General features: G+C 37.7%; 66 protein-coding genes (1 of these 66 running past the window's edge). 61 read left to right on the plus strand and 5 right to left on the minus strand.

Annotation, left to right across the window (positions count from 1 at the left end; translation table 11 throughout):
• Positions 1–330: 330 nt before the first annotated feature.
• Positions 331–624 (minus strand): hypothetical protein, encoded by a 294-nt coding sequence (locus tag BK126_RS29215; protein WP_143757803.1) that lies wholly within the window; start codon positions 622–624, stop codon positions 331–333.
• 127 nt (positions 625–751) lie between these two features.
• Between BK126_RS29215 and BK126_RS26105 the strand changes: the two genes are divergently transcribed.
• The 20 genes from BK126_RS26105 to BK126_RS26215 all read left to right on the plus strand — a co-directional run bounded on the left by BK126_RS26105 (position 752) and on the right by BK126_RS26215 (position 13,089).
• Positions 752–1,117 (plus strand): hypothetical protein, encoded by a 366-nt coding sequence (locus BK126_RS26105; RefSeq protein ID WP_076315420.1) that lies wholly within the window; start codon positions 752–754, stop codon positions 1,115–1,117.
• A 117-nt stretch (positions 1,118–1,234) separates the two neighbouring features.
• Positions 1,235–1,756 carry a DUF5983 family protein gene (locus tag BK126_RS28930; protein ID WP_083656245.1) on the plus strand — a complete coding sequence of 174 codons (522 nt, stop codon included), beginning with the start codon at positions 1,235–1,237 and terminating at the stop codon, positions 1,754–1,756.
• A 27-nt stretch (positions 1,757–1,783) separates the two neighbouring features.
• Entirely contained in the window at positions 1,784–2,071 is a 288-nt protein-coding gene (locus tag BK126_RS26115) for a hypothetical protein (protein WP_076315421.1), read from the plus strand.
• Between the two features lie 721 nt (positions 2,072–2,792).
• Positions 2,793–3,122, plus strand: coding sequence for a hypothetical protein (locus BK126_RS26125; protein WP_076315423.1), 330 nt, complete (start codon positions 2,793–2,795; stop codon positions 3,120–3,122).
• Between the two features lie 114 nt (positions 3,123–3,236).
• Positions 3,237–3,596 carry a hypothetical protein gene (locus tag BK126_RS26130; RefSeq protein ID WP_076315424.1) on the plus strand — a complete coding sequence of 120 codons (360 nt, stop codon included), beginning with the start codon at positions 3,237–3,239 and terminating at the stop codon, positions 3,594–3,596.
• Between the two features lie 32 nt (positions 3,597–3,628).
• Complete coding sequence (locus BK126_RS26135) at positions 3,629–3,850, plus strand: hypothetical protein (protein ID WP_076315425.1); 222 nt, start codon at positions 3,629–3,631, stop codon at positions 3,848–3,850.
• A gap of 575 nt (positions 3,851–4,425) precedes the next feature.
• Complete coding sequence (locus BK126_RS26145; RefSeq protein ID WP_076315427.1) at positions 4,426–4,611, plus strand: hypothetical protein; 186 nt, start codon at positions 4,426–4,428, stop codon at positions 4,609–4,611.
• A 46-nt stretch (positions 4,612–4,657) separates the two neighbouring features.
• On the plus strand, positions 4,658–5,215 hold the full coding sequence (locus tag BK126_RS26150; RefSeq protein WP_076315428.1) for a hypothetical protein: 558 nt from the start codon (positions 4,658–4,660) through the stop codon (positions 5,213–5,215).
• Positions 5,215–5,436 (plus strand): hypothetical protein, encoded by a 222-nt coding sequence (locus tag BK126_RS26155; protein WP_076315429.1) that lies wholly within the window; start codon positions 5,215–5,217, stop codon positions 5,434–5,436. The genes BK126_RS26150 and BK126_RS26155 overlap by 1 nt, the downstream gene beginning before the upstream one ends.
• Positions 5,437–5,459: 23 nt before the next feature.
• A complete protein-coding gene (locus BK126_RS26160; protein ID WP_076315430.1) occupies positions 5,460–5,753 on the plus strand; it encodes a hypothetical protein in 294 nt (97 codons plus the stop codon).
• Between the two features lie 103 nt (positions 5,754–5,856).
• Entirely contained in the window at positions 5,857–6,126 is a 270-nt protein-coding gene (locus tag BK126_RS26165; RefSeq protein ID WP_076315431.1) for a hypothetical protein, read from the plus strand.
• Between the two features lie 1,334 nt (positions 6,127–7,460).
• On the plus strand, positions 7,461–7,691 hold the full coding sequence (locus BK126_RS26170; protein WP_076315432.1) for a hypothetical protein: 231 nt from the start codon (positions 7,461–7,463) through the stop codon (positions 7,689–7,691).
• Between the two features lie 511 nt (positions 7,692–8,202).
• Positions 8,203–9,582, plus strand: a complete 1,380-nt coding sequence (locus tag BK126_RS26180; protein WP_143757804.1) for an ApeA N-terminal domain 1-containing protein — start codon at positions 8,203–8,205, stop codon at positions 9,580–9,582.
• 417 nt (positions 9,583–9,999) lie between these two features.
• On the plus strand, positions 10,000–10,368 hold the full coding sequence (locus BK126_RS26185; protein WP_076315435.1) for a hypothetical protein: 369 nt from the start codon (positions 10,000–10,002) through the stop codon (positions 10,366–10,368).
• 34 nt (positions 10,369–10,402) lie between these two features.
• Positions 10,403–10,852: a disulfide oxidoreductase gene (locus BK126_RS26190; protein ID WP_256703054.1), complete on the plus strand. Its 450-nt coding sequence runs from the start codon at positions 10,403–10,405 to the stop codon at positions 10,850–10,852.
• Positions 10,853–10,906: 54 nt separating this feature from the next.
• Positions 10,907–11,338, plus strand: coding sequence for a hypothetical protein (locus BK126_RS26195; RefSeq protein WP_076315436.1), 432 nt, complete (start codon positions 10,907–10,909; stop codon positions 11,336–11,338).
• A gap of 61 nt (positions 11,339–11,399) precedes the next feature.
• Entirely contained in the window at positions 11,400–11,735 is a 336-nt protein-coding gene (locus BK126_RS26200; protein WP_076315437.1) for a hypothetical protein, read from the plus strand.
• Between the two features lie 20 nt (positions 11,736–11,755).
• The gene (locus BK126_RS26205; protein WP_076315438.1) at positions 11,756–11,986 is read left to right on the plus strand and encodes a hypothetical protein; all 231 of its coding nucleotides are present in this window, start codon (positions 11,756–11,758) and stop codon (positions 11,984–11,986) included.
• A gap of 196 nt (positions 11,987–12,182) precedes the next feature.
• Positions 12,183–12,641: a hypothetical protein gene (locus BK126_RS26210; protein ID WP_076315439.1), complete on the plus strand. Its 459-nt coding sequence runs from the start codon at positions 12,183–12,185 to the stop codon at positions 12,639–12,641.
• A gap of 34 nt (positions 12,642–12,675) precedes the next feature.
• Entirely contained in the window at positions 12,676–13,089 is a 414-nt protein-coding gene (locus tag BK126_RS26215) for a hypothetical protein (RefSeq protein WP_076315440.1), read from the plus strand.
• Between the two features lie 320 nt (positions 13,090–13,409).
• Here BK126_RS26215 and BK126_RS26220 read toward each other — a convergent pair whose 3' ends face one another.
• Entirely contained in the window at positions 13,410–14,078 is a 669-nt protein-coding gene (locus BK126_RS26220) for a SprT-like domain-containing protein (protein WP_076315441.1), read from the minus strand.
• A 240-nt stretch (positions 14,079–14,318) separates the two neighbouring features.
• On the opposite strand from BK126_RS26220, the gene BK126_RS26225 reads away from it, so the two are divergent.
• From BK126_RS26225 to BK126_RS26255, 6 genes are all read left to right on the plus strand, one after another.
• Positions 14,319–14,537 (plus strand): aspartyl-phosphate phosphatase Spo0E family protein, encoded by a 219-nt coding sequence (locus BK126_RS26225; RefSeq protein ID WP_076315442.1) that lies wholly within the window; start codon positions 14,319–14,321, stop codon positions 14,535–14,537.
• A gap of 58 nt (positions 14,538–14,595) precedes the next feature.
• Positions 14,596–15,255, plus strand: coding sequence for a hypothetical protein (locus BK126_RS26230; RefSeq protein ID WP_076315443.1), 660 nt, complete (start codon positions 14,596–14,598; stop codon positions 15,253–15,255).
• Between the two features lie 98 nt (positions 15,256–15,353).
• The gene (locus tag BK126_RS26235) at positions 15,354–16,073 is read left to right on the plus strand and encodes a hypothetical protein (protein WP_076315444.1); all 720 of its coding nucleotides are present in this window, start codon (positions 15,354–15,356) and stop codon (positions 16,071–16,073) included.
• 569 nt (positions 16,074–16,642) lie between these two features.
• Positions 16,643–16,837, plus strand: coding sequence for a hypothetical protein (locus tag BK126_RS26245; RefSeq protein ID WP_076315446.1), 195 nt, complete (start codon positions 16,643–16,645; stop codon positions 16,835–16,837).
• Positions 16,838–17,095: 258 nt separating this feature from the next.
• Complete coding sequence (locus BK126_RS26250; RefSeq protein ID WP_179085602.1) at positions 17,096–17,380, plus strand: hypothetical protein; 285 nt, start codon at positions 17,096–17,098, stop codon at positions 17,378–17,380.
• A 5-nt stretch (positions 17,381–17,385) separates the two neighbouring features.
• A complete protein-coding gene (locus BK126_RS26255) occupies positions 17,386–17,712 on the plus strand; it encodes a YolD-like family protein (RefSeq protein ID WP_256703055.1) in 327 nt (108 codons plus the stop codon).
• 38 nt (positions 17,713–17,750) lie between these two features.
• Here BK126_RS26255 and BK126_RS26260 read toward each other — a convergent pair whose 3' ends face one another.
• On the minus strand, positions 17,751–18,182 hold the full coding sequence (locus BK126_RS26260) for a hypothetical protein (RefSeq protein ID WP_076315448.1): 432 nt from the start codon (positions 18,180–18,182) through the stop codon (positions 17,751–17,753).
• A gap of 320 nt (positions 18,183–18,502) precedes the next feature.
• Between BK126_RS26260 and BK126_RS26265 the strand changes: the two genes are divergently transcribed.
• The 5 genes from BK126_RS26265 to BK126_RS29565 all read left to right on the plus strand — a co-directional run bounded on the left by BK126_RS26265 (position 18,503) and on the right by BK126_RS29565 (position 21,045).
• A complete protein-coding gene (locus BK126_RS26265) occupies positions 18,503–18,847 on the plus strand; it encodes a hypothetical protein (protein WP_076315449.1) in 345 nt (114 codons plus the stop codon).
• 64 nt (positions 18,848–18,911) lie between these two features.
• A complete protein-coding gene (locus BK126_RS26270) occupies positions 18,912–19,403 on the plus strand; it encodes a hypothetical protein (RefSeq protein WP_076315450.1) in 492 nt (163 codons plus the stop codon).
• Positions 19,404–19,522: 119 nt separating this feature from the next.
• Positions 19,523–20,383, plus strand: coding sequence for an ATP-dependent DNA ligase (locus tag BK126_RS26275; RefSeq protein ID WP_076315451.1), 861 nt, complete (start codon positions 19,523–19,525; stop codon positions 20,381–20,383).
• A gap of 105 nt (positions 20,384–20,488) precedes the next feature.
• Entirely contained in the window at positions 20,489–20,863 is a 375-nt protein-coding gene (locus BK126_RS26280) for a hypothetical protein (RefSeq protein ID WP_076315452.1), read from the plus strand.
• A 17-nt stretch (positions 20,864–20,880) separates the two neighbouring features.
• Positions 20,881–21,045, plus strand: a complete 165-nt coding sequence (locus BK126_RS29565; protein ID WP_179085603.1) for a hypothetical protein — start codon at positions 20,881–20,883, stop codon at positions 21,043–21,045.
• 83 nt (positions 21,046–21,128) lie between these two features.
• Here BK126_RS29565 and BK126_RS26285 read toward each other — a convergent pair whose 3' ends face one another.
• On the minus strand, positions 21,129–21,983 hold the full coding sequence (locus BK126_RS26285) for a hypothetical protein (protein ID WP_076315453.1): 855 nt from the start codon (positions 21,981–21,983) through the stop codon (positions 21,129–21,131).
• Between the two features lie 810 nt (positions 21,984–22,793).
• On the opposite strand from BK126_RS26285, the gene BK126_RS29570 reads away from it, so the two are divergent.
• The 26 genes from BK126_RS29570 (at position 22,794) to BK126_RS26415 (ending at position 55,454) form a co-directional block, all read left to right on the plus strand.
• A complete protein-coding gene (locus BK126_RS29570) occupies positions 22,794–22,943 on the plus strand; it encodes a hypothetical protein (RefSeq protein WP_179085604.1) in 150 nt (49 codons plus the stop codon).
• A gap of 76 nt (positions 22,944–23,019) precedes the next feature.
• Positions 23,020–23,865, plus strand: coding sequence for an ArdC family protein (locus BK126_RS26290; RefSeq protein WP_076315454.1), 846 nt, complete (start codon positions 23,020–23,022; stop codon positions 23,863–23,865).
• Positions 23,866–24,619: 754 nt separating this feature from the next.
• Positions 24,620–24,991: a ribbon-helix-helix protein, CopG family gene (locus tag BK126_RS26295; protein ID WP_076315455.1), complete on the plus strand. Its 372-nt coding sequence runs from the start codon at positions 24,620–24,622 to the stop codon at positions 24,989–24,991.
• Between the two features lie 4 nt (positions 24,992–24,995).
• Entirely contained in the window at positions 24,996–26,945 is a 1,950-nt protein-coding gene (gene mobP3 / locus BK126_RS26300) for a MobP3 family relaxase (RefSeq protein ID WP_076315456.1), read from the plus strand.
• 23 nt (positions 26,946–26,968) lie between these two features.
• A complete protein-coding gene (locus BK126_RS26305; protein WP_076315457.1) occupies positions 26,969–29,482 on the plus strand; it encodes a VirD4-like conjugal transfer protein, CD1115 family in 2,514 nt (837 codons plus the stop codon).
• Between the two features lie 37 nt (positions 29,483–29,519).
• On the plus strand, positions 29,520–30,593 hold the full coding sequence (locus BK126_RS26310; protein ID WP_076315458.1) for a DUF3991 and TOPRIM domain-containing protein: 1,074 nt from the start codon (positions 29,520–29,522) through the stop codon (positions 30,591–30,593).
• A 229-nt stretch (positions 30,594–30,822) separates the two neighbouring features.
• Positions 30,823–31,281 carry a hypothetical protein gene (locus BK126_RS26315; protein ID WP_076315459.1) on the plus strand — a complete coding sequence of 153 codons (459 nt, stop codon included), beginning with the start codon at positions 30,823–30,825 and terminating at the stop codon, positions 31,279–31,281.
• A 127-nt stretch (positions 31,282–31,408) separates the two neighbouring features.
• A complete protein-coding gene (locus BK126_RS26320) occupies positions 31,409–32,839 on the plus strand; it encodes a hypothetical protein (protein ID WP_076315460.1) in 1,431 nt (476 codons plus the stop codon).
• Positions 32,836–33,816: a GGDEF domain-containing protein gene (locus BK126_RS26325; protein ID WP_076315461.1), complete on the plus strand. Its 981-nt coding sequence runs from the start codon at positions 32,836–32,838 to the stop codon at positions 33,814–33,816. Before BK126_RS26320 ends, BK126_RS26325 begins: the two co-directional genes overlap by 4 nt.
• A gap of 171 nt (positions 33,817–33,987) precedes the next feature.
• Positions 33,988–35,073, plus strand: coding sequence for an SAF domain-containing protein (locus BK126_RS26330; protein ID WP_076315462.1), 1,086 nt, complete (start codon positions 33,988–33,990; stop codon positions 35,071–35,073).
• The gene (locus tag BK126_RS26335) at positions 35,073–35,648 is read left to right on the plus strand and encodes a hypothetical protein (RefSeq protein ID WP_076315463.1); all 576 of its coding nucleotides are present in this window, start codon (positions 35,073–35,075) and stop codon (positions 35,646–35,648) included. Before BK126_RS26330 ends, BK126_RS26335 begins: the two co-directional genes overlap by 1 nt.
• Before the next feature lie 2 nt (positions 35,649–35,650).
• Entirely contained in the window at positions 35,651–36,484 is an 834-nt protein-coding gene (locus BK126_RS26340; protein WP_076315464.1) for a hypothetical protein, read from the plus strand.
• Positions 36,477–38,324: an ATPase, T2SS/T4P/T4SS family gene (locus tag BK126_RS26345; RefSeq protein WP_076315465.1), complete on the plus strand. Its 1,848-nt coding sequence runs from the start codon at positions 36,477–36,479 to the stop codon at positions 38,322–38,324. Before BK126_RS26340 ends, BK126_RS26345 begins: the two co-directional genes overlap by 8 nt.
• Entirely contained in the window at positions 38,321–40,399 is a 2,079-nt protein-coding gene (locus tag BK126_RS26350) for a hypothetical protein (RefSeq protein WP_076315466.1), read from the plus strand. The genes BK126_RS26345 and BK126_RS26350 overlap by 4 nt, the downstream gene beginning before the upstream one ends.
• Before the next feature lie 12 nt (positions 40,400–40,411).
• Positions 40,412–40,906, plus strand: coding sequence for a hypothetical protein (locus BK126_RS26355; protein WP_076315467.1), 495 nt, complete (start codon positions 40,412–40,414; stop codon positions 40,904–40,906).
• 785 nt (positions 40,907–41,691) lie between these two features.
• Complete coding sequence (locus tag BK126_RS26365) at positions 41,692–42,204, plus strand: hypothetical protein (RefSeq protein WP_076315469.1); 513 nt, start codon at positions 41,692–41,694, stop codon at positions 42,202–42,204.
• Positions 42,205–42,288: 84 nt separating this feature from the next.
• On the plus strand, positions 42,289–42,654 hold the full coding sequence (locus tag BK126_RS26370; protein WP_076315470.1) for a hypothetical protein: 366 nt from the start codon (positions 42,289–42,291) through the stop codon (positions 42,652–42,654).
• A gap of 27 nt (positions 42,655–42,681) precedes the next feature.
• A complete protein-coding gene (locus tag BK126_RS26375; protein ID WP_076315471.1) occupies positions 42,682–43,227 on the plus strand; it encodes a hypothetical protein in 546 nt (181 codons plus the stop codon).
• Entirely contained in the window at positions 43,214–44,197 is a 984-nt protein-coding gene (locus BK126_RS26380; RefSeq protein ID WP_076315472.1) for a hypothetical protein, read from the plus strand. The genes BK126_RS26375 and BK126_RS26380 overlap by 14 nt, the downstream gene beginning before the upstream one ends.
• Positions 44,198–44,283: 86 nt before the next feature.
• Entirely contained in the window at positions 44,284–44,466 is a 183-nt protein-coding gene (locus tag BK126_RS30305) for a type II toxin-antitoxin system RelB/DinJ family antitoxin (RefSeq protein WP_076315473.1), read from the plus strand.
• A 57-nt stretch (positions 44,467–44,523) separates the two neighbouring features.
• Positions 44,524–45,729, plus strand: a complete 1,206-nt coding sequence (locus BK126_RS26390) for an S-layer homology domain-containing protein (protein WP_076315474.1) — start codon at positions 44,524–44,526, stop codon at positions 45,727–45,729.
• A gap of 16 nt (positions 45,730–45,745) precedes the next feature.
• Positions 45,746–49,063, plus strand: coding sequence for a DUF5704 domain-containing protein (locus BK126_RS26395; RefSeq protein ID WP_076315475.1), 3,318 nt, complete (start codon positions 45,746–45,748; stop codon positions 49,061–49,063).
• A 76-nt stretch (positions 49,064–49,139) separates the two neighbouring features.
• Positions 49,140–50,267, plus strand: a complete 1,128-nt coding sequence (locus BK126_RS26400) for a COG1470 family protein (RefSeq protein ID WP_076315476.1) — start codon at positions 49,140–49,142, stop codon at positions 50,265–50,267.
• A gap of 84 nt (positions 50,268–50,351) precedes the next feature.
• Positions 50,352–50,921 (plus strand): WxL domain-containing protein, encoded by a 570-nt coding sequence (locus tag BK126_RS26405; protein WP_076315477.1) that lies wholly within the window; start codon positions 50,352–50,354, stop codon positions 50,919–50,921.
• 12 nt (positions 50,922–50,933) lie between these two features.
• Positions 50,934–54,077 (plus strand): RCC1 domain-containing protein, encoded by a 3,144-nt coding sequence (locus BK126_RS26410; RefSeq protein ID WP_076315478.1) that lies wholly within the window; start codon positions 50,934–50,936, stop codon positions 54,075–54,077.
• A 405-nt stretch (positions 54,078–54,482) separates the two neighbouring features.
• Positions 54,483–55,454 carry a hypothetical protein gene (locus BK126_RS26415; RefSeq protein WP_076315479.1) on the plus strand — a complete coding sequence of 324 codons (972 nt, stop codon included), beginning with the start codon at positions 54,483–54,485 and terminating at the stop codon, positions 55,452–55,454.
• Positions 55,455–55,503: 49 nt separating this feature from the next.
• Here the strand turns inward: BK126_RS26415 and BK126_RS29575 are convergent, their stop codons facing one another.
• Positions 55,504–55,650 carry a hypothetical protein gene (locus BK126_RS29575; protein ID WP_179085605.1) on the minus strand — a complete coding sequence of 49 codons (147 nt, stop codon included), beginning with the start codon at positions 55,648–55,650 and terminating at the stop codon, positions 55,504–55,506.
• A 145-nt stretch (positions 55,651–55,795) separates the two neighbouring features.
• Here BK126_RS29575 and BK126_RS26420 point away from each other — a divergent pair, with 145 nt between their 5' ends.
• The 4 genes from BK126_RS26420 to BK126_RS26430 all read left to right on the plus strand — a co-directional run.
• Complete coding sequence (locus BK126_RS26420) at positions 55,796–56,410, plus strand: hypothetical protein (RefSeq protein ID WP_076315480.1); 615 nt, start codon at positions 55,796–55,798, stop codon at positions 56,408–56,410.
• Positions 56,411–56,514: 104 nt separating this feature from the next.
• Complete coding sequence (locus BK126_RS26425; protein ID WP_076315481.1) at positions 56,515–57,228, plus strand: sigma factor-like helix-turn-helix DNA-binding protein; 714 nt, start codon at positions 56,515–56,517, stop codon at positions 57,226–57,228.
• A gap of 65 nt (positions 57,229–57,293) precedes the next feature.
• Positions 57,294–57,440 carry a hypothetical protein gene (locus BK126_RS29580; protein WP_179085606.1) on the plus strand — a complete coding sequence of 49 codons (147 nt, stop codon included), beginning with the start codon at positions 57,294–57,296 and terminating at the stop codon, positions 57,438–57,440.
• Between the two features lie 40 nt (positions 57,441–57,480).
• A protein-coding gene (locus tag BK126_RS26430) for an SMI1/KNR4 family protein (RefSeq protein WP_076315482.1) crosses the window boundary here: on the plus strand, positions 57,481–57,671 show its start. It continues 340 nt past the right edge of the window; the window shows 191 of its 531 coding nt (coding positions 1–191); its start codon is at positions 57,481–57,483; its stop codon lies off the right edge, out of view.

The raw sequence follows: 57,671 nt of genomic DNA on the forward strand, positions 1-57,671 counted from the left end.
TACCTGTCATAGAATGTCTAGCGCGGCGAAAAGGTAAAGGATCGAGGGAAATAAGATCCTAGAATTACTGATTTACATATTTGCCCATATACTTTGCGGGTGGTGTCAGCTTCGCTGGTACTACCCCTACTTGAAAGCTAGTGGAATAATTTAAAATGATGATGGAGTTAATCTAGAAATGTAAGGGCTCATGCTAGCAGCTCTAAAGCGGCATAAAAACGCCGCTCAAGATCTGCTACGCACCGCTGTCGGGTTACTCCAGCCGATAACGAGAGCGCCTAAGCCGGGGAAAGCGTCCCGGCCAAGGCGCTCTACGTTCCTGTCTGTCGCTTAACACCGCGCCACGGAGCGAAAACCTAAATTCACACCCAAATAACTAAGGCATGGAGAAGAACCGGAGAAATCCGGTTCTTTTTTTATTTTGGTCTGCGTTTTTACGCCTTTTGCCTTCCGCATGGTAACAGGATCAGAGCGACTAACCTTCCAGGGGGCCGAGCCTCCGGCTGCGCCCCTCACCCCCCTGGAAGCTAAGTCGCTGAGCGACATGTTCAAGGGGCTTAAAACTTTTTTCTCATCTGAAAAAGCAGCAGATGAAAAAACTTTTAAGCTGAGACCCTTGATCATATCGCTATGATCCTGTTCCCAAGCTCCGCGTCAAAAGGCGAAAAAACGCCCTTTCGGGGCCTTGAGCCATGCGTCAGGCAAAAGGGGCTAGAGGTTAATCCAATTTCAATAAAAGGAGCTTTTAAAAATGACAATTAACACTAAAAATAAGGAAATTGAGCAACTAGCAGATAGTTTCAAACAGTTTTTAGAGGAGTTAGGACTTTGGAGAGCAATCCGGATTTATTTTAACGGAATGGCTTATGACAGTGAAGAAGGGGTAATTGAATCTATTAATGTGGCTGAATATATGGCTTTCTATGACGAGGATACGCTTACTGTTCTCCATGAAGGTAGTCCTCTTGGTCACTTCTTAAATAATGGGAAGGTCGATCTTGAGACAAGAACCAGATCGTGGGATATCTACGACACCCTGAAAAACTTTTTTGAAGAGCGTGGGTATACGATTCTATTCGGGACAGATTACAGCTTTACTATCAGTCGATTGGACTAATGTTGATGCAAATCAATTACCTGATTTAGACTGCACGTGAATTTGCCTTACTTACCAGTTTTCCGACCAGCTTAAAGCTGGTCGGGCAAATCCAATAGAGAACAGGAATGAAGATTAATGAGTACAAAAGTCATCTTATCGGTAAATATGATGCAAGACTTGAACGAAAAAATAACACCTTTTATTGGACCTACTGCATTTGAAAGAGCAGCTGCCGATTTCGAAGCTTGGACAGGTGTACCTTATGCAGAATATATAGAACGTTCTAAAGCGGGCGAAGATTCCTATGAGATTCTTGGTGAGGATTATGCTGGTTCCACTTTAATGTTTGAAACAGCTAAGGAAGAGCCTTTGACAAATCAACCTGAGAAGGAAACTATGCTTGCAATCAGTACGGCTCATACCACTCCAGAGGTATGCGGCTTATTGGATCAGAATGAGATCCAGGGTTTAATTTCATATAAAAAGGAAGAGTATGGATTCTTTATTTATGTTCCATCAGACGAGGAAGAAACGGCCAATCTTCCTGAATGCTTATCCACTATTCTTAACTACGCTCGTATTCATGATGCATCCTGGATAATGCTTGATCGGGATGTGGAGATAAATTCTGATTTACCTTTGTATGACTGGTATTGATTTATTAACGGAGAGGTGGGAGCTGCTTTGGATTGGGACTATGAAAGAGAAGCAAGAATTACACAAAGAGCCAAGGAGCGAAAGGAAAAAGACAGATGTAGCAAATTCACAGAGGTTAAACTGGAAGGGGATAATTCAATACAAACAGGCTTTACTAAGCGTGGAAAGAAGGTTGTATTTGAATCTTGTTTTGGATTGTCCAGTCAATCCAGGTATGGAGCAGGTACGTTGAGTGTATACGATGGAGACCAAAGAACAGTCATTTTTACTAAGGGTTATCCGTCAAAAGCGCTTGAATGGATGATGAAAAACTAAGTAATCAAACTATGAATACATACTTTAAGGAGAAATTGAATGAATTTTGTACCGGATCTAATTACTTGCCGTTGTTGTGAAGGTCAGTGCTATACGGAAGAAGGAAAATGCGATGAATGCTCTGGCAGTGGTCTAGTATCTGATACTGAATAAGATACAACGGGCTGATGCTAGCAGCTCTAAAGCGGCATAAGAACGCCGCTCAAGAGCTGCTACGCACCGCTGTCGGGTTACTCCAGCCGATAACGAGAGCGCCTAAGCCGGGGAAAGCGTCCCGGCCAAGGCGCTCTACGTTCCTGTCAGTCGCTTAACACCGCGCCACGGAGCCAAAACCTAATTCCAGAACCAAATGACAAAGGCATGGAGAGAACCGGAAAAGATCCGGTTCTTTTTTATTGTAGTCTGCGTTTTTACGCCTTTTGCCTTCCGCATGGTAACAAGGGCAAAGCGACTAAACTTCCAGGAGGCCGAGCCTCTGGCTGCGCCCCTCCACCTCCTGAAAGCCAAGTCGCTGAGCGACATGTTCAAGGGGCCGAAAACTTTTTTCAATTATCAGGAAAAGCATCTGATGAAAAAACTTTTCGGCTGAGACCCTTGATCAAATCGCTATGTCCTTGTTCCCAAGCTTCGCGTCAAAAGGCGAAAAAACGCCCTTTCGGGACCTGACCCATGCGTCAGGCAAAAGGGATTCGCCGTAACATGCTAAGGAGCTGAAAAAATTATGAAGTATAACCCAATGATTATCAACATGTACACAGGAAGTAAGTACGAGAACATGCGCCGTGAAATGACCTATTTTGAAATTAAAGGTGTTGAGCGTCAGTTGGATGAATGGTTAGATGATCCGTTGAGCGTCAGCGAATCATCCAAATATACCAGAGGATATCTGTTCTTAGCTGAGTTCAAACTCCCAGAGCATGATAACTTGACTGATGAAATTCAGAATAATTATATAATAGAGCGTGTTTTTATGTATGGTCAGGAAGATTTGATTGCAATCTTAGCAGATTCAAATGATCAAAAATCTCAAATATACATCCGTCTTGTGTAATTTCATCGATTTAGAATGTTCGGGACGATCCAAGCTATTGTCCTGAACATTCTCTTAAGCGGTGCAAACTGCGGATTAAGATGCCAATTTGAACTCTATAAGGAGATTATTATAATGAGAAACCAAGATGTTATGAAGAAGGTAATCGATCTAGACACTCAATATCTATACAGCCGTGAACAAAGTTTAAGGGTTATGGTACAGATCGCGATTATAAGAAAAGCTTTTGGCGTTAAAAATGATGAGACAAATAAGCCCGTTATAGATTATGAAAGGGAACTTGTCTTATCTGATGATGAAATAAGAAAAGAATTCGACATGTATTTAAGTTTTTTGAAATGGTCTATTGAAAGTAAGGATGTAGACAAACAAAGAGAATTTAAAAATCAGATCCTACACTTTATTGACGCTGTTAGATTTTTTAATGAAAATTTAGCAAAGGAATTTTTGATCGATTTACCGTCTGCAAGCTGAATTGCTCATTTATATCTTTTGGGGGTTATACAGTGGATTGGATAGAAGCTAAAACCAAACTGGACAGCAAAACTTATTCGGGATTTGAAAAAATGCAACTAAAGTATGAAGAAGAACATACAGAAAATGAATGTACAGATTGCGGAAAAAATAATAAGGGTATTTTCATTTTTTGGGGAGATCATCCGACATTACAGCACGTAGGGTTGTGGGTTGACGGTGTATGCTCTAAGTGCGGAAGAAGCGAAGAGTAAATAAGAAAAGAGATTTCATACATACCGGCTGATGCTAGCAGCTCTAAAGCGGCATAAGAACGCCGCCTAAGAGCTGCTACGCACCGCTGTCGGGGTTACTCCAGCCGATAACGAGAGCGCCTAAGCCGGGGAAAGCTGTCCCGGCCAAGGCGCTCTACGTTCCTGTCAGTCGCTTAACACCGCGCCACGGAGCCAAAACCTAATTTCAGAACCAAATGACAAAGGCATGGAGAGAACCGGAAAAGATCCGGTTCTTTTTTATTGTAGTCCGCGTTTTCACGCCTTTTGCCTTCCGCATGGTAACAAGGGCAAAGCGACTAAGCTTCCAGGAGGCCGAGCCTCCGGCTGCGCCCCTCCACCTCCTGGAAGCCAAGTCGCTGAGCGACATGTTCAAGGGGCCGAAAACTTTTTTCTATTATCAGAAAAAGCATCTGATGAAAAAACTTTTCGGCTGAGACCCTTGATCATATCGCTATGCCCCTGTTCCCAAGCTCCGCGTCAAAAGGCGAGAAAACGCCCTTTCGGGGCCCTGTCCCATGCGTCAGGCAAAAGGAGCTAGACAAGGAGTGAATACGATGAAAACACCAAAATCATTAAACATTCAAATCAACGAGTCTACATTATTTCCGGGAAGGTACAATGTCCGTGTTGTGACACGTTCCGGAAAAATCTATATTGCTGATTATGCAGATCAGCCCACGGATGAAATGGTAAGAGAGCAGTGGAATCAAGACCGAAGATGGTTCACACATATAAATTGATTTCAGGAATGAAATGCACACATTCAAATCTAAGGAGAGAAAATAAATGACCCTCAATTACGATATCGAAGCCATTCAAAATGAGCTTTCCTCAAGATTCAAAGGACTCTCGTATCAACTAGCAAAAGGAAACTACATGTATTTTGTAGGAGATGATTTAGAGGATATCCAAACTCAGATCAGGGTTAGTCGTAGTAACTTTTCTGTATATGCTCGCAATTTCTTCGATGAGCATTGGAGCGAAGGCAATGACCTTGAATACCGCCCTGATGGTTGGGCAGAAAAACAGAAACAAGATATACAATTACTTGCAGAACGGTTCAGGGACTTTCTACAAGAAAAAGGATTGTGGAAATTTATCACTATTTGTTTTAATGGGATGGCTTACGACAGTGAGCAAGGCGTAATTGAGTCCTTTAATATAGATGAATTGGTCAAGTACTACAATCCAGAAACGTTGACCGTACTTCATGAAAAGGCGATTAACTTCGAACACTCATGGGATCGATTCGAAATGATAAAAGAGTTCTTTAGTAAAAATGGTTACTGGATTCAGATTATCGATTCACACAGTTTTTATATCAACCGAGAGGATCGAGACTAATGAACAAAACCCAAATCACCAAATCTTATATACAGATCCAAAGTGAAATGAAAAAGCATCGATCTAAAAAACACTTTAGCAAGCAAGATATTCAGGATATCTTGCTTGCTAAAGAAACAGGAAATTGGGAAGTCGTTCATCAAAGCACGTTCTACCTAAAACACTCAAACGAATATTGCTCATTGCTTGAAGTCCTCAACAATGTCAAAGCAGTCAGCTAATCACAATTCTAGGAGGTAACAACATGTTAAAGAGAAGATATAGTTTGCAAGAGGTTCAAGAAACAGGACTGCCATGGATGAACGAAATCGAGCGCGTATGGTCTAGCGCACCGTATCCATTCGCGGTGTTACTGCCTGAAGAGCGTTGTATGCAATTAGGAGTCCCCATTTTAAGTAGTGGCCGTGAGTATCCATCGGCATTCAGATCGAGAGGAAATGAATTTATACCTCTCTATGATCGGACAGATGTTTACAAGCTATTGAAGAATCGTCTGTTTCCTTACGAGTTGATGGGAAGTAAAGAAGGGGATCATTAATCGGTTCCCTCTTCCTGAATCGTGCTGCGGCCGTGAGGCACCACCGGAAGATCACCGCTGGTGCCTCACGGCAAAGTTAGTCAAAACCCAAGGAGGTCATAACATGGTAGTAGCTGCTGTTACTGAAGTCATGATGTTATTAGCGAATATATATACAGGTGAAATTACATACGACTCTACTGACAAGGAGGCACACTATTTTCATTGGAAGTATTCCGATGAACTGCATGGAACCCCGGATTCAAAAGGACAGATCCGTGTAGAACATAAAGAAGATGGAAATGTATACATTAAAGCAGAGGGTCAAGATGATTTTGTAATGGACTGTTCTTGGCTGGCGTTCATGGAGTTTGGGCTTTGCTTTGATGAATGAGATAGATAACCCGTTAAGAGGGAATCCCCAGGTGGGATTCCGTTTTTCCCCAGCCACGTGATTGTTTCAGATTTATTAAATCTGATTAATAAGGGTTGTAATCAAATCTCATAGTGTTACAATAAACTAAATCAAGTCTCTCTTGCTTGTCCTGTACGAGTAAAGAGGACTACAGGGTAAGGATCACTGTGCGCCGGCAAGCATAACAGTGATCCTTTTTATTTTCTCTTCTTTTGGATATCCAGCCATGTTGAGTATGCAAGAAGACTGCAGAAGACCATATATGGGAGACTGACAAGGCTATAAACGAAAAACTTTATAGCTGGGGTGTAATTCGGATCTGCAATGAAATTAAGCATAATCGGAAGCATCTCCGTGATGTAAAAATGAACAAGAGAAAGTGCAAGTTCGATATAAATCATCCTTTCGTGTACAGGTATTCTGTACAGGAAAGCAAGAGACACTTCATTCAGCTTTTAAGTGCCAAATCCAAATGTAAAATCCTATATTTGGTTGATATATTACAAGATTACCCCAATATATTGTGCTTGTAAACAGCGCCCTAATGTTGAAACGCATTTGCGATTATAGCAAATAACACAACATACCGCAAAGGAAAAGGGATGGAAGATGTAGTAGAATCTTTTAAAAATTTTTTTTATGTGAACAGGATCATGCTACAATGCGGATATTGTCAATGAAAGTCAGAATGTTGAAATTAAATATATGCAAACATCTATAAATATGAAAATCAATGATGCTGGCTCATGCTAGCAGCTCTAAAGCGGCAAAAGAACGCCGCTCAAGAGCTGCTACGCACCGCTGTCGGGTTACTCCAGCCGATAACGAGAGCGCCTAAGCCGGGGAAAGCGTCCCGGCCAAGGCGCTCTACGTTCCTGTCAGTCGCTTAACACCGCGCCACGGAGCGAAAACCTGAACACATATACCTTAAACCAAATAATCAAAGCATGGAGAGAACCGGAGAAATCCGGTTCTTTTTATTTAGTCTGCGTTTTCACGCCTTTTGCCTTCCGCATGGTAACAAGGGCAAAGCGACTAAGCTTCCAGGAGGCCGAGCCTCCGGCTGCGCCCCTCCACCTCCTGGAAGCCAAGTCGCTGAGCGACATGTTCAAGGGGCCAAAAACTTTTTTCTATTATCAGAAAAAGCATCTGATGAAAAAACTTTTCGGCTGAGACCCTTGATCATATCGCTATGCCCCTGTTCCCAAGCTCCGCGTCAAAAGGCGAGAAAACGCCCTTTCGGGGCCCTGTCCCATGCGTCAGGCAAAAGGGGCTACAGCTTGTAAGCTACTAAACTCAGAAGGAGTAAAAACATGAATAACATAAATCCTTTGTACACGACAACAGAATTAGATGAAGTACAAGCCACTATTGAAAATGTAGGTCAGGTAATAGGATCGGAAGAACATTTAGCAGATCCGGATCTGCAGCAACTCATGAATGAGTTGCTCGTCCGTCGTAGCGAATTGATATCAAGCCTTGCCAGCTCTCTGGGAATTAGCTCTCAACAATTGGTACGGAAGCGACTTGGTATCGAGGCTTAGTGGATGTAAGTGAATTTTGATCAAATAATTTAAATATACGGAGGTACTTTGAATGATAGCTGAAATCTACTTTACTAACTTAAACAAGAACAAAGAGGTTCACATGGATACTAGTTTCTACAAGAAGTTCAAAGAGGAGTGTAAGCGAAGAAATATAAAGATCACATGTAGGAGTATCGGTCCATATCGTAGAGTAGTTAAAAAGTATAATAACAAAGAACACACCGTCTTACATATGTAAGACGGTGTAAGACATTAAAATGAAGAATGTTAATGGATATGTAAGACAGTTGTAAGACATACGTAAGACAGGATGGTATATCATTATATTAGTAGAATATAGCCGAGGACAGATGTATAGGATCGGGGCAAAATGGTAAGAACCGAATTTTCGGTTCCTTTGATTTTTAATTGCATGGATGCCTTCCTCTGGAAGGCTCTTGAATTAATCGATAAATTCTTTGACCTGGCTGTATCTGTCACATAAGCTAGATTGAAAGGAACTAAATATTTGGAGAGAACAGGTGATTTAATGAAAAAGGAAATACAAGGACAATGGTGGGTTCCAGGACAGACAGAACAGATAGAGGAAAAGGGAATGCTAGTCTACAATAATGACGGTACAGCAAATCTCACTTTACATAATGATCTGTATGATGGAGATCTACGTATGACACATAAAATTATCCTGGGAACATCATCAACTGGAGAAAAATTCACTTTGTTAAATTGTCAGTCGTTTCTGGATACTGTCAGGTTAACAGATAGAATGTCAGTATATAAGGTAGAACTTGTCTTTAAAGGTCAACATTTTTCGAATGTTAGCCAAATGAATTTTACAGAATATAGATTCACATTTCAAAGTTTGAATCAGTGGGTCAATGAAGCGAAGTTTATTCATGAGAATGATTACGATAACAGAATAAACACCATTTCATATGAGGATTTTGAAGAAATTAAATTGGCTAACGTGGATGGAGTACGACTTTCTATCTATTTTGCTGAGAGTATCAAAGAACGCTATCGTGATGAAATAAGCATTACATTAAATTCATACATCCGTTTGAAATCTGAAAAGGATGAAATCAATTATTCTCGATTTACAGAATACTATTTACCCTTACTACAAAACTTCTTTTCTTTGCTCATGGGAAGTGAGACATATCCGATGAATATTCAAGCTAGATTTTTAAGAGGTGTTACAGTATCGGTATCCTATGTATCTGAAAAGAAAACTGAAAAAATACATACAGAAGATATGACTATTCCTTTGAAAGAAATCAGAGTAGAAATTAATGAACTTCTACAAAATTGGTTTAAAAAAAGCGACAAGTTACAACCAATCTATAACCTATATTTTTCTACCATTTATAATGATCGATTAAATCTCGAAAATAGATTTCTAAACATGGTACAGGCTCTAGAGTCTTATCATAGAAGAACATATGGTAAAGGCGAAACCATAATGCCAAAAGACGAGTATGAACAGCTGAAATCTAAACTCAATGACTTCCTTCAAGCTGAACTATCATCTGATTTAGATTCATATAACGCAATGAGAAATAAACTATCGCACCTGAATGAGACTACATTAAGACATCGACTTTTATATCTAATCAAAACCCATCAAGACATTATAGCTTTCTTAATGGAGATCGATGAGAAGCTTATAGGTGATATTGTTGTGACCCGCAATTACTTTACTCATTGGGATGATAAATATAAACAAAAAGCCTTGAGTGAAAATGATTTAGTTGTGGCTACACAAAAGTTGGAATTTATTCTTGAGCTTTGTCTTTTCTATGAAATGGGATTATCTAACGAAAAAATAAAAAGAGCTTTTGATGGCTCCATAAAATGGTTTCAGTTTTATGTTCTACAAAATATATAAATTAGTAAGAGCCATGCCTTGGGTGTGGCTCTTTTATATGCATCTACAAAATTTGATGAGGGAAATGAGAGAAATTATATTGTATACACACTATGGATGTAGTATAATATATACAAGGAGAAAAGTTAGATAAACGTGCCGATAACTTTAAGAGTGTGATCAAACATTATCGCCGTATATTATGCAGGCATCTCTACCGCATTACTTTATCTTGTCTTGCCTGTTGAAGAGAATACATTGGAAAGGAGCCCCATACGTTGAACGTATCTCTGAATCAAATAGTGAAAGATATTCGCAATATGGTTGAAAAGATGGAAGTGGTTAGCACGGTGATCGGTAAGATTACACCTCATAAATGTGTTTAGTTTTATTCCGGAAATTAAGTTTTGATTCTATGATTAAGGAGGTGGCCTTTTTTTGTTTAGTAAAGAAGACGTTAGAAAACTATTGAACTCTGAACTGGATGCAAAAGTAGCAGAACTACTCGGATGGAAGGTTCAATTTTTTGGTGAGTTGCGTGGATTTTCTGGACAGTATCAGAATGAAAAGGGGGTTTGGATCTACTCTCATATATACCCGTATTCGAGTGAGCATGAGTACAGTATGAATGTACAAGCAAGAGCACTTAAAACCGATTCACAAGGTTATATCAGAACGCTTGCTGAATTGTTAAACGTAAGCGAGTGGGGTACTGAAGGGAAGCTTAAGTCTGAAGGAATATTAAAGTTCCTTGAAGTGACACCACGAGAGCGCTGCGAGGCTGCTTATCTAGTTTTACAGAAGTAATGCTACATAGTTATAGAAAGTAGGGATTTTATTAATGAAGTTCATGTCGAAAATAAAAAGCGAGTACCGCTTCCTGTGTGCCTGGATTGTTTCGATGGTAGCAACGTTTGGTAGTTTGTATTTTAGTGAGATTAAAGGGTATACACCGTGTAATCTCTGCTGGTACCAACGCATCTTTATGTATCCTCTTACGATTCTGATTGCCATTGCTTATTACAACAGAGACAATGCTGCAGCTAGACGATATCTATTGCCGATGTCCATTGTTGGGGGATCTATATCCCTGGTTCATATTTTGTATCAGCAAATCCATAAGTTTGTTGCAAGTAACTCAATCGTTGCCTGTGGCCCTACGCCTTGTACTGAAAACTATTTTGCTTGGTTTGGCTTTATTACAATTCCGGTTATGGCTCTTACGGCATTCATTTTGATAACGGTTCTACTTTGGAAGCTACCGAATAACGAAGAGGAAGAAGTTAATTAAGTGTACTGAAAGTATGAATTTTATTACTTAACATGTGGAGAGGGAGTATCGGACTTGAATAAAAAAGCGGTTCTTGATGTGCTAAACAGTTTGGAAGTGGTTGAAGAAAACCGCGGTGACAATGCTTATATTCTCGTTAAAAACACAACAGAGCTACAAAAGGAGTTAGCCAAGCATGGTGTGGATGCCCAAATCATCATGAGGTATGGGTGGGACCGTGAAACTTTCTGTATCTTGGCTTTCAGTTTTGGTGAAGGGATCGCTACAGACTATGAACCAGGAAAGGGCCTAGTTTTCAACGAAGAATCCAAGAAAGAATCAGCTCACTACTTGATCGGTGTTTCTGCAAAGATTATTCGAGATATCGCGATTGTAGATATCAAGGAATCTGATAACGATATAATCAGCATTCTTGTTAGGGATAGCGAGAGTGGCGAGGAATACTGGACATATCTTGATGACCGGATTGATTTAATTAGCAGTTAGGATTCGGTCAATTATTAGATTGAGGCTATCTGCCTCTTTCTCAGGGGAGAGTGAGGTTAAAGTGCATACCGTGATGAAGTGGGGTGCCATGTACGGGCAGCTTGAAGATGGAGACGAAATATCTCCAGCGGCGATCCAGCTCGGCAATCAGTTGATTTTACCCGGCGATCGGATTACAAGGATTGGTAAAAAGAAAAGATCAATGTTTTCAATGCAAGATGGATTCTATTTAGTTTATCAAGGGATTTGCGATCATCATCTTATGTTCACCTCAGAGCCTACAGGCTGCAGCGGTGACCCGTGGTACTATTCTTTTGCCTATGTTGATTCAACAACCTTGTTAATCGGCGGTAAAGGATGCATGGATATCAGGGTCGATGATCTTCAATTAGCTTAAAGGAGATTACAATAAAACATATGTCTAAAATAGTTTGGCAGTTGCCTGTTAAACAAAGTAATTTTACCGATCATGATTGGATTCATCCGAAAGCAAAGTACCATGCTTTCAAAAACAACGCTTCTATATGCGGTAAATATTTACAAGATACGGACTATTTCGAAACGTCTATTGATGAAACAGAATTGATGTCGGAAAAAATACAATACGCCTGTAACAAGTGCCTTAAGATGCTTCAAAAAAGGGATTGAGGTTGCATTTACGATGGAAGTTCACTGCAATTGGTGCGGAAATAAATTCTACAGATTCAACAACCGACTTTACTGCAATGACTTATGTAAATTAAAAGCGAAATTTGCGAGGGAAGGCAGATGCATTAAATGCAAAAAACTACTTGATTACTGTAAATGTAGTTAGGCTGCCTCTTTTCCAGGGAGGGAAGATAATATGCCATATATAAAGAAGGATGATCTAAAGGAATTGGCTAGGTATTTCTTTGCGCAAGGCATCGTGATAGCCCATGGATTTGATCATGAATCAAACTTGCATAACCAAGAGGATGAAGCATTTGAGAAGATTTATGCAGAACATTTAGCAAGTAAGGGAGAATTTACAGGTAAGAAAAAAAATCAAGATTGGGGAATTGTGTTCACAAAGGTGAATGTTAAAAAAGATACCTTTGAAACCTTATTACCAATTGGTTTAGGTACTGAAGAAAAGGCAAGAGAACTGTTCGATCGCATCAAGTCTGAATTCCCAAAAAATGAAGGGGAACCAGAGATAGTCATTGACCTCTTGGATGAACATTTTGATATTCAAGATGGTTTTCCGGTCACTTTCATTCAAGCCGCAACTATAGCCGAATTATTAGGGCATAGGTCGCTTCCATTGGATATCGAAAAATGAAATTACAGTTATGTAGAATAAAGGTGGTAGTGTTATGAGCTTTAGTTATTTTACCATGCATATGAGACCCGAACCTTCAGGCGCAGAATTCAAACGCAACGCTGCTGAAATTAGTTATGATCTTGTCATACAGCTTGAAGTTGAACATGAAGGTTTTGAAAATTACTTGTTTCAACAACAGAAATTTATGCTGATCATGAAGAAGAATTGGATCCGAAGTGCTTTGTCTGGTAAGCAGTTCGAGTTTCGGATAAAAGATACTGATGTTGATGAAGGAAACGTCTTATCCATGTTTGATTTCTCGTCCTTAATCGAAGGGTTTCGAATTTCACTTCCCAATAGGGCAGCTGCAGAAAAGTTGAGAGTTGAGATCCTTGAGGATTTGATGCTTCACATCTTAAAGCAGCAAAAGATGTTTACAAGTTCATTTGAGAAATTGAGTAGTTAAATACATAAAAACCTTTTTTGATCCCCCAGCTCGCCAGTCGGGAAAGGCAAGCGACTCACAGGGCCTAAGCAGCTCGCTACGCGACCAGCCAAGGCCCTGTAGATTCCATTGCCTTTCTGATCCTCCTTTGCTGACGAAGTAAATAGAAGGAGCTACAATGCGTTTAAAAGTGATGTGAGATAAAGAAGTACTTTGAGGAGGTGGATTTTTCCATACATAGAGCAACGAAACAATAAGATGTAATCTGATATGTAAGATATTATGTAAGACATATGTCTTACAAATAAAGGACCTACCTTTATTAAGGTAAAGTCCTTTTTTTATTCTTCTTCAATCTCAATGAATTTTTCCATACAGTCACCGCAAATAATATTTAGCTTCTTCTTAGATTTGATTTTGGGATCTTGGCAAGTAGGGCAGCACCATACGGGCTTTGGTTTCTTTGGTTTATCATCCTGTTCTTTGTCCTCATCTTCATCCTCATCTCCCCAGGAATATCGATTAAGTACAAAGGCTTCCGGATCAAGGTCAAGTGACTCTATCCAAGATTTTCTTAACGGAGTCAGACTTGTCTGGCTCCAACCGTAGCTTTTATTAAATTCTACGGTAAGTCCAACACGCTCTGCATAAGCTTTAAACTTTTTATTATGATAGCTTCCGCCTCTTGATGTATCCTGAATTCCATTTTCTGAACAGTATAGGTGAACCATCTCATGAATTAGTGTATGAATGATTTCAGTTAATCCCCGAACGAGATACTCTGCAGTAATGTTGATTTCATATTTTTTGATGGCCTTGTCTTGGCTAATCCAGATCTTCTTTTCCGTACACCATCCATAGATATTCCTAGAACGATTCCCTTGATATTGAATCAAGATTGCTGGTTCTGTAAGTTCTCCGTTAAAAAGCTCCGTATTTAAGATCCGAAAGGCTTTATATAGTTCCTTTATAGGTCGATAGATTGAAACCTCATCATCAATTTTCCCCATGTAGTCACTCCTTATTGAAATATATATTTCAATACTATTAATATCGGTTAGTCGCTTACTAATATTTACATTGGCGACGATAACAAGTAGAGACAACTTTTCATCTTGGCTGGCCTGGAAAAAAGAAAAAAAGGCGCTTTGATCACATTTATAGTATTGTATACATAGTATGTATGTATTATAATTAAGATATAACAAAGAATGAATTTGTAGGTGATCTTATGATAGGAGGTACTTTTCTTGCCTGTTCTTCGGTTACTAGATGTTGAAATAGAAAAACTTCGTGAACAACTCAACAAGCTAGCGATGTCTTTAGGAGTAAGAGATCCGAAAGTATTAGAGAAAAGTCAGCAGCTCGATAGGTACATCCTAATGTCTCAGCGTATGAAAAATTGTAAAGAAAAAGAATGCACTGAAGAATGCCGAACTTATTGCCATCTGTTTTATAAAAAGATGTAAAATGAAAGTAAATCGGTTGCTATAGTAATCAAAAGCCGAAAATTTAAGGGGGAAAAGCATGCGAACGTTTACTAGTCCAAGTGAAGTTGTTGCTTTTATAGAAAACTATGAGCATATTCCGAATGGATTAAAGAACGTAGACTTGATGAAAGAAATTTTTGAAGGGTTCGAATTAGGGTTATTTGAGCTTTTAACAGAAAAAGAAAATGCTCCATTAAAGCAAGTAGAGTGGACTATTGGATTCGGCTATATTTTTAAGTGTTTCTTGTATTTTATGGCGCTTCATGGCTATGCCCTGAGTCATCAAAAGGATAAACCTCTTTATGATCTTAATGAAACGATTGAAGCATGGAGAAATTACCAGCAAGAAAAGTATTACGCTGAAGTAGGACTTAAACCGGAGCCATCTTTCAAAGACTTCGTACTACTAAAAGAGGAAGATACGCATTTAGTTGAATCTCACAATTTCCTACATAGAATAATGAGAGAACAAAGACATCGTGAGGCTATCATGATAGCGATCGAGGATCGATTGATAGAACCTGAATTAGATAACACAGAATTAGGAATACTTATTCATCGGGATTACGGGATGGTTTATGCGTTTGATATCTTTCTTCCTTTCATGGCATTACACGGCTATACACTAGAAAAGATTGAAACTATAAAACTTCCATTCTTCAGTCTAGAGGAAACCATAAAGTATGTAGAAAAATAAAGATTAGATATCAAAGTATATTCGGATTTTGTGGTGGATTGTATGTGTAGCTTGTGATATATAGTTGAATAATGATTACTATGGGATGGTGATAATAGATGACTGATGATTATAAAAAGGTGAATGATTTAAAGAGTGGAATAAGAATGATTCTTATTGTATTAAGTACTTCTATATTATTGTCGGGTGCACTTACTGCATTCTTGGGTAGAACATTGTACGCACTCCCTTTCTTATTAATCTCACTCTCGGGAATGATAGCATTAACCTTTAAAATATCACAAATAAGTTCGTATAGCTTTGAAAAGCCAGATTGGAAACCAATCTCCTTAAATAAGCAAACTGATACCATTATGAATTATCTTAAAACTTGGATTATAAAGCATCCGTTCGTTATTATATTTAGTATAGGTTTTTTATTATTAACTCAACAAAATCTCAAATCATTGGCAGTAGTCAAAACCTTATTACCTCATGTTCCAGTTACATATCAAACGGCTTATATTTTGTTGTCCGTGTTTGTGTTCTATGAACTTTTCTTTCTCGTCATTTCCAAATTAAAACATCCCATGATTACTGTAATAAAGATTGTCACAGGATTATGCTATATACCCATCTATTTTTACGTAGGGATCACAGGTGCATCTGCTATTATTAAATTCGTCTTTGATTTTCTTGTCGGAAGTATGTTGGGTATAGTTAAAAATGAGATCTTACCAAGCCAAATAATTTTAGGTGCATTTATTTCAATTATTGTAATATGGACTTTCTCGTACTATTTTATCAATAGCATTAAAACACCAACAAAAGAGGCTTAATTATGGACATTTTAAATCTGAGGAAGTTTAATATTCATCAAAAAAATATGTTTGCGAATGTCTTCCTGGAAGGACATGCTTCTAATCAATCTGAGTATTTCCGATTATTACATCAATCTCAATATAAGAAAGTTAAAGGGAATTAGAATGGAAGTAATCTACCGTGGAATGAAAATCATAATAGAATGTCCTGACTGCGGTTCCGGTAATGAAATGTCATGGCAGCCGCTGATTAGGGAGTTTTGGTGTAGTCGATGTGACTATTTGATGGACTGGGATGATGTAAAAGCAAGAGGTAACTACCGTCAGGTCGACGATCCAGAAAACGTAGTTGAGATCTAAAAATAGATATTGGGAGTGCAGAGGGCTTGCCCTTATTGTAAGACATTTTTTGTTGCTTCCAGGAAATAGCCAATGAATAATATCAGGAGCTTGAGCGAAACTTCACGTTAAGGTGTAGTCCATAAAGGGCTACACTTTTTTTGTTATAAATATATTGTATACATACTATGTATGTAGTATAATAGTAATTGTAATAACCACCACATTATTTACTAGGAGGAATTTAAATGTTTGAAAGTATTATCCATGTTGTCGGTGCAACAGTCACTATTGGTTGGATAGGATGTTTCATTCTATTTCTATTAGCAGATCGCAAGAAAGGTGAAACTACTCGAATTGTATCCGTGAAATATGTTAATTGCACTGAGGAAGATTTTGTGGCCACTGCTGAAACTAACACCATCCTACGAAAAGCGAGTTAATCTTATATAGTTAAAAGATGTAAGATGTAATGTCTTACAACCATGTAAGACATTACATCTTAATCATGAAGGTTGTTGATTCCTTCATTTTAACCATTGTTTCGATCGCGATAAACTTACTGTATATAACATTTTAAAGGACTGGCGAAATTAACGCTTAGTTCTTTTTTGTTTATGATAATGTATATAATTGTCATTGATAAGGGAACGTAAGTTTGTCTATAATATATACAAACAAATGTTCCTGTAGGAGGGTGAATGATGATTTCTGATTTTGAACGAAAGGTACATAGAATATTGTATAACTACTCAGGACAACGCCTACGAATGCCTACAATGAAGGAATTGCAAACCAAAACGGGGCATGACGGCAATAAGATAAAGGATGCTCTTTTAAATCTCGAAAAGCAGGTTCTCATTGCATGGGAAGATAAAGAGAGTTTGGATAGTATTGTTCTCTTAAAAGGTTGGGAAGATGAATCGGATCTGCCAAGATCCGTTACGGCTACTCACACTTCGACAAATTATTGGACGGAGTATTAAATATTATGAAGAAGCTACAAGGTAATGGAATTTTTGAAAGTTCACGGATGATACTGCCAGAATACAGAGAAGCTTTCATACAAAGAGAAGAAGCGAAGCAAAGAGAAGAACAACGAATACGAAAAAACTTTGATCAACAAGAAGTAGAACGCATAGTGAGAATTATGAGTGAATCCATGCAGGTCAAGAGTAATATAGACATTCAGCTATACGATGATTATGAGGATACGCATGTAATCGGAATTGTTGAGCAGTTAGATCCATATGGAAAAAGGTTCCGGGTAGATGGTGAATGGTTTAAGCTACGAGATATTATCTCAATAGAGGATTAGTAATAGGTGCATTCGGTTGTTAACCGGATGTACTTTTTTTATGCGTAAAGAAGAGAAGGAATCTCTACATCTGAATAGGTAGAGATTCGATTATCGTCTAGCCGTTCCTTCAATCTGTACTCATGATTATCCAGATGATAAAAGGACGCTATGATTAATCGTCCGTTTATTTGATGGATCGGTAATATGAGATTAGGTAAAAGGTAAAGCTCAATATGTTCTTTATTCTTTAGGTTTTCTTCATCCGATCTACCAACGTAATCAGGTCTAACAATCATATCAGGAATATGCTTACCGAAACACAATAGATCCTTTGCGTGTTTCTTTTTGATATGACGGATTCGTCTGGGGGTTAAATACACATTTGAATCACTACAAGAAGGAAAATATTCCTTCATTAGATCAGGAGGTAATACTCCTACCACCTGTGTTTGTTTGCTTTTGACATTGAAACCATACGATTTCGACAATTAAATCACACTCCTCTTTTTTGTTTGATTTCATAGAATAGGCAGAACGAGCTGGTATATAACGCTTTTGCCGCTCTAGCACGGCTGACTGTTATCACGAGGATTAAATATCGTTTAGCAGTCAGTTTTGTGACATGAACAGTAAAAGGAGATCGGGAAATGAATGTAACGAATAAGGGTAATCTTTTTGCTCGATCCTCCTAAACCAAAAAGTGTCAGAGAGGAGTGAATTTAATATATTTGGATCCACATAATATTGTATACATACAATGTATATGGTATAATAAAGAGGTGATGAAATACCGTAAGGAGTGAGTAAAGTGAAGAAATATATCTATAAGTCTCTTGAGGAATACAATCATTTTGTATATCAGTGCATCGGTTTTTTAGAGAATGATGAAGATCGTACTGCAGAAGATGAAAATTATAAATTGATCATTACTAAAGGATTCAAAGGCGATTGTATTCGTGAGGATCTTAGTTTGTTCTTGATCCCGAATAGAACGAACGTGCTTAAGGTTTTACATGGAGAGTATAAGGATAAATCTTTTCTCATTACTGAAGAATTGGAGTTCGAATTTGTTGGTATTCAGTTCCTTGATTATGTATTTGGAGTTCATAAAACGGTTAATATCCCGAAAATAGCCTTCCAGGAAGTAGCATGAATAATATACGGAATTAATCGTCTTACAAATGTAAGATGATATGTAAGACTAATAGGAGGGAACCATGGGTAAGAAAATACAACTTAAGCCAATTTTGTTTCATACCAAAAGAAACAAAATGCTTATAAGGCGTTCAGCATGGGAAATCACAGTAGATGAAGTGAGTGCTGCATTTGAAGATCGAAGTGGTGTAATCGAAAGGTATTCAGTTTTAGATGTTAAGTCATGTGACTTTGCCATAGAGGAGGTTGTTCAAGTGTTTATCGATGGAAAATGGGAAGAGGGAGTAGTAAAGGATCGTTTAGATAAAGGCATTCAGCTCTTATATGTAGTTGAAAACAAAGATCAATTACTACATAGAGTTAAATGGGACTTTGACTTAAAAGAAAGACAAATAAGGAAGATAAGGTATAGAGGTTATATCATACGTGGCGATCATGAATTTATAGCGCACCAGGAAGGAACAATAGAAGAGTTGGAAAGCTGGTATAAGGGACATTCTGCATTCAATGAACCTAATACAGATCTTTTAACTCTTCCAACATTAGATACATAGATTTACGATCATGAGCGCTCATAGCGCTTTTTTTATTATGGAAATAGATAGGTAACCAATCCATCAGTTACCGCTACTTATGCTACTAACGATGTGTTAACGTACAGTTAGGTGATTATATGTACATTGAACCAATGCTTCTAGTAGATCAGAAAGAAGCATATGAATCCAAAGATTCTATTGTAGAGCTGAAGTTAGATGGGATTCGTACAATATTAAGTGTTAACGATAAAACACGCATATTTACACGGCATAACAATGAGATTACATCAAACTTTGAAGAGGTGACTACAGCGGCTGCTAGAGCTGCTAAAGCACCTATGGTTTTAGATGGTGAGCTTATTGTCAGTGATCTAAGTACTGGTAAGCCTGATTTCTCCGCTATGATGAGCCGCTTTTCATCTCGATCTAGATCAAAGATCCCTACGCCAGGTCTAACTTTTGTGGCTTTTGATATACTCTCCTATGATGGTAAAGATCTAAGAGGGTTACCATTAATGAAACGTAAGGAGATCCTTGAAGAGGTACTATCAGAGAATGAGATTATAAAAAAGATAAGATACATGGAATCTGGTTTCGTGCCGCTATACGAGCTGTGTAAGCAAGAGCAGCTTGAAGGGATTGTAATAAAGAAAAAGGATGCTGTATACCATTCAGGCAAGCGACCTAAGAGCGTATGGGAGCGAGTAGTGGTATACCAACGAGAGCGATGTATCGTTACTGGTTTTTCGAAAAAGGAAAAGTCTTGGTACATTGGTATTAGGCGTGGCGATCATATTGAATCTGTAGGAGCGGTGAAGTATGGACTAAATACTTCCAAGGCCAAAGCGCTATATCCAAAGCTTCTAAAAAGCGTTATTAAAGAAAATCAAGCATATGCAATAGTAAAGCCAGAGCACGAAATATTGGTTAGATTCAGACACTATACTAAAGATGGAAAAATGCGTTTGGCAGTAGTTGAGGATGTATACAATAAATAAGGAGAATCCAATGATATAGGGTTCTCTTTTTTTATTTGTCACAAAGTATTGCATACATACTATGTATATAGTATAATAATTATATAAGAAAGGAGCTAATAACGTATGAATATGATAGCAAGCAAAACTCAAGAGTGGCGTAGAAACACACATTACGAGCAAGTAAACTTTGCCAATCATATTAATGAAAAGATAACGAGTCAGAAAGCTGAGGTAGTTATATATCGTAGTAAAGTAATGCAACACACTGCTTTTTTAAAATCTTTTGAGGGTTCCAAAAGTGGGATCTGCGATATACTTGAAACTTATCGTAACAAGTTCCCTGGAGTGAGATATATAATTTACGAGGGAAAAAATCGGGAACTAAATGACATCATGACTTTACATAAAGCTGGTTTTAGAACTGAAGGGTATACAGACTTAGTAGATTTTATTAAATCGGTAACACAAACAACCAAAATCTATTGGAAAAGAACATAGAATAGGAGAATGAAAAAATGGAGTATGTATTCGGTGGAGTAACATTATTTATAGTAGGAGTAATATTTGTCTTGATTAAGTCTCTTAAAAAATCCATACAAGCGGAAAATGAGAATATCCAGAGCATCAAGCAGCAGCTTGAGAACTGTGATAAATGCAGTCACTTAGTTGAAAGTCTTTGAAGCTAGTAAAAACGGTGACAGCCTAGAACAGAAAATAAAGTTCTAGACTGTCACCGTTTCATTTTGAACAATAAATGCTTTCTTCATTCTTCATATACGTCTACTGTCATTTGAACACGCATACCTTCATGCAAGTAACCTTTATAAACTTGTGTTATATCCTTCATGCTACCTAACTCTATGGGTGCAACGCTTAGGCGCTCAATAACTTCCTTTTTATTAGTTTTAATTATCACACGTGCTTCACTTTGTTCTGCAAAGCGGATGTTTTTTACCAGTAATTCTTTAGGGTATTGTAGGCCAAAATCCATCCAACCATAAGGACCATGGGTTTCAAAATCAATATATGATACATTGCCAATTATTATTTCATCATCTTCCAAGCCAAGTTGCCTTAACGCTTTATATAATCTGTTCCTGAATTCCTTAAAGTCCTTGATGATTATCAAAGCAGGTTGGTCTTCTAATGGGAGCTTTTCAATATCTTCCGGTAAAGAGTTGTCTGAAAAGTCTCTAAAATATGAAGCTGGAATAACACCGCTTACCCTGTGTTTTCCCTCACTATCAGGAGAAGGGAACAAGCTGTTTTTCATGATGTACACACAAAAACAAGGCAATTCTAAACTGCGTTTATCTTTCATAAATAGTCGTCTTCCGCTTGTTTCCTTTAGTAATGGTCTGGTGTTAGGGTTTAAGATGCAGCTAGACTCATATTTTTGCGTCAATTCAGATATACGTTCAACATCTAAACTATCACAAAATGCTAGGGTTCCCTCTAAGCCATCTCCACGTCCATCCCCATATTTTTTTGCGTAGTCAATCCATGATTGGGGGGTGTTGAATTTGATCGATCCTTTATCTACAAAGGCATCAGCATATTTTGAGCTAGTTAATCTAAAGACAGCAGAAAAACCATTAGGTTCTGACCATTCTCCCATAAAGCACCTCTCTTGTTTAAAGTGAAATATCGGTATAAAACTCTCATGCGGCTTAGCTTAAGGCGCTTTCAGTCAGTCTAACACTCTTTTTTCTCAGTCTACAACTATGTTTTCTCCTGAAAATAAAAAGGATCTAATAATGGTAGTTTTGATTATTGGAAACGAGATTGTTTTTGAAATATAAAATTCAATTCTACTTACATTACATCGTTTACTATGAACACAATTTAATGACAGAATAAAGAAAGGAGGAAAGTTCCATTGATACGGGCTGATGCTAGCGGCTCTAATGCGGCATAAAACGCCGCCTAAGAGCCGCTACGCACCGCTGTCGGGTTACTCCAGCCGATAACGAGAGCGCCTAAGCCGGGGAAAGCGTCCCGGCAAAGGCGCTCTACGTTCCTGTCTGTCGCTTAACACCACGCCACGGAGCCAAGATCCTAAACCGAATATCCAAGACATCGAATGAAAAATCCGGAAGTCCCAAAACACTGATTCCGGATTTTTTACGTTTATATGATCCATTCGATTAACCGGATGTCATAATCAATATTCGCTTTTGCCCATCCATATTATCGTTAACATCGACCACGTAACAGCCGACTTATTCGATTTCTTTGTGTCGTATGTATGACTCACTAATGCTGCTATTTTGCATTCTGGCGGATGTACGCAACAGGTAGAGCTCAGCGGGTCAGGGAAAAAAACGAAAGTAACTGATTTTCCTATAGTATTGTATACATAGTATGTATGTAGTATAATAAGTATATAGAAAGAAACCACCACAACATCTAAGGAGTGTATAAGAAAATGTTAAATCGCGAAAAGGTAATTGAATATTTTAGACAACATTTTGATGATACAAATTCCGAAAAAGACAGGCTTATTAAGGACTTCATGATCTTGATGGAATTTGGAAATTTCGATGAAGAAGATGAAGATTCCGGACCGGATTTCTAAAATTTGATTTTGGAAGAGTAGAGGCTTTGCCGTTTATTTATAAGTTTAAAATATTTAACAACATGGAGGAATGAACATGAGTAGTGTTTATCAAATTGTAACCGAGCAAATCAAAAAGAAATTACAAGAAGGGGTTGCTCCTTGGAGAAAACCCTGGAGAGCTGATCAAATTGCAATGAACTGGTTTACGGGGAAACCTTATCGCGGCATTAACTTACTCCTTACAGAGTCTGGAGGTGAGTACGCTACATACAAACAGATAAAAGAAAGCGGAGGTAAAATCAAACCAAGTGAGATAAAAAATTATACCCTGATTGTTTTCTTCATGACTAAAGACATCGAGGATGATAAAGGTAAAGAAGTAAAAATACCTATTCTAAGATATTACAGAGTTTACGAAATCAATACACAGTGTGAAGGGCTAAACTCAAAACGTCCACCAGTAGAGAACACGAATGAAATGCAACCGATCGAACGAGCGGAGCAACTAGTGCGAGATTTTGCAGATGCACCTGAGATAATTCACAAAAGCGGTCGAGCGGTTTACAGACCACATTTTGACCAAGTGAGTGTACCGCCGCTGATGGATTACAATGTCCCAGAAGCATACTATAGTACATTGTTCCATGAGCTTGTTCACAGCACTGGACACGAACGGAGATTAAAGCGTGCTATCAAAAATCAATTTGGAGATGAGCTATATAGTAAAGAAGAACTTGTAGCGGAGATCGGAGCGGCCATGTTGTGCGGAGTGGCTGGGATTGAGCAAACTACCATCGATAATAGCGCTTCTTATATAAACGGTTGGCTCAAGGCTTTGGACAATGATGCTACATTGATAGTAATGGCCGCAAATGCAGCTCAGAAAGCGGCAGACTACATTCAGAACATTAAACCTAATATAACGGTAAAAGCGAGCTAAAAAGCGGCCGACCCTAACGGGTCGGCTTTTTTTGAATACCAAATCATAAAAGATCAAACCCTTCTATTTTAACTTCTGGAGCATCATTATATGAGAACCCTAAATGCTAGATTTGATATTGTCTCATGCTAAGGTCCATTTCCCATAATATAGGACTCAAAATTCGAAAGAATGTATCAAATAAGGGCTTGAACACATGTCTTACATAAAGTCTTACACCATGTAAGACTTTGGGGTATTTCCGTTTATATCAACGTAAGACATTAGTAAGACGTATGTAAGACACGACAAAAACACTTAAATTTAATAGTTTGATAGATTCAACTTTCAGGATTAATATAATTGAATTTTGATTTTCAATAGTGAGAAGATGAACAAAGTAGAGAGGAGCTGCCTGACTGGCAGTTTTTCTTTTTTCCAGCCCAGCGGTTTTAAACCGGCACATGAGTGAGGGGGACACGGCCTTTAGGCCGTGAGCGGAGAGGTGCGGAGTCCGCGAAGCGGGCGAGGTACCTCCTCGCGCTCCTCCTTACTTATGTAAGGCAGGATAAGGGACTGTGTATTTGCATACACAGTCGTATTCACATATACGTGGCAAAGCCACGTAAATAAAGGATTTTTTGTATGAGTGTTTTGATGTGTATAGTTCATTAGTAATACATATTTATAGGAGTGTAGAACTATGTTATACTATATATACCAAGGGATTTCTTGGTAGTGTTTTGATGAGTATTGATAGAAAGGAGGTATTTCGATGGGAGAAACACAACAGAGGGTGCAAGTTCTTTTTGATGATGATTTACTTAAAAGTTTAGACGCTGAGTGCAAGAAGCAAGGGATGAATCGGAGTGAGTTTATACGTTCTGCGGTTGAACAACGGATCTCTTCTAATTCTGCAGAGCAAGGGTTGGATACGATTTTGAAGATGTTAAGAAAAGTACTTCAAGATGAGTTGAATCCTCAATTTAATCGACTTGCTAAGATGCAAGCGAAAACCACTAAAGCAGCTGCTACAGCGATGTACATGCAACTTGTTACGGTTTCAGCATTAGGTCTGGATGGTAGAGATTCTCTGAAAAGTGCTGAAGAAAAAGCTGTAGGATATCTAACAAATAAGGAGTCGTAATTTCATGCGTCCGTTTAAAGCCCCCTTTTACTTTAATATCAAGTTCTACAAGGCAGAAGGGGATAATGGAAAGAAAAATAGTGCTCATATCCGCTACATAGCCACTCGTCCAGGAGTAGATCTTGGTTATGAGCTTGATAAAGATATGGAGCTTGTACCGGACACACCAGAGCACCATATCAAGTATGCTCATGAGCGGCCAAGAAGTCATGGATTATTTAGTTCTGGAGATGGTGAAGTTGATATGCACGCTATACAAAAAGAGCTTGCAGAGCACAAGGGAATGGTTTGGAGATCGATTATAAGTCTCCATGGAGATGATGCCGCTCGACTCGAAATGGAATCTAGAGAGTCCTGGGAAGAAGTTATTAAGCAGCAGTTGCCAAGAGCGGCTGAAGAAATGGGGATTCAAGAAACCAATCTTCGTTGGGTAGCAGCTTTTCATGCAGAGGTCGGACATCCACATGCTCATATCGTTTTTTGGGAAAAAAATCCTAAAAGGAGACTTGGGAAAGTGACTCCTCATGTTAAAGACGAGATGCGTAAAAAGTTTGTTCAGAAAATTTATGCTGCTGATCGAGATCAATATAACAGATTGAAGACTGTTACTAGGGATCTAATGAAAGAACGAGGGATTTCTACGTTACGAGAAGCTGTTAAGTTTGCTAGAGGGATAAGAACAGGAAATATAGAGGTTTTAGAGCATAGCCTTGATGCTGGGAGAATTGTAGAGCATGGCGTTACAGCAAAAATGGACATGGAACAAACAAATGAGCTTATATCTAGATTAGAAGCACTATCAGGGATAATGCCTAAAAAGGGTAGAATCATGTTGAAATTTATGCCTGAAAACGTGAAACATGAAGTTAAGAAGATATCAGAATGGATCTATGAACAATCTCAGATGAATCCTATGAGATCTGATTATGAAAAGTCTGCTGAAATGTTAGCACGGCCTTATTCTAATCAGGAGTCTCAAATTCAAGAAGCTGTAGATCGAGCCAAAGAAGACATGATCAATCGTATTTCTCAATCTGTGTTAAGAGCTGCTGCCGAATTAGGTAGAGAAAATTTATTCTCAATTCATCCCGAAAAAGCCAAGGCAGTAATTGAAGCCGTGAAAATTGCTCAAAAGCCAGTTCTCTTTGATAAACGAGCTGAAGTATCTAAAGGTGTCTATTTAAATCTAGATAAAGCTGGAATTGATCATTCTATTATTAAAGTAGTGATGGATAAATTGGAATTGAACTTCTTAGAAAATATGGTTGGTCCAATAAAATCGTCTAACAATGATTTGGAGACACCAGAAAAACTAGACAAAGGTACTGCTTATTTACTTAAGGCGGCTTTAGGAGAAGAAAGAGCAGAGCTAGTCCTTAGAGCTTCAGGATATTACACTGAGGCAGTAGAGGTGATGAAGGGAATAAAGCAATTAGCTTACGACCTGGATTCGATAGGTAAGAATGTGAAATTCCACAATCCTCATATTAAGTTGGTAAATCAACTTTCCACTTTACTTTATACTTGTGGAATGAATCCCTATGAAGTGAAGACAGTTATCCATGATTACAATGAGCGTTCCTCTTCACTAATTGATCCAGAAGTAATTGATAAAGAATCAGCAAAGTCTTTTAAAAATGTTATAGAGACACGGGACTGGGGAAGAGAAGTCCTATTGAGCAAAAAAGACTTCTCAGAACTAAGTCAAAAAATAGGAATCAATACAGAATATCCGTGGCGCTCAGAAAAACAAAGAGATTTTGCTGTCAGAGGTCATAAGCAGTCCATAGCAAATAGTTTGTTTAAAAATGCACTGCATCATATGGATTCATTTGTTAAACGTGCAGCGCTAGATCGAGAAAGAGCCAAGCTCCAGGCTCTACACAAGATCAGACTTGATGCAGAAAAAGAACAGGAAGATCGCGAACGAAACAATGGAAGATCACGACGGTGATTTTATAAAGAAGGAGGAGTAATGTGCAGAAAGCATTAAAAATAACATCATTCATCATATTTGTGGTTTTTTTTCATGCGTATGTAGCAGGTGCTGGTATCTCTGCTTTTTTAACATTAGATCGAACAGATTGGAACAATGGAGATTTAGGACCGGCTATGGAGCAATGGAAATCTGACTTTCTAAATCCAATAGATACTTACCAAATATTATGGATGCCGCAATCTCCATTTCAATACGAAATAGGTCAATGGGTGTTATATAGTTTTCCGGTATCTTTAATTATTTTTTTGACAGCATTTTACGGGTGGATATGGAAGAGGAAAACCTTTAGAGAAGCTCAGGAATACGGAAGTCATGGAACCGCAAGATGGGCTACTACTAAAGAGATATTCAGAAAAGGAGAAGTTACTGGAAATCCCTATAATGAACGGAATACAGCTGGTGTTATTCTTGGGTATCAAGAATCATTATTCGGAGGTAAGAAGTACATCACGATTCCACCAGATTCTGAAATAAATCAGAATATAGTGGTTTATGGTGGATCAGGTATAGGTAAAGATTTTACCTATATTAAAACTCAAATATTTCACAGTATGGTACCTTACGAACCTAAGTCTAAGAAAAGAAAGCAGGCTTTGGTTGATCGAGGGATACCTACAGAATATAGCTTGCTTGTGGTAGATCCGAAAGGGGAAGCATATCGGGACACAGCTGTATCACTAGAGGAGAATGGTTATGAGGTATACCAATTCAATTTAGTTAACAGGAAGTCGTCTCATCGGTGGAATGGATTAGATTATGTCACTGATGATATCGAAGCTACAAGACTCGCTAATTTAATTATTAGTAATGGATATGATAAATCTGGTGGTGATCCGTTCTGGCCTAAAGCGGAAAAAGCACTTTTAACAGCTGTTATCCTTTTTGTTAAATATGAGACGCCACCTGAGCAGCAACATATACCGAATGTCTTACATATAGGTATGACCTATAACAATGAAGATGAACTAGATATATTATTTGAGTCTTTGCCCTATAACCATCCAGCGCTTGGAAGCTACCGGATATTTAAACAAGCGCCACCTGAAACGAGAGCAGGTATACTTATAGGTTTCGGGGCAGAGCTTCAATTGTTTGCAAATCGTGAAATTACTGAGATGACTACTCAATCTGATTTTAAACTTGATGATATGGGAAGAAAGAAAACAGCGGTATTTATGATCATACCAGATGGAGATACAACCTTTGCTTCTATAACATCACTATTTATGACTCAAGCTTTTCAACAATGGTGGAAGGTAGCAGAAGAGAACGGAGGAACATGTCCAATAGGTATTCGAGTATTGGGAAATGAGTGGGCGAATATTGGTCGTGTGCCGATGATAGCAGAGCGAGCGTCAGTTATGCGTTCTAAAGGAGTATCGCTACAGATTATCCTACAAGGTCGCGCACAATTAGATAAGCTTTATGACAAAGATGCAGAGATACTCCTTTTGAATTGCGATACTACTATATTTTTAGGTACAAATGATACGCGCACGGCAGAGCAGATGGAAAAGGATCTAGGTGATATGACGATTGAGGTTCAAACTCATTCTAAGCAACCAGGTTCAATGTTAGGTGTAGGATCAAGTGTTTCCACGCAGCACCAGGCAAGGAAACTAAGAACAGCCAATGAAATAAAGAAGAATTCAAGAAAGAAGAACATTATTATTCAAAATGCATCAAATCCGTTTGAGACGTTGAAAACACCCTTTATCGATCATCCATTAGCAAATGGTTTCAAAAAACGTAATGCTAAAGATATGACTGCTCCTAAACATAAAGGATATAAGCTTTTCAGCAGAGAGGATTACAACCGAGTCATCGGAGCTGTTCTAGAGCCATCAACTGTTAGTGCTGAGGCTGCTCAGGAGAATTTCATGGTTCAAACAAAGAACCTAAACGCTCTAGATATTCTTGATTCAATTTCTTTCCCAGCCCAGGAAACAGAAACTGAGCTTACAAATAGTTCTGAAAATAGTGCTGTCCATGTCATGGATAGTACTGAAGAAAATAGTTCAAGTGAAGCTGCAGCTGAAGAGGAAGTTTTAGAAGAACTAGTAAGAGAGGATCAAGCAACTGAAGCGGCTGTGATTGGCTATGCCATAGAGGAGATAGAATCAAGCGTAGCGGCTATAGAGCCTATATCAGCTGGAGCAAACAATGAAGTTGCCGCTTCTTCTGAACCAGAGCACGATGATTCCTCATTAAGAAGTTTGACATTGACCGATGGTGAATCAGTAGTCGTCGATACTTCAACAGGAGAAGTCTTCTCAGATGAACCTATAGACGTAGAAGACACTTTGTTCGTTCCTAATAGAATGGATAACTCAGATATGAGTAGTAATCATAGTGAGAATATTGAATCAGATATATTAGATTCCGGTGAGAGTAAGAAGAATGTTGAAGATGCAGCTTCTAGCAGCGTATCTAAGATAAGTACTTTGAACATTAAAAAAATCGATCCGAAGAAGTTATTAGAGGACTTATAAGTAAAATCTTCATTTTAAGTATATTGGAGGTACTACAATGAAAGTATCTGATGAAGATAAGAGAAAAGCTAGACAAACGGATCTTCTTTCTTACCTAGAAGGTGAAAATGAGAAAGCACTGAAGCAGGGGAAAACACCTCCTTACAGTATAGTTCGTGAAGGAAGAGAGTACCGTTTAAAAGACTATGGCGGACTATTGTTTAACAATAATTACTGGAACCAAAGAAGTACCAATAAAGGAGGGAATACTCTCGATTTTTTGGTTGAAGTTGAAGGAAAAAACTTTAAAGAAGCCGTTTCTCTTCTTGTTGGAACTGAATATAAAAAAGTTGATGTACCAAAGGAATTAAAGGAGAAATCAGAAATACCATTTGAGTTACCTGAAAAAAATGAATCTTTTAGAAGATCCATTGCCTATCTAACTAAAACTAGGGGATTGGATGCAGAACTTATTCTAGAAGAATTTAAACAGGGTCGTATATACGAAGAGAAAGAGTATCACAATGTTGTCTTCGTTGGAAGAGATCGAAATAATGAGCCTGTATGGGCTCAAAAAAGGTCCACATTAACAGATAAAAAGTTCGTTGCTGACCAAAAAGGAAGCAATCCGAGTTACCCTTACTTTTACGGGAATCCGGAAGCAAGAACAGTCGTTGTAATTGAATCACCTATTGAGGCATTATCTTTAGTGAATATAATGAAAATGCTGAAAAAAGATATATCTGATCTATGCTTCTTGCCTTTAGGAGGACTCCATGATACAGCTTTGCGTCAATTTTTGAAAGATCATCCAGAGACATGCAGAGGGATAATCACAGCATTAAATAATGACCGAGCAAGTCAGGATAAACCTCATGACATAAAAGGGCATGAGGCTAGTAAAATAATTAGAGATCGATATGGCTCTCATTATACTGTGCAAAGTATTTTTCCATTAGCGAATGATTGGAACGATGATTTGCGTGCGTTAAGAACGAAGGATATTCATAAAGATATCTCTCATGATAAAGAGAAAGATATTGAAGCCCAAATCAAGGATTATGCTAAACAGAAAAAGCTTGAAAGAACAAAACAGAGAGAGATTAAACATACAATGGTACGAAGCAGATAATTGTATGTAAGACTTAGTGTAAGACTTTAAGTAAGACAATGAATAAATATTTGTAAGACGTTTGTAAGACAGGTAAGTAAGACAATATATTACTTTGATACGAGGTGCGCTACTTTTGTAGTGCACCTATTTCTTTTTTACTATATTCAACAAAATTTTCTAGTCTAATATACCTAATTCGGCTATGATGTATATACTTCTAAAAAGGATGATAAGAAGGGAGGTTAATATGAGACAAACTATTGAATTAGACGAACTTACTTATCTTGAGTGGAGAGAGCTTTTTAAAAAATATCTAGTAACAAGTAGTGAAGCTGCGGAAATTCTTAATGTGTCAGTGCCTCGAATTACTCAACTAGATCAATCAGGATTATTACACAGTGTAATTAGAGGAAGATATTTAAAAAAAGATGTTTTATCAATTAAAGAGGACATGAGAATCAAACGAGAAAAATATAGAAATAACCCTGATATTATCACATATAACGACGTTTTTGAAATATTGAAAGAAGTGCATAGTGAAACTAGAAGGGCAGTAACTCCGAAGTGTATAGAAGAACGTATCGAGCTTAAAATAAGTAACTCCGATAAGGTAAATATAAAAAACAGAGTAGCCAATGCACTAAGGATTCTATTAAAGAAGAAGCTTGTTAGGAAAGTGAAGTATGGCTATTATCTTCCCAATTGAGATAGAACTGAGAATAATCGCCAAAAAATGAGCCTAATAAAAGGTTCATTTTTCAGACCAAAGATTGCTCTATTAATTAATAAATAGTAAGTATATAATGGGACTTTATAAGGAGGTAGTAAGCACTATGAATATATGCGTCATTGTTAAAAGTGACAATGTGTACTCAAAATTGGGTAGTATTTTTCATGACTATGATGTATTGCGGAATGTTTCACATTTTATGGATCTTTTAGAGTTTGTTCGTTCTGAGGAAATTTCTATTGCCATCATAGACGAGAGCATTCACTGGAAAGAGCGAGCAGAGGAACTTTTAAGAGAATACAAAATAAAATGTGTTGTATTTACAGGGAATTTCAATGAGTTAGAAGCTAAGGTGAGAAGCCAATTAGCGGGGGCATATATAGAAACTCAGAGAGAAGTTGAGCAGCCGGCAGTAATCAATACTGTGATTGAGGACTCTAAGGAACATTTCAATGCTGTAGAAGAGAGTGTAATCGATTCTAAAGAAGTTACTTTTAAGTCCACAAATGATGTGACTTTACATAAGACAGAAGAGCAATTAGATGAACTTAAGAGAGAAAAGAATGAACCAGCTCCGAAACATATTGAGATTATAAAAGAAGTGCCACGATTTATAGATCGGCCAGTAATTAAAGAAGTACCAGTTGAGAAGATAGTTGAAAAAATAAAAGAGGTGACCGTTGAAAAGGTTGTAGAGAGAGAAGTGACGAAACGTGAGATTGTTGAAGTTAAACCTAACTTCGATGATATCGATCTTGACTTCGAGCTGCCAAACATTCTAAGCAAACCAGCAATAGAAGAATCTTCAATGCTAGAGACACAAACAGTATCTAATTATGATACAACGTTTATTGGAATTGTGAGTGCTGAAAACGAAGTGGATTTAGGGAGTATTGTATTTATGGTGGCAACTTCATTAGCAGAACTAGGTTACAAGCCGCTGATTATTGCAGATGCTCAAGAAGAGATAACGCTTTTAGAGAGAAGCATTTTTAAGGACAAATTGAACGATGATCATGCCGATGTATTTGAAAGTGAAGGCGTTTCTTATATGCGACAAGGAGCGGTTTGGGATTATTCAGAGCTTTTATCTGGTGAATTCACTCACGTTATTTTCTGGTTTGGGAATATTACTGAAATAAAAGAGAATGATTTTGAAAACTGGACAAGGACTCATTATCCATTACTAGTACTTCGAGGTGCTAAATGGAATGTTAGCAAAATGACGGATATCTTCGATGATTTAAGTGAAGCTACTCTAAGAAGAATTAAGTTGTTACTTGAGAAGAAGCAAAGTGAGGTCTTGAAAGAGTTGAAAAGCTATTATCCTGAAGTTAGTCATTATCTGATACCGTATCATCCGGATCCATTCTCACCAGATAAATTTGCTCTTCAATTCGTTGGCCAACTGTTTAACCTAAGAAAGAAAAGGAAATTTAACGCTAAGCTCTGGTTTATTTTTATTTTCGGACTGTTAGTTTCAGCTATGTTTATATGGGCAGGCACATTGGTTCCGGAAGTAGGTGTGAGATGATTGGGTTAGGGTTATCATTACTAGGAATGTTAGTATCGAGGGAAATTAGATTAAGATACAACTCAGCAATTTTTACACGGATATTTAATTTAAGTCAGTATGCCGCTATTTTTGCTATTTTAAGCCTGATTCTAAGCCTGGTATTAAAAGATCTATCCATCGGATTAGAATGGGCAGCTATTTGCTGTATGTGGTTTGGTGCCCTTCATTTGTGGGGTATGCCATGGCAATCATGGATGAAGTTTTCCATTCCTATAAGTTTAACTCTTATTACATTGTTAGGCGCTCTGGGTGGGAGATACATTGGGGCTATATTGGTTATCTTGTTTTGTGCTGGATCTGTTTTTTATTCTTATACTAAAAACAAACATAAGCTGAAGAACATACCTATGGCTTCAGCTGCAGCACTGCTTATTGTTTTATTAGTAGATATGGTTGTACCTAGTTTTGCATGGAGAGCTTGGGAAGTGCTTATTGTTGTGTATACTATCACAGTTCGTTTAATTGCATATTTACATAACATTCATCATGTATCCATCACAGATAAACTAACGGGACTTTACAATAGGGCGACTTTTATCGAGTATGCTGATAGCTTCATCAGCTCTGGAGAGAAAGTTGGAATAATGTTCGTAGATTTAGATAACTTTGGAGATAAGAACAATACAGAGGGTCATGCAGCTGGGGATCGTATACTTATAGAGTCAGCAAGAATTCTTCAAGAAGTAGTAGCAGGGAATGGAGTGGCCAGTCGGTATGGCGGTGAAGAAATGGTCGCACTTTTAATTGAGAAGGATATCTATAAAGCAGCAGAGGAATTTAGAAGCAGACTTCCAGAAACAACAGGAATTACGGCTTCAGTGGGTGTTGTTTATCATGTTGAGGGGGTTAATGCTCAACATTTAATTGATTTAGCAGATGATGCTATGTATCAAGCCAAACGTAGCGGTAAAAACAAAGTAGTTATATATAACTAGTATTAAATGCGTATAGATGCAATCTATGAATAGAGATACCTTCTAAACATAGTTCTCTGTACGCATTTTTTTGTTGTGTAAGTGACAAATGTATTGCTAATGTATTGCTCTTTTCCTACTTAAGTTCTATAATTCTAAGAGTTAACAATAAATTAAGAAGGTGGTATAGTCTTGAAGTCCCGGAAGAATAAGCAGATTATGAAGTATTCTATCTATGTCGGTACGCTTGTGCTGCTTGTAACCGCATCAGTTGGGTTTTTCTCTTACCGTTATTACAACGCTAAGCTGATAAGCGAGAGGAACAAGTACGAGAATGAAATTAATGCACAGGCAATAGTGATTGATCAGTACGAAACGAAGTCGAAAAAAGGATGGATCTTGAACAAAGATTTGGAGGCTGGTGACACAATTTCAGATGTCGATATTCAGGAAACAATGTTACCTGACTACTTTTCACCTGAAAATGTTATTTCAGAGAAAGACGAATTAGTAGGTAAAGTCATCAAGATCAATGCTTTGGCTTCTACAGCAATAACAGAAGAGATGGTTTTTGACGATGGAGCTTTAGAACCGAGTGAAAGAAAAGAAGAAGTTCAGTATGTTAGGCTTCCCTTAAAAATCCAGTCTGATGAAACAGTTGATATTCGGATTGTATTTCCAAACGGAGAAGATTATATCGTAGTTGCTAAAAAGAAACTGCAAGATGTAGATGTCGAAAATCAGAATGCATTCTTCCAAAGCACTGAAGAAGAAGCATTATTACTACAGTCCGCTTTGGTTGATGCATACATAAAAGATGCAGAACTTTACATGAAGCAATATGTAGAACCTGAGTTACAACCTAAGCCACAAGTTACATACACTCCAAACCAGGACGTACTTGATCTGATGGCCCAAAATCCTCAGATTGTAGATCAAGCAAAATGGAAACTGCGTGATACAGTTCGTGCAAATTTGGACGATCGACTTAACTTGATTGAAAGCACAGACAAAGTAAGAGTTGGGGCCGGTGCTCCAATGGGTAGTGCGGTTGCTAAAAGAAAACAGAATGACGGTGCGGTGTATTATAACGAGACAGAAAACCCAGCTAACTCAAGTGGAACAGGTCTTGGGGTGAATGGCATTATAGATGCCCCAGCAGCTGGCGTAGACTCTTCACAGTCAGCAAAAGCTAACGAATCTGAAGTTTATCCTGTACCGGAATCTGAGGATGTCCCAGACGTAAACGCTCCTAACATGCTAGGAGGGGAAGAATAATGAGGCATGCAATTGTAGGTGATTGTGAGAAACATGATTTTGTTCTCACGGTGGCATACATGTTACAGGCTTACACACAAAAAAAAGTGAGTGTTGTAACAGATGAAGATAGACATTACCGATACTTCGAAGGAGAAGTATCTGGAATAAGTGTAGATGTAGAAGTCGCAACAACGTCAGCAGACTATTACTTATATGATTTTCATTACTCAATACCATTATTTCATTTGGATAATTTGTTGTTAGTTACAAATTACGAAAAGAAATCACTTGACCGTTTGGATGGATTGATCACACAAGTTAATGATGTGCTACCGAGTGGAGTGCTTATCGTACAATCTCCTTCAAAAGTAAGTATTGATTATGTTGAAAAAAGTATTCCAATAGAAGTCCCATCCATTGTTTATGAAGATGACACTTATCGTCGTATTGATTGGGTCCATGATGGAAGAATTAACTTCAGATCGGTGGAAAAAGGATTCAGACTTGCTGTAGAGGACTATTTAAAAATTGGTTACGACATCCCTAACAAAGATCTCGCAAAACTTTGGGCTTATGCCAGAAAGAGAGGATAGATATGATCGTCGCATTTGCTGCTCCCGTCCATGGACAACCAGGAACAACTTCTAATCAGATGGCTACATCAACAATGTTAGGCATAGATTATCACTTTCATTTACTTATTACACATACCCATTTACAACTTTCAACATTAGAAAGAGGGTATGCAAAGACAATTGAGATTGATGAAATTCGTGAGTTAAATCGTGGAATGGACGGACTTCTTCGATTAACCGATAGCTATATGCTAAAACCAGAAAACATTCGTGATAACGCGATGTCTGTCGTAAGAGGAAGACTTGATCTCATGCCAGGAATGTTGTCAGGAAAGCACGAAGAGCTCTTAAGAGTGCTTCCTAGTCTTTTAAATCACTATCGAACTGCGTATGATCTTATGTTTGTTGATATACCTTCAGGAATTCAAAATGAAAGTTCTAAAATGGTTATCAATAAGTCTAACGTAGTAGTTGTAAATTTAAATCAAAATAAAACGGTGCTAGATTCTTTCTTTAACAACACTGAATGGCAAGAAGTTTTAAAGGATAAAGAGGTTGTGTACTGCATCGGGAACTATGATCGACAGTCGAAGCTTAGCAAGGAGCGTATAGCTAGAGAATATAAAATACCAGTCAAAAAAATTGGGGTTGTACCATATAACATAAGATTTCGTGATGCACAAAACGACCGAGATATTATAGATTATCTGCTTCGTGCTAGGAACATTGAGAAGAAATTCATGAAATTCGATGAAGAAGTATATTTTATTGAATCTGTTCGACATTTAGGTTCAATGCTATTGGACGTACTTCAGATGCGACCGATTAAGGAGGCTGAAGAGATTTATGCTTAATCTGATTTTGATACTGCTAATCATAATCGGAATCGGAGCATTTCTATTCTTCTATCTTCGAAAAAAGAAAGACGAACCTATAGTAACAGAAGAATACCGGTTTGACCTAAAGCAGATTGAAATATTTGTGAAAAATGCATTCAAAGATATCATAAATGAATCTCCGTATGCAGGTAACCCTAGTGAAGAAGAGTTTGCTCGTCGAAAGAACCGTAAGAAAGAATTAAGAGCAGCTTTAAGAAACTGTTTACATGGGGATATAGCGGCGAAAAATTACGTTAAATTGTACATTAAGGACATGTTAAAAGAAAATTATGGATTTAATGAGACTAACATTAATTCAGTAATCCCTTTTGATCGTCCAGAACGGCTTTCTGAGCAAGATCGTTTCGAGATATTGCTATATTCATATAAAAAGATATTTAAAAAAGATGCATTAAATCAGTTGATATCTAAGTATGGCCTTAATACATTGAAGCGCTTGGAGGACGGCGAGAAACGCTATCAAATAACGCGTGGAGAAATTAAAGAGATTTACGATAAGGAGAAGCCGAAACTATCTTTCGAAGACAAGCTTAATATTATCGTTCAGCGTGTTTATCAGAACTATAAAGGATTTGGACCAATTGATGAAATAAGAGATCAAAAAATAGAGGGTGTAAGTGGTGGAGTCAGTGGTATTCCTGAATCTGTAGCTAGTGCGTTAGATTTCACAGAATTTGAAGTCCAACCAATCTATATACCTAGAAATTATGATTCCATTTGGATATTTTACAAGGGAATTTCAATAAACTTAGAGTTTTTAAGCTTTGGATCAGAGAAAGAGCTTAAGCGTGTCTGTCAAAATATTTATACCTATGGGAATCCAGGTCAATTAAATGAGGCAAGAGGTTTTATTTCAAATGATATGGCTGATGGATCACGGGTCGTTGTGTTGAGACCAAAAGTAGCGGAAAGTTGGGCGTTTTTTGTCCGTAAACATGATTTTTCTTATGTACGCCTGTCTGAACAAATTCACGGCCAAAATGCAGAACTTGCAATTCAAATGTTAACCTTCCTTGTTTATGGATCACAAACTATTGCTCTTACAGGTAGACAAGGGTCGGGTAAAACAACGCTTGTAAAAGGTCTAATCGATAAAATTCAGTGCAAAAACATACGTGTGCAAGAACAATTTTTTGAACTGTGGCTTAGAAAGATGTTTCCACACAAAAACATCCTTTCATTAAGAGAAACGCCTACAGTTTCAGCTCAAGCAATTATGGATATCACGAAAAAAACAGATGGAACCATGAACATTGTAGGTGAAGCTTCAAGTCATGAAATTGTCAGTCTTGCTATCCAAGCTGGCTTAGTAGCATCGGAGTATACAATTGTTACTCACCACGGTAACACATTCCAAAAAATGATCAATGCTTTACGCAATAGTTTAATAGCAGCAGGAGATTTCAACGATGAGAAAGCAGCTGAAGAGCAGGTAGTTTCATGGCTTAATTTTAATGTTCACTGTGTTCTATCAGGTACTGGAGAAAGGTATATATCTCGAATAACGCAGTGTGTTCCAGTGTTTAGTCGGTCTTATTCGCGTGAATACAAGAATGCAACTACGGTTGAGCAAAAAATTGAGGGCCTTAATGATACAATTGTGGAATTTGCCTCTCGTACTACAGATGCAAAGACTTACGAGGAGAGAGACGTTATTGTTTGGAACGAAGGAAAGTATGAGGTTAAAGACTCTTTAACACCCGATAAAGTTTCTGAAATGCTGGGGAATATGGATGAAGAAGAACGAGAATTATTCCGGAATTTCTTAAGCAAGCATTGGGGGAATGCAGCATGAGTCAAGAGCTATTACTATTTCTTTCAATTTTAATATTCATCATTCCAATAGGGGCCTTAATATTTTTCATCTTTTTATTAAGAAATTCAAAAAACAAAAAGAAGAGAGAAATTAAAAAGCTAAAATCGTTACTGCCAACCCCGGGAAAAAAGAATCATTGGGATGCCCGACTATATAGAGTCTATCCTTATCTAAGAGAGCTTCCAGGTATTCGATTGTTACTAAATAAGTTGCAGCGCAGACTAGGCATTATATATGCGGATAACGAAGCTCTTGTTCGTTCAAGAGCTTCCGGTTACACGCTTGCTATTATTGGGACTGTTTTACTTCTTGCTGTAACTGCATTATTGGTTTCAGACTCTTGGGCAACTAGGCTACAAGTAATCATTATAAGTATGTATGTAGGGGCATTTTTGACAGACTATTTCATAAATAAGTCTTCTCTCAAAATGCTGTACGAAGAAGATAAACTAATTCTGAATCAGAGACATGAGTATCACAAGACTTATATGGTCAATGAGAGTATGGAACGTGTCGCAGAAGATTCTGATGATATTATAGCTACTCATGCTCAAAGAATTGCAGATATTTTGAACTCAACGGATCCAGAGTCGGAGCTTCAATCTTATTATGAAGTAGCACCTAATAAATATATGAAGGACTTTGCTGGTATCAGCTATAAGGTTGCTGAGTATGGTGACTCTGGCATTGAGAATGGAGAAAGTTCAGTATACTTAGCATCACTCGGTAACATAAGGGAAGATCTTCATATCGAAATTAATCGAAGAGAAATATTGAATCGAAAATTATCCGGTTTGGTAGCTGTTGCTGTGTCTCCTATCTTTATGACCGATCCGATTAGAAGATGGAGTGAGACGAATTTCCCTATTATGTCCGAGTATTACAATTCGAATTGGGGGCTATACTCTCTTGTCCTACTGTATATCATCTTTGTCGTTGCCTTTGTAGTACTGAGAAACGCAAAGAGTGTAGACGGAGATCCCCAGGGAGCAAAAGAAGAGGGGAAATGGCTTAAGAAAATTCTTAAGACAACCTGGATTAGAAAAATCGTTTATAGATTAGCACCAAAAACGCATGAACTAAAAAGATTCCAGGTAGAACAAGAATTGAAACACGCGAATTCTAGACTTGATGTTCCGTCATTGTATTTATGGAAAGCTTCTATATTTGCAATAGCCCTTATCTCAGCAATAATAATTCAATTGCTAATCGTTGCTCAAATAAAACATAACATTGTATATCCGAACGAATCTATTTATGTGACCGCTTCTCAAACCACATCACAACAGCAAATGAGTAAAGAAAGATATGTGTTTGAATCGACAATGATAGGAGAGATTATTTCAAAAGATTTAGAACCACAAGAAATAGTTCCTTATGTTTTGGAAATGTCACAGAACAAGCCTTTTCTTCAGTTAGATATTGATCGTAATGAATATGCTCAACAAATAGTGGATCGAGTAGAGAAATATAACAATCAATATTTCCGCTGGTATCAGCTACTGATTGCTTTAGGTATAGCTATTCTTGGATACTCCATTCCAAATGCTTATCTTTCTATTAAGCAGCAATCAAGAAGATGGCAGATGCAAGATGAAGTAGATGGCTTTACAACAAGTATTATGATGCTATCTCAATTCCAACGAATAAGCGTGTACGAGATCCTTGAGTGGATGCAGCGTGATAGCTACATTTTCCAAGAGCAATTGATGAACTGCTTGCTTGATTATGAGTCAGGATCTGCAGAGGCTCTGGAGGAATTAAAGGAAACAGTTAATTTTGTCCCTTTAGAAAGACTTGTCGAAAGGCTACAGGAAGCTGCAGATCAGTTACCGATACAAGAAGCTTTTGATGATATCAGAATTGAAAGGAATTATGCAGTTAAGCAACGTCAAGAATACTACGAGAAATCAACTAGTAGAAAAGTAGCTACAGCTCAATTGGCAGCCTATACTCCGCTAGGTTCCACTATCATTATCTATCTGTTTGTACCTTTCATATATGTGATGTATCAGCAGTTAGGTGATTTAACGCAGATAACAGGTGGTTTATAGGGGGGGACACTTATGAGTAACGTAAATAGATTTTTGATTTGGTCAATAGAATTAGTACTTACCTTAAATATTATAAGCTATGGAATTCTCTTGTGGAACACAACAATACCACTAAGAGATTCAGTTAGCCTTCAGATGGTAGAACACAATCAGGCCATTTATGACAGCAAATATGCAGCTTACGATTATCAAGACGTTAGTGGATCTCAAATACTAACCGCATACAGAAAGTATCAGAATGAACCGATTTTTAATCTGTTTGTTCAGACAAGACACAACGGATTGCGTAACTTTGCCGTCGAACCAAATCATCTGACGAACACATGTTCAAACTTCGATTACAGTAGTGGAGCTTTAGCAAGTGGAACTACAAATTGTAATATTGACGAACTCGATCTGAAACAATTTGGAGGTTCGTATTACATACCTCCGCAGCAGAGATTTAGCTCTACTTTGATTAGAGATGCTAATAATACTGTACTAGGTATATATTTTAAAGCTTTGTAGGTTATATGCACTTTCTTCAGTGCTTTAACAATAAATATCATTAAGGGAAAGGGGGAGCTTAAGTGAATAAACAAACAAAAATTGCTGTAGGAGTACTCGTAGTCCTGGTTATACTTCTTGGAGTTAGCATTTACTTCAATGTTATCGGCTGGCAGTAAAAGACTTTTAGACACTGGGATTAGAGTAAATGTAATCATGCAATGAAATCAATATGTATAAATGTACGGGAGGGACTGAGTATGAAATTTTTCACTAAGAATCTATCTTTGTTCCTTGCGATAAGCATTATCTGTTTGATAGTTTTCAACTTCTTATTATTTACCGGATACATTAATGCCGAGCTAAGTATTCTTATGATTGTTCTCATTCTAATCCCACTGTCAATTAGCTTGGTTCTAAACCTATATGGGTTTAAAACTCATCGAAAGCTAAGAGCATCAAAAGCTGATACGAAACTCAGAAGAAGGAACTAAGAGATATGGATAATATATCAACTACTAGTATGAGATGGGTTATCCGCTTGATAATCTTTAATTTGTTACTGTTACTAGTAACGGTTATGGGCTTAATCATCGAAAGCATATAGGAGAAACCAAAGGTAGGAATAAAAAAATGGACAATTTACCTACCCCTCTAGAGAGGGTGAACAGTATTGTATTCATAATGTTGGTTATCAGTATAGTTATAAACATGTATATGATAGCTGATAGTTATTTGACTCATTAAAGTAATACGGAGATAAAATTAAAAGTTAAAAGGATATTGAAAGGTAGGAAGTAAAAAATATGGATAATATATCAACTGGTCTAAAATGGGCTATTGGTGTCATTCTCACAATGTTTATTATCAGTGCTGGAATTAACGTTTACTTTGTAGCTAATGGGTATTTCGATAAAGCTCAGGAGCAAACAGTTTCGCAGTCACAAGTTCTGAACCAAGCAGAATATAACATCTATGATAATAAAGATGTAGCTGGACAAGAAGTTATCAATGCATCTACACGTTTTTCAGGTCGTCCACAGTTTGCTATACATATCAAAACTGGGGTTAATAAAACTGGTTTTTATGCAGAAAACAACTATAAAACGTGCTTTGAAGTACCTGAAAACACAACAAATGGTAAAGGGATTGTTAACGTTAGCTCAAATTCATGCTCTAATGATTCACAGGTAAGTGTTCAGCAAATGAGAGATGTAAGATCAAGTAATAATTACGTCAATCCAAATGGGATATTTACGGCGAACATTTACTATGATGCGAATGATGAAGTAAGACTTATTGAGTTCGAACAGAAATAATACTAGTACTGCCTCTTAGTAAAAAGATGTATTAAGAGGCAGTACAAAAAGTTAGGCTTAGCTGGGAAAAGGAGGTGATTGGTAGTGATTGTACCTATAAAAAGATTAATAACGATTTATCTCGCGACTTTTATGTTCTTTACTGCTGGGATCAGCTTTATATTTTATCAGCTTAATCGTGAGCCTACGTATAGCTTTTCAACTGCTACTGATGTCGTTTTAGCATCTTATGATGAGACAGAAGATCTTACCAAAGTCTCTGGGGAGCATGTTATAGGCTTAGTTAATGCAGCGCTAAATGGTGAGTATGATCTCATTATTGATGGAGTACCTATAAATGCAGTTACAGACATTCGAGATATTGATCTTAGGGGAGTTGTAGGCAATACATATAATATGACGTTGTTAAGGCAAAATGGAGTTATACATACGGTTTCTGTTACACATTAGGAAGGAGCCAAGGGAAGGAGCAAGCATGTGGTTAATGCATTTAAAGCAATTGTAGTAATTTTCTGTATGGTTTTAATATTTGGGATCTTTCCTTTCTATCAATATGCGAAGGATTTAGATGATACAACTGAGAGAGTAGCACACAACGCTTTAATTGAATTTGTTGATACTGTTCGTGGGAAAGGGTATGTCGATGTTAGAGATTATGAAGTATTTCAATCAAAGCTTGATGATACGGGAACCATTTATGATGTGACTTTAGAATATTACCGGAAAGTGCTTGAACCTAATTACACTAATCCGTATAACATAAATACTTTTCAAGGGAGCTTTGAAGTAAGGTATGACGGATACTACACTAATCAGATCTTAAAGGTGCTCTATCCAAACAACAATCTTCCGACAGACGCAGTGGAAAGACGCCTTAATATGAAGGTTGGAGACCAATTTAACGTCCGTATTGAACCAAAAGGCACAAGTTTAGCAGCTCAGATTAGCAATGCAATATTTAATGTGAGTTCTGGTATATCACCAGACAGATATGGAGGCATGGTAAGAAGTGAAGCCCCTTAATGTAGCATTGTTATTTCTTGTTATTGTAATCCCTTTTATCGTAGTTAATGAACTGCGTCAAGAACTAGCTGATGAGAAAAGTAAAATGCAAGAGCGATATGCTAATGATTTTCAAGCAGCTGTAGATGATGCTGGGGCTTATCTTAATAGATTCGAAGCTCAACAGAGTACAACAGCCATTCGCTACCAAAGAGAAAAGCAAGTTACAACCGATCAAGACTTTATAAACGTATTTTACGATAACCTAGCAATGAAATTCGGTATAGAAGGAAATGAAGAAGAGATTCAAAACTTGAAGTTACATATGCCAGCAATGGTGATTTTCAGGTATGACGGTTATGTCCTTGTTACCCTTCAAGATGAAGCAAATGCTCAAGGTAATACGGAGCTTACACCAATAATTTGGCCAAAACGTCCATACAATTACACATTAGCAAACGGTAACGTCTTGACATTCACTTTAGATGACCAAGCTACGGTTTATGACATAAGAACAAATCAATTTATTAAAGGCAGCTATCAGGATTTAAGCTTACAAACGGATTTGACCCCTATCACGGATATCGGTAGTTTTAGAGAGGTTCGTCAGAACAGTATCACTGAGGTGGTTGAAAATGATTTATCCGGGGCAATTAACAGACATCTTGAGATGACAAAACGAATGGATCTCCATATTCAATTGTCTTTACCAAGAGGATTAAATGAAAATTCTATTCAGGATATTGGTTTTATGGCTTTTGTTCAGGGCTATCCTCTTCCGAACGGTGAAATACTTAACGGATATGCGTTTGGAGATACAGCTGTAAAACAACGTAAACCTCTTGTAGGCACAATCTCACCTGAAGGTCGGTATGTAGCCTATGGACCTGGTTGTTTGCCTCAGAACGCTGAAGTTATAGAGACTATATATGATCCTGAAGAAGCCGTAAGGAAGGGATATTTTATAGAAGATTGCTTTCAATTAGATTAAAAGTATTGTATACATACAATGTATATAATATAATAAAAATAGAGAGGAGAACTAAAAACTAATGATTTAGTTTTTGGGACACACTGATGGCACGAACGAAATCGAGAGGATCGACTGTATTCGCTAGGGTTAATGCAGAACTTAAAGAAGACGCAACGCAAGTATTAAAAGAACTTGATTTAACAATGTCAGATTCTATTAACTTATTTTTGAAGCAAATTGTTATTCACGGAGGAATTCCATTCGATATAACAATAAAGAAGGACTAATTGTGTGTCTTACATAATGTAAAACATCTGTCTTACAAAAAAAGGAGAGTGTAAATAATGAAAATGAAAAACAAATTGATGTTGACGTTATTATCTGGTGTTCTACTAGCTTCGTCGTTGAATATCTTCAAGGCTGAAGCAGCCACAAGCTTTAAAGACGTAGCTAAATCTCATTGGGCTTATAGTTCTATTACTTCAGCTGTAAACAAAGGTTATTTCAAAGGTTATACAAACGGAACATTCAAGCCGTCGGCTTCCGTTACCAGAGCTGAATTTGCAGCGCTATTGTCCAGAGTATCGAAAGAAAAACCTGAAACTGAAAAATCTAATGTATTTACTGATGTGAAGGGGCATTGGAGCCAAAAGGAAGTGGATAGAGCTGTATCTTTAGGTTTTATTAACCCGAACGATTATAAGAATGGATTCAAACCCAATACACCACTCACAAGACAAGAAATGGCGAAATGGTTGAGTTCCGGATTAGCAGCTCATGATGAAGGTTTTAACCAGGCTTTGAAGGATACGAAAACAACGGTGTTGCCAGTAAGGGAATACTTTAAAAATCAGATCAGTCAAACTCAAGCGCCATACATTGCGGTTGTAATGGGAACGGGTCTAATGAATGGATATACTGATGGTACTTTTGGGTTGAAGAAAACAACCACAAGAGCTGAAGTATCGGCAATATTGCTTCGATTCGAGAGAGTTAGCGCTAAATCAGCAAGTGAGTTTGCCGATCTTGTTGAGCTTAGAGCTGTTGGGACATTGGATTCTAATATAGAATTAATGACTCCTTTCACTTCAGGGGATAGTGGTTTATCTAGAATGTCTGGGAAAAGATACACGTTTAAAAATGGATCGGGCAGTCTTGTATTCCATAGAGCTATAGCGTTGAATCCGCTTGCTTCAGAGAACAAACAGAGTTTATATACTGATGTATTTTTCACAGACGAGGAACTAAAAAGGGTAAGAAAGGGAAGTTACCCGATATATTCTCAGATAACTGTTTATCCTACTGCTTCAAATTTTAAGTTGGACCACTATAAAAATAGTCAAGGATCTTACTTATTAATTGGTTCAAGAATTCCTAATTCTAATCCAAATAAGTTCGGATATATCACACTTCCAGGCGTAAATACCCAAGAGTTCTTTTCTAAAAACAAAAACGGTGTGACCATGTGGGTTCAAAGTTATTTTAACAGTGAGACCTTACCATCTACTCGTATGGATGATAGAACCATCGTTAGGCTTTCAGAAAAATGAAAGGTAGATTAGATAAATGAAACGACTAATATTTTCATTTTTGACCGTAGTAATTCTTTCATTATTTGCGAGTGTCTCAACATTCGCAAATTTTTCGAAGGGGTATCCAACTGAAGGAATAGAGACTTCTTTTCCTAATGAAGTGTATAAAAGACAAAAAATTAAGGTGAAAGTTACTGGTGAAAGTAGACCACGGCCCAAAGTAATGTGGGTTCAAGGTGATGAAGACCAATTCGTAGCGACAAGAAATGAAGGATCACAGCAAGTGAGAACAACTGGTACGCTACAGGATGGAAAGATGGTCCCTGTTACTACCGATACACCAGTGGTGGATAAAATTAATACAAAACAATATGCTCCTGATTCTATGCAAGATTCTAATATTGATCCAAACCCTTTTAGACAGGAATTTGTTAAAGAATTAGGGCTTGAAGAGGTTAAGTATTTGGAAGCAAATTCTTATGATGAGGATCCAATAGGGAGTGATCCTTCATATTCAAAAGGAGATATATTCGCTACTATTTCTACTTTTACTGGTCATAATTATGTATGGGATGAACATTATAAATATTCAGAAAAGCTAAACGGGGACCCGAAATATATAGTCTCTTACTACACACCATTAAGTATTAAATACACAGGTTACGTCGAGGAAACAAAAGAGCTTATTGTTGAAGAGAATATGACTCTTGAGGTTGGTGACAGAAAGACGCTAACTGCTAAGGTCAAAACTATTCAGTATGATGGATCGGAAACCAATTATATAGACGTCTCTAGACGAGAAACAACCGAATGGAGCACAAATAATAGAAACGTTGTATCTGTTAATCCAGAGACTGGACAGATTGTAGCTGTAAGTGAAGGGGAAGCTAGAATTACAGCTAAGTGGAAAAACTCTGAAGATGGTCCTTACTATATTTATAACTATGCGGATATAACGGTTGGCGGTGAGGATACAGGCTGTGTAGATTGCCAGCCTGAAGGAAGTTGCTCAGCTCCTTCAGCAGCCGGATCTATGGAAGGAGCATTCTTAGATCCGGGAGTATCTGCAGTTATCCGAGCGGATCAACGTGGAAGTGAAATGTTTGATGTTTTGCAAGGGATTCCTACTACAGAATCCCTTTACGGAAACGTTCTAGCACTAAACTACTTATTTCAAAACAAATTTGTTGAAATGACAGGTGAATGTACATATACCATACCAGTTACTAAAACTTATATTAAGACATGGGATGAACCTGGGCCTCCAGATCCGGACGGTAATCCAACGACAATTCCAATGCGGGTACCTGAGACAGTTAGCAAAGAGTATACCGTAATCAGACCATATAGTTATTGGGTCATTGATAACTTGGAAGTATACGATATTAAAGAAGCAAAACTAAGAAACTATGCGTTGCCGAATGAAGAAATTACGATTCAACCAAGTGGATACAGCTCACCATCCTACGCTACATCAACGGGTGGCCAACATATAGAAGAACCACAATATAGCGCCGTAACGTTACCTACAGAAACTGTAGGACGGGATGTACCAAATGAGGACTTTCAAGCGGATGCCGAGGATGCGGTCGGTAAAGTAAAAGTTAAGAATGATCTACTCCAATTTAACGGCAGCATCATAATGAGCAATGTTCAGACTGAGGAGACTGGACCAACTCCAGGAGAGATCCCGGCTCCAACACAGATCGGAAATAACGTTCTATACAGTCCAGGTAATGTCATTCCTAGAACGTTAGCGAATGAAAAAGATACGACAAGCAGCGGATCAATAGCCTACAATTTAATGGTTGGCAATATTAATGGAGGATCTCCAAAGAATTTTCTGATCAATGGAATTAATACAGTTACCGTTCATACACCAGTAGTTGATTACGCTGTACTTCCTGATGATAATCGTCCATTCGATCAACGAATGGAGCCAGACATGTCAAGAACGGTTCTAGTATTAGATCGACCTTTCACAATCAACTTTGATGAGAAGGGTCAACATCTCAGCATTCCCGGTTATGGTAATCGAGATTATCAAAAATATACGCTCATGAAGCGGGTTGTCTTCCCGTTTGATACTTACAACGAGAATAAAACCGAGTTTTACCCTCAAAATACTTGGGTTAATATTCCGGTTGGACAAGATTCAAAGACCTTTCAAATGCCAACCTGGGTTACAGAAGGGAGCTATCGAATCCGGACAGAAGCTTGGGCAATAAATTCTCAAGGGCAAGCTGGTTGCCAGCACAATATGAATGGTGACTTGAATAACTACTGTGCATACGAAGAATTTGAGGTAGATGCAGTCGGTAGGTTATACGGACTGAGGGTATGGGATATCGGTGATTTCAGATTTGAGAATGTCTTTAGAACCGGAAGTGAGACAACCAATCATACAGGAAATGCCTATTACTCAGGTGGACGTGATGAAAACGGTGTTCCAACAAGTCTGTATGGACAAAACTCATGGATTTTACCTGTCAGACCGGGATCACATCCGTTAGAAAAAGGAACGGTTCCAAGAAACGGTTATTCATTCCTATTTGACTTTGAAACTATCGGGGATCTATGGGATAAAGGCGAAGGAGTCAGAATTAATCCATCATTTAGTTACGTAAGTAAAGAAGGCGGAGAGCAGATTCCCGTAGATCTTTATTATGATTCAACTGGATATGGTAACAAGCTCATCAAAGTCGGATCTGAGAATGACGTGGAGACATTTACTAGACTCTATCAGCTATCTGATCCAATGAGGAACATCAATCAGACGGAGTTGCAACGAGCAGCTCAATATGAATTTCATAATATTCTTTCCCCTGACCAGCAAAATTCGTTGTCATGGAATCGATTCTGGGGAAACTATACCACCAGAAAAACCAACATCGGGGCTGGGTACAAATTAGATGTTTTAAATTATCAATCTAGAACACTTATCGGTCCAACCGCAATACCTGCAAGTGTTAACCCTACTGTAGCCTTAAGGAGCGTACAACACTGGTATGGAGAGTACAATCTACCAATTGCCCCTTACATCGTCAGAGAGGGAACCGATATGGAAGCTCTAGCAAGGCAATACGGCGGCATTTTAGACGGAAGTGAGTCCGAATTCTTCAAAGGTGGATATATTGTTGTAAATTTTGAGATTTACACTGTAAAGAACAATGATCAGAACGATTATGTGCTGGGTTACAACGCTCCTTTAGCTAATATGTGGGAGATTGAGGGGCAAGTATCTTCAGCTAGTGATTATAGAGGGCGACAGTTCACCTATAATCCAGGAGATATTATGTTGTTCGAGTCTGATTACTCTGTAAGAAATGATTACTTAGCAAATGGAAGTTAACTTATACTTGGCAGCCACAATTTAAGCGGCTGCCAAAGAATAAGATTTTGCTAACACATATAAAGGGGATGAATCAGTGAAAACTATAGGCTTAAAGATAGGAACAATAGTCGCACTCTTCTTCATCGTTTTAGGTAGTTCAACTGTCGGAGCCCAAGAAGAGGTTAAATTTCTTTTGTCTCCTGTCAAAGCGGTAGAACAATCTACTGGATTTTATCGAGATACTGTAAGTGGTGGAGAAACGAAAAATTACGATTTTTACTTACAAAACTTGAAGGACGAACCACTAGAAGTATGGGTTTATCCAGCAGATGCAAAGCCAGGTGCGAATGGTGGTAAGTTGTTCTCAGGAAGAGAAGAGAAGTTAACAGCAGTAGGCTCTTGGATAGAGCCTTCAGGACCGCATAAGGTTTCATTAGGTGCAAGGGAAAAGCAAAAACTAAGCTTTAAAGTGAAGGTTCCAGAGGATATCGTTCCTGGGCAGCATGTCGGAGTCGTGGCAGTAGAGGAGTTTTTGGATGAAACGGATAGACAGACACCAGAAGTAAATTCAACTAACGCTATTATGCTGATTGAAAAGGCGCAAAGAATGGGTGTTCAGATCGTCCTTGAACACCAAGTGGAACAGGCTAAGCACGAGATGAGCATTGATGACTTCAAGCATGAGTATATAGCGAATGGGTACTCTCAATTTACTGTGAAACTGAGCAATAAAGGGACCATATTGGAAAGACCAAATGGACTGCTTCAGGTACGAGATGCTGAAGGTAACGGTATTTTCAGCGAAAGCTATAATAATCAGCCAAAAGAAAGATCCATTTACGCTGGAACGACAGCTGATATGATTTATGTGGTGCAAGATAAAGTATTACTCCCAGGTGAGTATTCTGCGTACTTTGAGGCCAACTTTAGCGGAGAGAAAGTGAGCAAAACATTTAATTTTACCGTTACTGAAGCAGAGGCCCAAAAATCTCAAGATGCACTCAATCATGCAGGTATCCTACAAAAAGCGAGTTTTTGGGATTGGATTCAGAACAATTTAATATTGGCGATTGTCATAGGTATTATCTTTCTCGTTTTCGTCATAGGTTTCTTTCTCTTACTTTTCCTTTTACTTAAGAAGAAAAAGAAAGAACAAGATGATGAGCAATCTAAGTCTAAATTAACTTCACATCAATTCTCTGTTTCTAGGAGTAGGCATTAAAATATGTCTTTCCTTGAAAGGAGGTGAGTACGATGTGAACTTAAGTATAGGAAAACAAATTAAATTAAGGGGAGTGAGAGCTACATGAAGAAGATCTTGGCGAGTATGTTAGCAATGGTATTAGCAGTACCTCTAACAGCATCTGCGCAAGAACTTGAGAAAGAAATTGCAGTAACAGGTGGAAGCTTACAGTTCACCCAAACCCGTTTAAGTTTCAATGACATTACTCTATCATCAAGAGACAACCTAAAATCACAGGCGGTTTCGACTATTAGGGCAATTGATGATCGAGGTAATGGAGCTGGCTGGACATATAGCCTTTCAGCAACCGATTTTGTAACGACTATGGATGGTCAAGAGTTTAGGTTACCAGCAAGTGTAGTCCAATTTTCCACCATTCTAAAGAATACCATTTCCGGAGTACCTATTGATTTTACTCAAGGTGGAGAGTTAGCACAAAATAAAGTTCTTTCGTCTGTTCCAAGTACAATCGTGTCTGCTGACGTAGGTAAAGGTCAAGGAGCTTATGATTTTGAGGTGAACTACACTTTAAGTTTACCAAAGACCATAGCAAACAGTGAAGGAAAAGAGATCGGCGTTATCGCTGGAACATATAGGTCTGTATTTACATATACAGCGACATCAGGTATTTAGGGGGTGAGTGAGTTGGAAATAAATCAGAAAAAGCATAAGGTCCGTATTGGATGGAAGAGGAGTTTAATTGGAACGTTGGTGGCTGCACTATTGGTTGGAACGTACTCGTTTGCAGAATTGGAACCCAAAGCTCAAGCAGCAGAGTATTCAAAAATTGTGAGTGTAGAACCCTATGTCTCAGATGGACCTAATTTGTCTTATGAATTTAAATTAGATGATGGTAGAAGTCTTCACCTAATTACAACTCGTCCAGAGGAAGTTACTGTATTTAATAGTGGCATGAAGAAAGTCAGAAATTATGTCGGAGGTAAAAGTATTTACATTACGCAATCCGGAGAGCTTTATCAAGGATCACCTGCGGTTAAGATGCTAGATGGGGTAAAGGATTTTGAAGCTGTTAACCGAGTTGGGAGCTTTAGTAGTTTCGCCAGTTACTTTGCTTTAATGGAGGATTCTACAGTTATGGCCTGGGGGAGAGGAACTGAGGGTCAGTTAGGTATTGGTAGTAAAATGGACAAAACTGTGCCTACTGAAGTTGTTGATCCTACTACAGGAGACCCTTTGGTAGGTGTACAGAAGATCTATAGTCTATCAGTGAATAGTGTTCTGCTGATTACGAATAATAAAGTTTATCTTGTAGGAGGGCCTGGATTTTATCAGGATTCTCGTACGAATTCTAAACCTATAGACGTGACCAGTAGCTTTCCAGCTTTTACTGACGCTTCTGAGTTTGAAATGAAAGCTTTGGAAGGTTTCAACTATATGGAGGACCTTAATCATTCTTACAATTCCTCGTATATGCATACCAGTGAAGCATCTAAACGTGTGTTTACAGTGAAGGGGCAGTCAGTTTCACTGACCAGTTTCTTGGAATATGACAGTAAGCAAAGTTCTTATGGTGTCGGAGAAGCTGGTAATACTGCTACATTGAAACCTTTCCCTTCAGACTTAAAAGTAGAGAATCTTAAAAAGATGGCGTCTGCGGTGAGTAAGACAACATCTACTAGCAAGAACGTATCAACGGGTTACCTGAATCTTGATAACGGTAATCTCGAATATTGGGGTACTCCTATCACTAGTTGGAAAGCTTCAGAAGCTAGTTTCTCTTCAACAAGAACGCAAATAGCTACAGGAGTGTCGAAGGTATGGGGAACCCGCTCTGGCACGGTAATATTCTTGAAGCCTAACGGCTATCTGTACGGATGGGGGACCAACAGTGATGGGTTGTTTGCAACAAAGGATCGGAATGTTACTTCCCCTTTACGTTTAACGGGTCCAGCAAATGAAATTAAAAATATTAAAGATTTTGCCATCCAAGAAAATGTCTCAGCGTCTAATGTAAATCGCATGTATGCTCTGAAGGATGATAACACACTTCTGACGTGGGAAAATGACGGAACAATAACCGTGCAGCCTAATAAGTATGTTGGTCTCTTTAATTTAAGAGATAAGTCAACGGATGTGACTAATGTGTATGCTATAGACGAGAATGGTCAATTAGGATTGTTCAATTACTGGGGGAGCTGGAGGCCAGTACAAAATGCCCCTGTAGTATATCCAGCAGATTATGTTGTACCAGAAACTGCTCCTGATAAACCTATTGTATCGATTGCTTCGCAAGACAAATTTGATCAATCTGTAGTGTCAATCAATTTTGGAACTACCAGTGATATTCCAACAAAACAATATCAAATCAATAATGGGGGCTGGCTGGATTACATGGGTGATATCGTCATTACTCAATCAGGTAATGTAACCATCCAAGCAAGATCTGCAGACAGTAAGGGCAATATCAGTGAAATTGGAGAGCTCACAATTACCAATAATCCAATTGTCATCACAGAAGGTCATCCAACGGTGGAAAAACTCTCAAAGGATGAATTCAAAGTAAGAGCTTCGGCTACAGGCAATACCAAAGTACAGCTTAAGGTAGATGGTGGAGATTGGCAAGAATTCAATGTAAATAACAACCTGTTACTGCAACCGGGAGATCATACAGTTGAAGTAAGAATGTTGAATTCAAGAGATGAAGTATTGATAAGTAAATCGTTTAACCTCACAGCAGAAAGCCCAAGTGAACCTGTAATAGTAAACAAACCAATAGTCGTACAAAAGGGATTAAACAATCAATATGGATTAGATCTTGAGGTTCAGTTTGATCCAACGCAAGGAGACGCTTACTATTCTATAGGCGGTGGCGATTGGAGTAAAACCACTGGCGTTATTACAATATCTAATGACGTACACACGGTAAGAGCAAAAGTGGTAGCTGCTGATGGAGTAGAAAGTGAAATTGTAAGTTTTGTTACGACAAAGGTAGATCCTAAAGTTATGGTAGAAGATGGACAGCTTACCGTTGATCCAGGTATCTCTTCTCCGGATCTTGAAGTTTATTACAAAGACGGCCAAGATGGAATGTGGACTGAGTATGCAGGTCCGGTAGCTTATGCCCCTGGTACTTATCAAATCTATGTTGAAATACGAGAAGTGAATTCAGGTAATGTGGTTTACTCTGGAGGTCCATTTACCATTGTGGTTCCCGGTGAAGGAACTGACCCGAATCCTGATCCAACACCGAATCCTGGGGGACCACTGGAAACCATTACTACAGAAGATGTAGACTTCACGGTTCATGGTGGGGGATTAAACTCTCGGTTTGAGGGAGCGGATCTTTCAACAATTGTTATTGATAGCACGAAGCCATACCAACAAATCAATTCAGTTAGCCGTGCACTAATTGAGGATTATAGAGGTAACGGTAACGGATGGCAGTATAGCTTGGATATAAAAGATTTTGTATCGGACCCATTACAGGACAACTCAACGAATACAAAGGATCTTGTTGTAAGTATACCAGCGAGTGCATTGTCTGTAGATGTGAAGAACAGCAATACTTTATCCGGGCCTGAAGCTCAATTAGCTAATGTAGGTAAGAAGATATTTACCGGAACTTCTTCGGAGATTCTGGCAGCAGCCAAAGAGTTTGAAGGAATGGGATATTATGAGATACCTTTAGACTTCACACTAAGCATTCCAGACAAAGTGAATATCAACTCATCCGGAACTGGTAGTAAGTTTGTTCCAGGAGGAGAAACAGGTTTGATGGCAGGAACTTATAGATCTGTGTTTACGTTCACCTTAACTTCAGGAATTTAAATGAATTATAGAGAAGGCGCATCCACCATCTCTAAAATCAGTTAGTAACTAAAGAGCTTTTAAAAATAGGGCGAAGTAGAAGCTTCGCCCTATTTTAGTAAGACGTATGTAAGACAACTGTTTTACATGAATGTACCCACTTTTACCATCCACCCTTCTCAAGTTTTTCACAAAATAACTTAGCAACAAATCATCATTGTTGATGAAATTGATATAAAAAAAGGAAAAGGGGAACAGTCAGGGGGTAAGAGAGAAGCTTTAGAAACTATGTAAGACTTAATGTCATACAATATGTAAGACATTATAGACTGTTTGGATTAATCTGTGGGAAGATGATTGTACTAGAAAAGGCTCAGATGTGAGGGTACTAGGCGACAAAGTGTTCACGTAGAGGAGAGGGAAGAATTGTTTGATTTAAATCAATTCCTTATAATTTCTATTTTAATGTTTGTCATTTTTCTTGCTGTAGGAGGTGTTGTATGGAATACAAATCAAAGGTTGTACAAAGGTCTTAATAGAATATCTTGGATCGTAATGATAGGACAGTTGGCAACAGTATTTGCTCTAATAATATTGGCTAGAACATCTGATGATTTCTTATTTATGTTTTATATTAGTCGAATTATGCTCTATGGAGCTGCTGCTTCACTCGGCTTCATTATTCCAGGTAGTATCCTTAGAACAAAATTAAATAAGGCTTATTCGGATAAAGGATATCTCAAAGATTGGTATGATAAAACCAGAGTATACTTGATCAAGAACAATTGGACCGAAAAGATGATAGATAGCATAACAAAATCAAAGGTTGTTCATCTACATAAGATAAAGGAACCTAAGCAATCCATAATATACAGTATAGGATCAAATCGCGGAGAAACAGAAAAGGAAATATACTTGCTACTTAAGGAGAAATACAATGTAAAAATGATATGTACAGATGCTTATTACGAAGATGTTACGAACAAAACAAAAACATTCGAGGATTTTATATATTTAGAAGGTAATAGGCCAGGAGAAGATATTGAGGATATTTTATCTGAAATTTTAGTAAGAAATGTTGATGTTATAATTGATAAAAAAGCTTGTCTTTGGTACTCAAAAAAAGTGAATTTAGAAGATGTATTCAGAAAATATCATAGATCTTTGAGCTTGAATGGTGTCATTATTATTGATGCAGAAGAAATCTCATTTTTAAGAACCCAGCTCAACAACTTATTTTATCAATTAGCCAATAGAATTGTTGGAAGTGCTGAGCGATCCACATATTCCAAAATTAAAAATACAATAAGTAAGAGCAGCTTCATTAATGAACATTACTCTTGTCATTTTGTAGGCCATGGTGTGTATAGAACAGCTATATTCAGAAAGGTTAAATAAAAACACATATATAAAGTTATCCATCCCTTATGGCATTTGTCATAAGGGATTATTTTTTTACTTGTATCCGTATACTGCTTTTTTTTCTATCCTTAGTAGCAAGTGGTATCATATTATACTTTTTTGCTGCGTTCAGTATATCTTTTCGCAATTGCTCTTTGTTATTTTTTACGTAATCACTCACATCATACTTCATATATATCCTCTCCTTATTCTCCCTGATAGTCTTAGTATGCACTAATTAATAGAATGTCATACTTAAAACACTCCTCGAATAGAAATAAATTATCTCTGCAACATTTTAATAATGTGATAATGATAAAGGTAGGAGGGAATATGAGATGGGGAATGTAATAGAGCGTAAGGTAAGATCGGATAAGAAGAGGGCCGTAGCATCTCCGCTTTCTATGAGCGATTATGATGAGATTTCAAGAATAAGTTATATATTGGACATGCCTATGAAGACAGTTGCAGAATTTCTATGTATAGAGGCTTTTAACTCAAGTGATATTATTGATAATATACAACATTACTTTAGGAGAGATCTACAGTGGGAGAACCGTTATATATTTGGTGTTAAGGAGAGAAAGGCATTTAAACCAAGAATTGCAGTAAAGAAGAGGTTATACATGAGGTTTTTAGCAGCGGACCATGATAAGGTATCATCATTGGCCTTTGCATTGGATTCTTCCATCCAAATGGCATCTTCCCTGTTACTTGGGACTATGATCAGAAGAAAAGATATCCTCTTTAAAAATCTAGCTCGATTAGTTGAATACAGACTTTCAGACAGAGATAGGGAAAAAGTGAAGTCGGTAGCTACTTACCTAACTCTTGATTCACAGGAAAATATAACGGTTCCGATGGTGATTGCATACATAATTGAAAAATCACTTAAGGAGAAAAGGAGACTTGATAGAGTTCTTCAAGAATTATTAAAAGCAAAAAAGATTTGATGTAAGAGCAGCCGGCTTATCGTTGATTAGGATAGTTGTTTATATAAACCTATAACATATGTTAAAATATTTCCATTATTAGTACGGTGAGGTGGAGATATCTAATGAAAAGAACAGGGATGAAACGCCCTTTAGATAATTTAGGAAGAATTGTGATACCATCGGAAATTCGTGAAACATTAGATATTAATATTGGAGATGCTATTGAGTTTTTTGTAGATAATGACATACTTGCACTCAGAAAATATACATCAGGTTGTTACTTTTGCGACAACATTGAGACAACGCTATATTTTAAAGGAAAATTTTTGTGTGCAGAATGTACATCTAATTTAAAGATCGGAAAGAAATCCTTGTTACGAAGTGCTGAAGAAACCGCAACAACTAAAGAGGTGCTAGCGGATCATTCAAAAGAAAATCGAAAGTGGATCAGAAACAAAACGGAAATTATGGTAAAAGAATACTTACGGCTTTCTGAATCGATGCCAAATCTAAAACAAAGAGAAATTGCTGAAATAATGGGAGTTAAACAAGGTAGGATTTCTCAACTTAAAAAAGCTGCTGAAGAAATGGGGCAGAGACAAAATGAAGATGAATTGCTTATTGAGATTAAGAATCAATATGCACAAGAACAAGCTTTAAATGGAATAGATCTGTCGAAAGATAAAAGAAAAAAAGAATTGATCTACATAATTCAAAAATTGATAGAGAGAGTACCAAGCTTAACACAACATGAAATAGCTTCAAAAGTAAATGTGAGCCAATCTAGGGTGAGTCAAATTTTAAAGATCATAAAGAAACAATTGAAGAGTAATTAGAAGGATTTTATGATTATGGAGATGATGTATTTGTTTTTACACCAATATCGTGGAGGGTGTTGCAATTGAATACGTATGATTCAGATCGACATAAAAATATTGAAACCCAATTTGAAAAAGTATTGCCTAGTATATGGAACAAGGCAAAAAAAGAAACAGATAAAGCTTTAAAAAGAGAACATAAAATGTTTGGAAAAGAACGAAAGGTTTAAGTCAGCCATTTTCTGACCATATGCAAAGGGTGTTGAATTCATGAGCACAAAAAGTACTCTCAACCAGGGACTTAAAGGTTTGATTACCCGAACAGGAGACATCAATAATAGGGAACGTGCCTATAATATTCATGGTATTGAAGAGATGTACACGTTTAAGTTCAATAATCCTGTAAGTACTGATTTAATCGCCTCAAAGCTTTTAGTTAACTTAGAATTTAAGCTGCCGCT

Origin of the sequence: Paenibacillus sp. FSL H7-0326, from assembly GCF_001955535.1 — a bacterium.
GTDB lineage: Bacteria > Bacillota > Bacilli > Paenibacillales > Paenibacillaceae > Paenibacillus > Paenibacillus shunpengii.

Bases quoted from the DNA above. Each gene is read 5' to 3' on its own strand.
- BK126_RS28930 (WP_083656245.1), top strand. From the start codon at position 1,235: ATGAGTACAAAAGTCATCTTATCGGTAAATATGATGCAAGACTTGAAC.
- mobP3 (WP_076315456.1), top strand. From the start codon at position 24,996: ATGCGTCCGTTTAAAGCCCCCTTTTACTTTAATATCAAGTTCTACAAG.
- BK126_RS29575 (WP_179085605.1), bottom strand. From the start codon at position 55,650: ATGAAGTATGATGTGAGTGATTACGTAAAAAATAACAAAGAGCAATTG.
- BK126_RS26335 (WP_076315463.1), top strand. From the start codon at position 35,073: ATGAGGCATGCAATTGTAGGTGATTGTGAGAAACATGATTTTGTTCTC.
- BK126_RS26155 (WP_076315429.1), top strand. From the start codon at position 5,215: ATGAACAAAACCCAAATCACCAAATCTTATATACAGATCCAAAGTGAA.
- BK126_RS26245 (WP_076315446.1), top strand. From the start codon at position 16,643: ATGTTTGAAAGTATTATCCATGTTGTCGGTGCAACAGTCACTATTGGT.
- BK126_RS26345 (WP_076315465.1), top strand. From the start codon at position 36,477: ATGCTTAATCTGATTTTGATACTGCTAATCATAATCGGAATCGGAGCA.
- BK126_RS26405 (WP_076315477.1), top strand. From the start codon at position 50,352: ATGAAGAAGATCTTGGCGAGTATGTTAGCAATGGTATTAGCAGTACCT.
- BK126_RS26275 (WP_076315451.1), top strand. From the start codon at position 19,523: ATGTACATTGAACCAATGCTTCTAGTAGATCAGAAAGAAGCATATGAA.
- BK126_RS26310 (WP_076315458.1), top strand. From the start codon at position 29,520: ATGAAAGTATCTGATGAAGATAAGAGAAAAGCTAGACAAACGGATCTT.
- BK126_RS26125 (WP_076315423.1), top strand. From the start codon at position 2,793: ATGAAGTATAACCCAATGATTATCAACATGTACACAGGAAGTAAGTAC.
- BK126_RS26290 (WP_076315454.1), top strand. From the start codon at position 23,020: ATGAGTAGTGTTTATCAAATTGTAACCGAGCAAATCAAAAAGAAATTA.
- BK126_RS26150 (WP_076315428.1), top strand. From the start codon at position 4,658: ATGACCCTCAATTACGATATCGAAGCCATTCAAAATGAGCTTTCCTCA.
- BK126_RS26190 (WP_256703054.1), top strand. From the start codon at position 10,403: ATGAAGTTCATGTCGAAAATAAAAAGCGAGTACCGCTTCCTGTGTGCC.
- BK126_RS29570 (WP_179085604.1), top strand. From the start codon at position 22,794: ATGTTAAATCGCGAAAAGGTAATTGAATATTTTAGACAACATTTTGAT.
- BK126_RS26105 (WP_076315420.1), top strand. From the start codon at position 752: ATGACAATTAACACTAAAAATAAGGAAATTGAGCAACTAGCAGATAGT.
- BK126_RS26355 (WP_076315467.1), top strand. From the start codon at position 40,412: ATGAGTAACGTAAATAGATTTTTGATTTGGTCAATAGAATTAGTACTT.
- BK126_RS26145 (WP_076315427.1), top strand. From the start codon at position 4,426: ATGAAAACACCAAAATCATTAAACATTCAAATCAACGAGTCTACATTA.
- BK126_RS26295 (WP_076315455.1), top strand. From the start codon at position 24,620: ATGGGAGAAACACAACAGAGGGTGCAAGTTCTTTTTGATGATGATTTA.
- BK126_RS26210 (WP_076315439.1), top strand. From the start codon at position 12,183: ATGCCATATATAAAGAAGGATGATCTAAAGGAATTGGCTAGGTATTTC.
- BK126_RS26395 (WP_076315475.1), top strand. From the start codon at position 45,746: ATGAAACGACTAATATTTTCATTTTTGACCGTAGTAATTCTTTCATTA.
- BK126_RS26420 (WP_076315480.1), top strand. From the start codon at position 55,796: ATGGGGAATGTAATAGAGCGTAAGGTAAGATCGGATAAGAAGAGGGCC.
- BK126_RS26205 (WP_076315438.1), top strand. From the start codon at position 11,756: ATGTCTAAAATAGTTTGGCAGTTGCCTGTTAAACAAAGTAATTTTACC.
- BK126_RS26270 (WP_076315450.1), top strand. From the start codon at position 18,912: ATGGGTAAGAAAATACAACTTAAGCCAATTTTGTTTCATACCAAAAGA.
- BK126_RS26365 (WP_076315469.1), top strand. From the start codon at position 41,692: ATGGATAATATATCAACTGGTCTAAAATGGGCTATTGGTGTCATTCTC.
- BK126_RS26340 (WP_076315464.1), top strand. From the start codon at position 35,651: ATGATCGTCGCATTTGCTGCTCCCGTCCATGGACAACCAGGAACAACT.
- BK126_RS26325 (WP_076315461.1), top strand. From the start codon at position 32,836: ATGATTGGGTTAGGGTTATCATTACTAGGAATGTTAGTATCGAGGGAA.
- BK126_RS26235 (WP_076315444.1), top strand. From the start codon at position 15,354: ATGACTGATGATTATAAAAAGGTGAATGATTTAAAGAGTGGAATAAGA.
- BK126_RS26130 (WP_076315424.1), top strand. From the start codon at position 3,237: ATGAGAAACCAAGATGTTATGAAGAAGGTAATCGATCTAGACACTCAA.
- BK126_RS29565 (WP_179085603.1), top strand. From the start codon at position 20,881: ATGGAGTATGTATTCGGTGGAGTAACATTATTTATAGTAGGAGTAATA.
- BK126_RS30305 (WP_076315473.1), top strand. From the start codon at position 44,284: ATGGCACGAACGAAATCGAGAGGATCGACTGTATTCGCTAGGGTTAAT.
- BK126_RS26220 (WP_076315441.1), bottom strand. From the start codon at position 14,078: ATGGGGAAAATTGATGATGAGGTTTCAATCTATCGACCTATAAAGGAA.
- BK126_RS26160 (WP_076315430.1), top strand. From the start codon at position 5,460: ATGTTAAAGAGAAGATATAGTTTGCAAGAGGTTCAAGAAACAGGACTG.
- BK126_RS29215 (WP_143757803.1), bottom strand. From the start codon at position 624: ATGATCAAGGGTCTCAGCTTAAAAGTTTTTTCATCTGCTGCTTTTTCA.
- BK126_RS26390 (WP_076315474.1), top strand. From the start codon at position 44,524: ATGAAAATGAAAAACAAATTGATGTTGACGTTATTATCTGGTGTTCTA.
- BK126_RS26285 (WP_076315453.1), bottom strand. From the start codon at position 21,983: ATGGGAGAATGGTCAGAACCTAATGGTTTTTCTGCTGTCTTTAGATTA.
- BK126_RS26320 (WP_076315460.1), top strand. From the start codon at position 31,409: ATGAATATATGCGTCATTGTTAAAAGTGACAATGTGTACTCAAAATTG.
- BK126_RS26165 (WP_076315431.1), top strand. From the start codon at position 5,857: ATGGTAGTAGCTGCTGTTACTGAAGTCATGATGTTATTAGCGAATATA.
- BK126_RS26280 (WP_076315452.1), top strand. From the start codon at position 20,489: ATGAATATGATAGCAAGCAAAACTCAAGAGTGGCGTAGAAACACACAT.
- BK126_RS26170 (WP_076315432.1), top strand. From the start codon at position 7,461: ATGAATAACATAAATCCTTTGTACACGACAACAGAATTAGATGAAGTA.
- BK126_RS26350 (WP_076315466.1), top strand. From the start codon at position 38,321: ATGAGTCAAGAGCTATTACTATTTCTTTCAATTTTAATATTCATCATT.
- BK126_RS26250 (WP_179085602.1), top strand. From the start codon at position 17,096: ATGATGATTTCTGATTTTGAACGAAAGGTACATAGAATATTGTATAAC.
- BK126_RS26315 (WP_076315459.1), top strand. From the start codon at position 30,823: ATGAGACAAACTATTGAATTAGACGAACTTACTTATCTTGAGTGGAGA.
- BK126_RS26255 (WP_256703055.1), top strand. From the start codon at position 17,386: ATGAAGAAGCTACAAGGTAATGGAATTTTTGAAAGTTCACGGATGATA.
- BK126_RS26425 (WP_076315481.1), top strand. From the start codon at position 56,515: ATGAAAAGAACAGGGATGAAACGCCCTTTAGATAATTTAGGAAGAATT.
- BK126_RS26230 (WP_076315443.1), top strand. From the start codon at position 14,596: ATGCGAACGTTTACTAGTCCAAGTGAAGTTGTTGCTTTTATAGAAAAC.
- BK126_RS26215 (WP_076315440.1), top strand. From the start codon at position 12,676: ATGAGCTTTAGTTATTTTACCATGCATATGAGACCCGAACCTTCAGGC.